At 43.9% G+C, this 41,930-nt stretch carries 36 protein-coding genes and 2 tRNA genes; 13 read left to right on the top strand and 25 right to left on the bottom strand.

The genetic code is table 11. The annotated features are described in order from the left end of the window. Positions 1–64 precede the first annotated feature (64 nt). A tRNA-Asp gene (locus GY843_RS17630) sits at positions 65–141 on the top strand. A 105-nt stretch (positions 142–246) separates the two neighbouring features. Here the strand turns inward: GY843_RS17630 and GY843_RS17625 are convergent. From GY843_RS17625 to GY843_RS17610, 4 genes are all read right to left on the bottom strand, one after another. After that, positions 247–4,038 carry a DUF4214 domain-containing protein gene (locus GY843_RS17625; RefSeq protein WP_297311554.1) on the bottom strand — a complete coding sequence of 1,264 codons (3,792 nt, stop codon included), beginning with the start codon at positions 4,036–4,038 and terminating at the stop codon, positions 247–249. Between the two features lie 147 nt (positions 4,039–4,185). Further along, on the bottom strand, positions 4,186–4,842 hold the full coding sequence (locus GY843_RS17620; protein WP_297311552.1) for a hypothetical protein: 657 nt from the start codon (positions 4,840–4,842) through the stop codon (positions 4,186–4,188). Continuing rightward, a complete protein-coding gene (locus GY843_RS17615) occupies positions 4,842–5,579 on the bottom strand; it encodes a M48 family metallopeptidase (RefSeq protein ID WP_297311550.1) in 738 nt (245 codons plus the stop codon). Before GY843_RS17615 ends, GY843_RS17620 begins: the two co-directional genes overlap by 1 nt. 53 nt (positions 5,580–5,632) lie before the next feature. Further along, complete coding sequence (locus GY843_RS17610) at positions 5,633–6,109, bottom strand: hypothetical protein (protein ID WP_297311549.1); 477 nt, start codon at positions 6,107–6,109, stop codon at positions 5,633–5,635. Positions 6,110–6,884: 775 nt separating this feature from the next. Here GY843_RS17610 and GY843_RS17605 point away from each other — a divergent pair. The 7 genes from GY843_RS17605 (at position 6,885) to GY843_RS17575 (ending at position 16,330) form a co-directional block, all read left to right on the top strand. After that, entirely contained in the window at positions 6,885–8,744 is a 1,860-nt protein-coding gene (locus GY843_RS17605) for a hypothetical protein (RefSeq protein WP_297311548.1), read from the top strand. A gap of 453 nt (positions 8,745–9,197) precedes the next feature. Next, on the top strand, positions 9,198–10,193 hold the full coding sequence (locus GY843_RS17600; RefSeq protein ID WP_297311547.1) for an HEXXH motif-containing putative peptide modification protein: 996 nt from the start codon (positions 9,198–9,200) through the stop codon (positions 10,191–10,193). A 407-nt stretch (positions 10,194–10,600) separates the two neighbouring features. Next, on the top strand, positions 10,601–10,789 hold the full coding sequence (locus GY843_RS17595; RefSeq protein ID WP_297311546.1) for a DUF6726 family protein: 189 nt from the start codon (positions 10,601–10,603) through the stop codon (positions 10,787–10,789). A 94-nt stretch (positions 10,790–10,883) separates the two neighbouring features. After that, on the top strand, positions 10,884–12,305 hold the full coding sequence (locus GY843_RS17590) for an inverse autotransporter beta domain-containing protein (RefSeq protein ID WP_297311545.1): 1,422 nt from the start codon (positions 10,884–10,886) through the stop codon (positions 12,303–12,305). Positions 12,306–12,543: 238 nt separating this feature from the next. Further along, entirely contained in the window at positions 12,544–13,551 is a 1,008-nt protein-coding gene (locus tag GY843_RS17585; RefSeq protein WP_297311543.1) for a hypothetical protein, read from the top strand. An 84-nt stretch (positions 13,552–13,635) separates the two neighbouring features. After that, a complete protein-coding gene (locus tag GY843_RS17580; protein WP_297311542.1) occupies positions 13,636–14,040 on the top strand; it encodes an SET domain-containing protein in 405 nt (134 codons plus the stop codon). 121 nt (positions 14,041–14,161) lie between these two features. Continuing rightward, positions 14,162–16,330, top strand: a complete 2,169-nt coding sequence (locus GY843_RS17575) for a hypothetical protein (protein WP_297311540.1) — start codon at positions 14,162–14,164, stop codon at positions 16,328–16,330. Positions 16,331–16,423: 93 nt separating this feature from the next. On the opposite strand, the gene GY843_RS17570 is transcribed toward GY843_RS17575, so the two are convergent. Then, positions 16,424–17,416 carry an ATP-grasp fold amidoligase family protein gene (locus tag GY843_RS17570; RefSeq protein WP_297311539.1) on the bottom strand — a complete coding sequence of 331 codons (993 nt, stop codon included), beginning with the start codon at positions 17,414–17,416 and terminating at the stop codon, positions 16,424–16,426. Between the two features lie 63 nt (positions 17,417–17,479). Further along, a complete protein-coding gene (serC, locus tag GY843_RS17565; RefSeq protein ID WP_297311537.1) occupies positions 17,480–18,556 on the bottom strand; it encodes a 3-phosphoserine/phosphohydroxythreonine transaminase in 1,077 nt (358 codons plus the stop codon). Between the two features lie 421 nt (positions 18,557–18,977). On the opposite strand from serC, the gene GY843_RS17560 reads away from it, so the two are divergent. Continuing rightward, positions 18,978–19,190, top strand: a complete 213-nt coding sequence (locus tag GY843_RS17560; RefSeq protein ID WP_297311536.1) for a hypothetical protein — start codon at positions 18,978–18,980, stop codon at positions 19,188–19,190. Between the two features lie 150 nt (positions 19,191–19,340). Then, positions 19,341–20,282 (top strand): potassium channel family protein, encoded by a 942-nt coding sequence (locus GY843_RS17555; protein ID WP_297311535.1) that lies wholly within the window; start codon positions 19,341–19,343, stop codon positions 20,280–20,282. Positions 20,283–20,900: 618 nt separating this feature from the next. Here the strand turns inward: GY843_RS17555 and GY843_RS17550 are convergent. Together GY843_RS17550 and GY843_RS17545 are read right to left on the bottom strand one after the other, a co-directional pair. Next, a complete protein-coding gene (locus GY843_RS17550; RefSeq protein WP_297311534.1) occupies positions 20,901–21,173 on the bottom strand; it encodes a Txe/YoeB family addiction module toxin in 273 nt (90 codons plus the stop codon). After that, entirely contained in the window at positions 21,160–21,423 is a 264-nt protein-coding gene (locus GY843_RS17545) for a type II toxin-antitoxin system Phd/YefM family antitoxin (RefSeq protein WP_297311533.1), read from the bottom strand. Before GY843_RS17545 ends, GY843_RS17550 begins: the two co-directional genes overlap by 14 nt. A 470-nt stretch (positions 21,424–21,893) precedes the next feature. Here GY843_RS17545 and GY843_RS17540 point away from each other — a divergent pair, with 470 nt between their 5' ends. Both GY843_RS17540 and GY843_RS17535 read left to right on the top strand, forming a co-directional pair. Then, the gene (locus GY843_RS17540) at positions 21,894–22,037 is read left to right on the top strand and encodes a hypothetical protein (RefSeq protein WP_297311532.1); all 144 of its coding nucleotides are present in this window, start codon (positions 21,894–21,896) and stop codon (positions 22,035–22,037) included. A gap of 113 nt (positions 22,038–22,150) precedes the next feature. Then, positions 22,151–23,068, top strand: coding sequence for a hypothetical protein (locus tag GY843_RS17535; protein ID WP_297311531.1), 918 nt, complete (start codon positions 22,151–22,153; stop codon positions 23,066–23,068). A gap of 554 nt (positions 23,069–23,622) precedes the next feature. Here the strand turns inward: GY843_RS17535 and GY843_RS17530 are convergent. The 17 genes from GY843_RS17530 to cysD form a co-directional block, all read right to left on the bottom strand. Further along, positions 23,623–23,699 (bottom strand) — tRNA-Val (locus GY843_RS17530). A gap of 119 nt (positions 23,700–23,818) precedes the next feature. Beyond that, positions 23,819–24,469 (bottom strand): Crp/Fnr family transcriptional regulator, encoded by a 651-nt coding sequence (locus tag GY843_RS17525; RefSeq protein ID WP_297311530.1) that lies wholly within the window; start codon positions 24,467–24,469, stop codon positions 23,819–23,821. An 8-nt stretch (positions 24,470–24,477) separates the two neighbouring features. Next, positions 24,478–25,608: a cytochrome c peroxidase gene (locus GY843_RS17520; protein ID WP_297311529.1), complete on the bottom strand. Its 1,131-nt coding sequence runs from the start codon at positions 25,606–25,608 to the stop codon at positions 24,478–24,480. An 88-nt stretch (positions 25,609–25,696) separates the two neighbouring features. Next, positions 25,697–25,999: a nickel-binding protein gene (locus GY843_RS17515; protein WP_297311527.1), complete on the bottom strand. Its 303-nt coding sequence runs from the start codon at positions 25,997–25,999 to the stop codon at positions 25,697–25,699. Between the two features lie 154 nt (positions 26,000–26,153). Continuing rightward, the gene (locus GY843_RS17510; RefSeq protein WP_297311526.1) at positions 26,154–26,807 is read right to left on the bottom strand and encodes a response regulator transcription factor; all 654 of its coding nucleotides are present in this window, start codon (positions 26,805–26,807) and stop codon (positions 26,154–26,156) included. Between the two features lie 22 nt (positions 26,808–26,829). Then, the gene (locus GY843_RS17505; protein ID WP_297311523.1) at positions 26,830–28,185 is read right to left on the bottom strand and encodes a cache domain-containing protein; all 1,356 of its coding nucleotides are present in this window, start codon (positions 28,183–28,185) and stop codon (positions 26,830–26,832) included. Positions 28,186–28,273: 88 nt separating this feature from the next. Further along, a complete protein-coding gene (gene nth, locus GY843_RS17500) occupies positions 28,274–28,909 on the bottom strand; it encodes an endonuclease III (protein ID WP_297311522.1) in 636 nt (211 codons plus the stop codon). Positions 28,910–28,944: 35 nt separating this feature from the next. Further along, a complete protein-coding gene (locus tag GY843_RS17495; RefSeq protein ID WP_297311521.1) occupies positions 28,945–29,913 on the bottom strand; it encodes a diguanylate cyclase in 969 nt (322 codons plus the stop codon). Continuing rightward, positions 29,913–30,890 carry a response regulator gene (locus GY843_RS17490; RefSeq protein ID WP_297311520.1) on the bottom strand — a complete coding sequence of 326 codons (978 nt, stop codon included), beginning with the start codon at positions 30,888–30,890 and terminating at the stop codon, positions 29,913–29,915. Before GY843_RS17490 ends, GY843_RS17495 begins: the two co-directional genes overlap by 1 nt. Before the next feature lie 128 nt (positions 30,891–31,018). Further along, positions 31,019–31,720, bottom strand: coding sequence for an electron transport complex subunit E (locus tag GY843_RS17485; RefSeq protein ID WP_297311517.1), 702 nt, complete (start codon positions 31,718–31,720; stop codon positions 31,019–31,021). Further along, positions 31,720–32,364 carry an electron transport complex subunit RsxG gene (gene rsxG, locus GY843_RS17480; RefSeq protein WP_297311516.1) on the bottom strand — a complete coding sequence of 215 codons (645 nt, stop codon included), beginning with the start codon at positions 32,362–32,364 and terminating at the stop codon, positions 31,720–31,722. Before rsxG ends, GY843_RS17485 begins: the two co-directional genes overlap by 1 nt. Further along, complete coding sequence (gene rsxD, locus GY843_RS17475) at positions 32,364–33,425, bottom strand: electron transport complex subunit RsxD (RefSeq protein WP_297311515.1); 1,062 nt, start codon at positions 33,423–33,425, stop codon at positions 32,364–32,366. Before rsxD ends, rsxG begins: the two co-directional genes overlap by 1 nt. A gap of 14 nt (positions 33,426–33,439) precedes the next feature. Further along, positions 33,440–36,625: an electron transport complex subunit RsxC gene (rsxC, locus tag GY843_RS17470; RefSeq protein WP_297311514.1), complete on the bottom strand. Its 3,186-nt coding sequence runs from the start codon at positions 36,623–36,625 to the stop codon at positions 33,440–33,442. Then, positions 36,625–37,221 (bottom strand): electron transport complex subunit RsxB, encoded by a 597-nt coding sequence (gene rsxB / locus GY843_RS17465; protein WP_297311512.1) that lies wholly within the window; start codon positions 37,219–37,221, stop codon positions 36,625–36,627. The genes rsxC and rsxB overlap by 1 nt, the downstream gene beginning before the upstream one ends. A 10-nt stretch (positions 37,222–37,231) precedes the next feature. Continuing rightward, positions 37,232–37,813 (bottom strand): electron transport complex subunit RsxA, encoded by a 582-nt coding sequence (rsxA, locus tag GY843_RS17460; RefSeq protein ID WP_297311510.1) that lies wholly within the window; start codon positions 37,811–37,813, stop codon positions 37,232–37,234. Positions 37,814–37,957: 144 nt separating this feature from the next. Beyond that, positions 37,958–39,628 carry a sulfate adenylyltransferase subunit CysN gene (cysN, locus tag GY843_RS17455; RefSeq protein ID WP_297311508.1) on the bottom strand — a complete coding sequence of 557 codons (1,671 nt, stop codon included), beginning with the start codon at positions 39,626–39,628 and terminating at the stop codon, positions 37,958–37,960. Between the two features lie 130 nt (positions 39,629–39,758). Continuing rightward, positions 39,759–40,676, bottom strand: coding sequence for a sulfate adenylyltransferase subunit CysD (gene cysD / locus GY843_RS17450; protein ID WP_297311506.1), 918 nt, complete (start codon positions 40,674–40,676; stop codon positions 39,759–39,761). Between the two features lie 308 nt (positions 40,677–40,984). Here cysD and GY843_RS17445 point away from each other — a divergent pair, with 308 nt between their 5' ends. Beyond that, positions 40,985–41,770, top strand: coding sequence for a sulfite exporter TauE/SafE family protein (locus tag GY843_RS17445; protein WP_297311503.1), 786 nt, complete (start codon positions 40,985–40,987; stop codon positions 41,768–41,770). Positions 41,771–41,930: the final 160 nt, after the last annotated feature.

Below are 41,930 nucleotides of genomic sequence, written 5' to 3'. Positions count from 1 at the left end.
CTGACTTGTAATCAGTAGGTCCCGAGTTCGACTCTTGGTGCCGGCACCATTATCTACCCGCTGCGGAGCGGTAGTTCAGTTGGTTAGAATACCTGCCTGTCACGCAGGGGGTCGCGGGTTCGAGTCCCGTCCGTTCCGCCATTTACACTCTAGCCTGCCAATACCTTTTGATGCTTAAATCAAAAAGAGCACCGAAGCGCCCTTTTCCTTTTTATCACGCAGAACGCGATTTATTCTACAGTATCACTACAACAGAACATCTATTAACTCATTTGAGTTAACAGCACTTACAAGTTCGATTCCAAGGTAATCTGATAACGGCTTATCCAGATCGCCAAGATACTCCATAAGCTCGATATGAGGATCGACTTCACTTGCAGTCATACCTGCAGCTAGTCCCATCGTACTGTCAGACAGATTCCCTTGAGAATAATAATTCACCGCAGACACCATATTTGAATATGAATAGCTGCCATTACTCAGAACAATTTGCTCAATTCTGTTAGCCGGATTTTTCCAGTCCGATACAATTACCGTCAAATCTTCGTTAAAAACAACTAAGTCTTGACCGGAGTTAAATGTTGCGGAAGCCAGTTCATTGAAATGGACTGGCAGATACACCCGATCATAACTGCCTGATGAGTCGTGAATATAAAAGAAGCCTGCATCATCTAGCACGTAATAATCATTACCATCTCCGCCCAATAAAGCAGCAGAAAAGCTCAGACCATATGAAGTTACCGCCAACCGATCATCTCCGCCTAGCGCCTGTATAACTTCGGTCTCGTGAATAGAAGAAAGACTTAAACTAATATTATCCTTTCCAGAAGTTCCCTCATGATCAAACACCAAACCCAAAGCACCACCTGGAAGATATAATTCCCCATACAGGTCTGGTTCTGGTTCTGGTTCTGGTTCTGGTTCTGGTTCTGGCTCTGGCTCTGGCTCTGGCTCTGGAGCGGGATTATCTGCCGCCCAATCGGCATAAGAGCTAATTAATGCGCCAAAATCACTATCTCGACTCTCATGAGATACATTCAATAGAATATTTTTAATGGCATTGGCCTGTGCTGAGCCGCGATATTGCGTAATACCCAAAGCCACATTTTCAGTAAAGTCTTCAGCGAAGCCAATCTTATTCATAATGGTTATGGCATCATTATTTCTAGCCCCCATTAGAATAGAAAGGGCGATATCCTGGAGATTCATGATTCCGTCATCTAAGAACGCACTCCAAGCATTAAGGCCCTCTTCTTCTGCTGGACGGTTGAAACATTGCAGGTAGATTTCGTTAACCAGATCACGGTTCGATAAATGGCCATAACGCTCATTAAACTCGTCAGAGCTACCAAATGCATCAATAACGGCAGCCAAGTCGCCGCCACTTTTACCTAACGCATCAGCCCAAACTGAAAGGCCACCTGGATCGGCAGGTCGACCATAGAAAGCAACATAAGCTGCTTGTATCACTGTTTCATTAGATCGCTCAGCGATTAGGTCAGAAATTGATGCTGTAACATATTCAGACGTGACCGTTTCCAGCATTCCATTTCCATCTGTATAACTTACTTGAACACTTATCTCCTGATGAGCCTGCTCCGCATTAGGAGTAAAAGCAGCATTGGTCTCCCCCTCAATTGCAACACCATTAAGTAACCACTGATAGGAAAACTCACCTAGACCATCAGCATCAGTTAAACTGTTATCAATTTCTAGCTGCTGACCAACTGAAACAAGCCCAGAGATTTTGATAATGCCTTCGGGTGAAGTATTACTAAGCTCCTGCTGTGCTTTAGTGATATCACTAAAATCATCTGCATTTCCAAGTGCAAGATTAGTTTCTACAGCCTGCATCAGTTCTGTTGCCCCCAGCACACCAGCAAAAGCATCTGCTAAGTAGGTTTCGTCTGATAGGTCGAGTGGTAAACCGCTAACAACAGAATTAGTGAGGGTTGAAACAACTTCCTCAAAGCTACTCCCTGCCTCAGTAGCAAGGATACCCAGAGTTGCAATCTGAGTCGCTTTAGAATGAACAGTAACGGAGGTATCAGTATCCTCAGAAAGGGGATCATAATGGGAGAGATCGACATCATGCTGAATACCCAAAGCAGTTTGAACCTGCTCTTCAGCATCACTGATTGAAACACCTTGATCGCTAGCAAAACTATCTATCAAGGTGGTTATCGGTGTGACTACCGACGATCCTTCTGGAGCAGTGAGTACTAAACTATTTGGGATCCCTGTATCTACGTTAGTCCCGCCTACAGCTATGATTGAGCCTTTCAGGGTAGTTTCTAACTCGAAATTACCATTCGCATCTGTATCAACACCTGTATCTTCTTCTGGATCAGCAATGCCATTATCATTAGCATCAATATAGATAGAAGCACCTGCCACATAACCGTCAATTACAGCTCCAGAAACGGCAGTAATAACAGGCGTTGTAGCTGATGAAGTTTCTGATTCAACAGTGCCTTGAGCGTCCATATAGGAAGCAACAACAGTGATAGTAGATCCTACTTGATCTACTGTTAGTAAGAATTCATCTCCTATGGCTCCATCTATCTCTATTCCATCAGCTTGCCATTGATAACTTATTTCCCCTAACCCATCTAAATCCTGAAGCGTATTAGAGGCTTTTAAAGTCTGCCCCTTATAGGGATCTCCAGTGATAGTGACAGAACCTGTTGGGATATCATTCACATTAGTAATGACGCTTGTCGGCACCGCAGAAACGATTTCATCTGTTCCGCTATTATCTGTATAAGCTGCTACAGCACCAATAACGCTCCCAACATACTCTTGAGTCAACAATAGTTGCTCATCCACAGCATCGTCTATTGCAACACCATTTACCAACCATTGATAACTCATATCCCCGAGGCCATCAGCATCAGAAATCGAATTAACGAGAGTTAATTCAGCGCCTTGAATGGCGGAGCCTAAAATAACTAACTCCCCCTGAGGTTGTGAATTTGGTTTGGGTAGCGGAGGACCTATATTCACAAAAGAGGCAAAACCCATCTCCTCAATATCAGAATATGTCAGGGATATACTATTTTCTGCATTGTCAAAGAGAACTAACTGACCCAATCTAATTTCGCTAGAATCCACACCACTTGGAAAGAAAAAAGTGTGGTTGTCACCATAAATTATTGACTCATATACATCACCGCTGTCGTCGTAGAGTGCTACACGGGCCCTACTAATACCGGATGATTCATCGGAATAATCCAGACGCACTTCAACTTCAAGCCTTCCAGTGGCTGAATTCATTAATGGGTTTATTTCTAAGCTTTCAAGAACGGGAGGGTGAACATCTGAGTTAGGGTTTACCAGCTCGAAGCTATAGTCGTAGCCAAGTTCTTCGAGATCAGCTGTCTTATAACTTACGGAGTTACTGGCATTATCATACAGCCTGATAGTGTTTACTGTATAAATACCTGAGGCCGAATAAAGTGATAATAATTCGGAGCTATCCGCGCTTCCGCTATCGTCGAAATATAGCCTCTGCTGGATTGGTGTTCCTGATGGATTGAAAAGCTCTACTATTGCTGAATGTTGTAATCCACTCAAACCAACATCTTCAGCTTGCAGGTGATAATCTATCTTGTATTGATTAGATTCTGCATCGAAATAAAAGCCATTAGATATAAATTGATTTAATACTGGAGGTTCTTCATCAGAATTGGGATTAGTAAAATCAAAGGAAGCTTGTAACTTGTTGGCTGATAATATTTGCGTCCAAAATTCAAGTTCAGAACCAGAATTATCAAGAGCTTTAATCGTCCTTATTTCATAAATCCCTGCTGAAGTATATGCAGATAGTGTACCTTTATACTCATACTTCAATGGCTCATCTGATGAGCGATATAAAGTCACCCATTTCTGGTCATTACCCACCAACCAGTATAATAACTCAATACTATTTGCTTCAGATAAGCTTGCAGTGGTTTCAATCTCGAAAGATATATCTGTGTGTCCGGCAGGGTTAACAGACATATCAAAAGTAATGTCAATAATTTCAAAATCGTCCATGACTGTCCTTATCTTTTATCCTTAAAAGTAATGCTAAGCAGCAACTGAAAGGTTACCAGATCATGCACATAAATTGGTAACTTTGTTATCACGATGAGAGCTGGCATTTTGTATCAGGTATAACCATCTTGCCGCTCTGACTTAAACCTATAATCTTTTTTTAGAGCATTTTGTAGAGAAGGATATAGCTTTATCTTGCGGTATTGGCGCACTCCCTAATCCATCCTTGAGACTTTTGATGTTACTCCCTGGGAGCTCTCTGACCCATTTTTCAGCTGTAAAAGACTGAATAACCAAAGGGTATTCACTGCCTAATGTCGTATTCAAAATTAAAATGGGCTGCCTGATAAGAGCTGTACCTCGGATATGTTGATGTTCGATTTGATAGAACATTTTATCTTCCATTAGCACAAGTTCTTTATCAGATGATCTTTCGTTAACCTTTACGTATTTCTTAAAACCTTGATCACAGCGATTTGCAACGATAAATAATGAGTTATCATCCCTGATGCTTTTCAAAACAAATGAGCTTTTAGGTTTTTCACACCAAACTAAATTATTGATAGCTGCACAATCCTTTCCCTGATCATCAGTAATACAACTTTCATTTCGTTCTGTTGAGAAACTATCCGTATTAACAAATCTTGCAAACTGAGGAGTCAAACCCGGAGCACTCCCCCATGCTTCTTCGTTATATTTAAGACTGTCTACTGGAGCGGCTTCACACTCGAGATTTAATCTTTTATCTCCAGCAAACAGGGGCTGGGATAACAATACCGTAAGTATGATAGATGTTTTTTTCATTAATCCTTTTCCATCTCTGCAAAATTGCTATCAAACCTCAATAATCTTTCAGGTCCACTTGGATGCGTTCCTAAAAAGACAGAGTAAACACCCCCTCCCCCGATTCTTGTCATTCGAATTAAACACTCCCTCGCTCTATCTATATCGTACCCAGCCTCTTTCAACACCAGCATTGAAATATAATCAGCTTCGATCTCCTGGGATTTAGAGAATGCCGCTCTTCCAATACCTGCCCCAAGATCAGGGCTTCCCACCGAAGCTCCTAAGACGGCCCCTATAGCAGTAGTAATCATGCTTTCAGTAATATGAGAAGCTAAATGGTGCCCAATTTCATGGGCTATAACAAAAGCCAACTCATCTTCGTAATAGATATTTTCGACAACGCCCAAAAATATTTTGATCTCTTTGTCACCAGTCGCATAGGCATTAAAGGCGCGGCTATTTGCCAATCCAATATCCCAACTACATGTCTCAGAACTACCCTTAATTTCCTTACATATGGTGATGGCAGCTGGCAGAATGCGCTTCACAGTCTTTTTATACAGTTGCTTATTTTCATCAAAATACCTCTTAGGAGGCTTTCTCACGTTGTACGAATTAATTTCCCGTGCAGCCTCAAGCACCTGCCGATTGCTAACCGCTTGTTCACCTTTTTTGGTTTTAACCGGTTTAATCGAGGGTGTTACACACCCCGATAAGATGGCACTCAAAACCAATAAAAAAATTAATTTATCCATGTTATTGCTAGTCAAAAAGGAAGGGGCTTATGCCCCTCACTTTTATGCTTCCATTACCTTAAGCTGGATAATAATGCTTTTTCAAACGAACCAAGGGACTGGCACTGCTTTGTCGTATATTTACACCCTTGATAACAAAATTCAGAAACTTGATTGAAGGAAATGTTGATACTTGCTGTTGAAAAACCCTCATCCTCCACAACAGTAACATTTCCACTTACTTTTCCTCCGACAGGAACCCACAAGAATGGTACAGCTGAACCTGAATCGCAGTATGAGCTCAAAAGATTTTGGGCGACATTTTGATTGTTTATGACTAACAAACCACTATCTTTTTCGATAGTCGAAATACCTAACTGATTGGTACTCATAAATCGAACCAATTTGCCCCAAACTTCATCCTTTGATGCTTGAAACGTTTCAGATGTATCAAAAGTAGCGACCTGCTTTGGCTTATTGGCCGTACAGCCAACAGTCAAAAGTGAAGATATTGCAACCACTACTAGAGGCCTAAACATACTTGTGTTCATAAAGATTCCTTCTTAACTCAGAAAATTCCGCTTTTCACTCAACACGACAGAAAATGGGTTAGATCGTTGCCGATGAAAACGCCAGAGAGATAAATTACTTTTGTATGGAATAACCACTGAAAACATTCCTTGTTTGGGTCTTGAAAAAGGCTTCCTGCCCCTGCCTGATAAGACATATGCGAATTGAATTACCTTGTAGATAAAAACCTACAAAAAGTAACCTTTTTCAGATTATCACAATAGAAAAGAATCAAAAATACTACTGAAGTTCCCCTCTTTTATAGACTCTCGCACCATATAAAATTCTTTCTGACTTTCTTGATGTACTTGAACCTAATTCTGACCAAGATGCTTAGGGAACCTACGAATAAGTCCCGTAGCACTCAAGGCCTGCCGCACCCAACTTTGTTGTTGCAACCTATGCTAAGGACTATGGCCATTAGCTGCAGATTGCGCCTGGAATTTGCGCACGGCAGGCTCTTGCATAAACCGCAGGGACTTATTCGCAGGTTCCTTAGCTTCATATAGAGCATTATCCGCCCTATTAATAGCATTGATTAGCTGTCTGGGTTCAAGCACCCTGCGCTTGGTAAATATATGTTCTCTTTCTTTATAGCCACTAAATCTCTTCATCGTCTGCGCTACCTGCTTCATGTTGTTTAATGACCGTAAAGATTTCATCCCCCCCTTGCCGAATCAGCCCCATTAGAACAATTAGTTACCCGAATAATCGATCAACGTATAAAGCTCCTCATAACTATCACAGCCGTTGTGGGTGAGAGGTAAAGCGTTTATAAAGGTGAGAAACAGCTATGCGGTTGACTTTAAGATGGCGAATATCTTTCTAAACAAAGGTTATGTTATCGGCTTGAAACAGCCCGTAATGGAAATCAACGTACGGTTTGTTTCTACAATAACAATAGACTTCGTTACGTTAGACCACATTTTGAAAAGCAAATTTGGCATAGCTGAAGAATTTGGTACTGATATTGACGAACAACCCTACCTTGCACTGATCAAGCGCCTCTTATATCTAGCCAGCTCAATGCAACAATACGCCGGACTACCAGTTTTTGAGCCAGGCAAAATCATCGAGCACAACGTTCAATCATCCGAAAATAGAACAAAGGTTATTATTGCTCACTGCCTAATTCCTCATTTGCCTTATGTGGACTCTGAAATTCGATCTAACTTCTACAAAGCGGCAGGACAGATAGTTCAGGAGATAATTTTTAACTCTGGGGAGAGGTTGGCTGCTTTGCTAGATAAAATAGAAAAGCAGCTCGTTCTTCATATCAAACAATCTTTTTGTATTCCTGATTCCACGGTCCCTTTGTTGCATAGCGCCCACAAAAACAATATTCCGTTTGAACACCTCACCGGGAGGAGCGTATTTCAGCTGGGCTGGGGTAAGCAGGCGCATTTAATTATGAGCTCATCTGTAGATACAGACTCGTCGATGGGCTGCAAACTAGCTTGCAATAAATTCCAGACATCAATAGTACTTCGTTCGGCAAAACTACCAACACCGAGGAACTGCCTGATCCTAAATGAAAAGGATTTGCTTAAAAAAGCGACTCAACTAGGCTTTCCGCTGGTGATAAAACCTGCAGACCGGGAGCGAAGCGAAGGCGTAACCACCAATATCAATGACCACGATACTTTGAAACGCGCTTATTCCGAAGCTCTCTCGCTTTCCAATCAGATTATGGTTGAAGAACATCTGGAGGGTTATGTTCATCGAATTGCATTGATCAATGATGAACTTCTTTACGTAAGTAAACGGATGCCAAAGTCGATTCAAGGTGATGGCAAGCATACAGTCAAAGAGCTCATCAAAGTAGCCAATGAGAATGAAGCGGAAAAAGCCCCTTGGATGAGGCTAAAACCATTCCCAATGGATTCTCAGGCTGTGCAGTGTATACAGAACGCTGGACACGACTTAAACAGCATTCCTAAAGCAGCTGAATATGTACCTTTACGCTGTTTTTCCAGTCTCGCTGAAGGCGGTGTGGTTGACATTTGTACTAGTACAATTCATCCCGAGAATATCCTACTCGCCCAAAGGGTTCGAAGGTTATTTAGGTTAAGCTCAGTTGGTATTGATTTATTAATTAAGGACATCTCCAAGCCTTGGTACGAAGTTAACGGAAAAATAAACGAAATAAACTATTCACCGCATCTCGGGAACGCAGCACGCCCTCAAGCAGATGAGTATCACGAAAGGTATTTGCGATCATTGGGTTTGCTAAGTAGCAAATTACCAATTTATCTCTATATTGGAGATGATAAAGCTTGGCTTGAAGCGAAACATTTCCATAAAAAAGTAATACCAAAAACCAAAGCTTTCTTGACTAATCATCAACAGACAATTGATTTCAAAGGTGAAAAATACCACTGTACCGGGGAAAACCTCTTTGAGTTTTGCCAAGCTCTACTTAGCAATACGGAGATGGAAATACTGATTGTTGTTGTGCAAACGGATGACTTCCTAGACACCGGATTTGCTTTTAAAGATGTAAAACAACTCAATTTGGTCAACGACAGTATTGAGTTGAGACATAGCAGACCTAGCGATAGAACAAAGGTAGTTAGGTTATTGACAGACAATTTTTGTAGTGATAGAAAAAATTAACTTCGGGTATTTCATCTGAAGTAATGGCAATGGCTACCCCACGGTGAGGTATATATGAGCAAGGACATTAAGCTAGACCCATCTAAGCTGTATGGTTTCAATTTGACTAAGGAAAAAGAAGCGATCAGAGTTTCTTCAGCTGCTTCTGCAAAGATTGGAGTGCCTAAAAAGGTCTCTAAACCAGCAACAAAGTAACCCGTTTACTAGTCTAGGTAGTATTTGTTAAAGCAATCTTTTGGTTGCTTTTTTATTGTCTGAAAACATCCAATCGCAATACATGCAGCGTAGATCATCAGCTTCGGTAATGATGATGCACATAGCGAAAAGTCAGTCGTAATTTCAGAGTGATGTAGATGAGGTTGGCGCAGGTTGATTAAGCACTCCAAGAATACCCATACCAGTTTTTTTAAGGTTGCATTACATATCAAGAAAGCAGGTCATGATTGAACTCTGATGAACTATAATTTTTTACCCTCTCCTACTCGCGCTAATACTCTCGACCTCACAATGAGAGCGGGTCTGGCTGATAGTCTCAAGTATATACAAGCAAAGCTAAATACTGAGGTTCCAGAGGGTATAAGCTCTTTGGATTGTTTGATCGATCAACTAGCACAAGGCCAGAAATATTCAGCCTTAACCTTTGCTCTATATACACACCTGGTGTTTGCTTTGTCAGGTAATTCCGATGAAAACTACACTGATATCATTGAGTTATTGAGTCAGCAAAAACCTATAAATGCGCAAACCCCAGAAGTTGTAACCCTTGATAACGATACCTTTAATAAACAAGGCTTTCGTTTAGCAGGAATTATGAACTTAGAAGAGGAAACTGAATTTTTAATTCAATCTCCTTCTGAGCAAGTCATTACAGAGTTTGAAAAAAATCTAAAGATCGCCTTTGACGTTATGGATAAAACCATACCGGATCTATCCTCTGAAATTCGCAATCTAATTTCTCAAATAATACTAGTTGAACCTATTTCCGGATCTAAGTTTGAGTTCGCAGGCGGTTCCTCATATATGATGTGGGGGGGGCTTTTTTTACATGCGAACTATGCGAAAACAGTTAGCGAATTAATAGAGGTGCTTGCCCATGAATCTGCACATATGCTGCTGTTTGGGTATGCATCCAAAGGCAGGTTAACCCTCAATGATGAACACTCACGGTATAGCTCAGCCCTTAGAACTGACCCAAGACCAATGGAAGGAATTTTTCACGCGACTTTTGTGACCGCTAGAATGTTTTGGTCTATGCAAATGATAGCTGAATGCGAATACCTGGATGCAGAAAATAGAAACTATGCGAAAGAAGCGTTAGAAAGAAACATTAACGACTTTGTTAGCGGTTACCAAATGATTGAAAAAGAAGGAGAATTATCCGAAATAGGAACCGTTGTAATGAAAAATTGTTTTGAGTTTATGGAACCTCATATCCACATAAAATACTGACTTTCCTACCCCGTTTTTCCTCTCACAACATACAACAGAGCAAAGGCCGCTAGACTTTGAATCTATTGGTCGCAGGTTCGAGTCTCATCCGCCATTCAAGATTAACGCGACAAACATCGATCTTACATGCAGGTAAAAGTCATATAGTGGCAGCACTTCCTAAGCTCGATGTTCAGCACTCATTACACCTAGGTGCTCTGGTAAAGAAATTTACCGAACTTGCTGCCGAGCAAGGTGAGTTCGGATATAATTCCGGGCGCTAAAAACTGAGGGTTCTGAGTTCAGCTATTGGTGTCGGCACCGTTATCCGCAGCAAAGCGGTAGTGCAATTGGCCAGATACATTCATCGGTAATGTGGAACTTTCATAATCATTTGTACCGTCACTTAATCATGAGTATGTAGCCACATGGCTTTAAAACGACTTATCTTGTTACTTACCCTGACATCCCTTTTATCCGGTTGCTTCCTGACAAAGGTTGTTACTGTACCTATGCGAGTAGGTGGTGCTGTTATCTCAGCCGTGCCTGTTGTGGGAAGCCCAATAGATGAAGGGATTGACGCCATTGCTGATGGTATAGATGAGATACCGCTCTAACCTACCACTCTAACCTACCGTTCGAACCTACTAGACAGTAACGATTCAGCTTGTTTCGAGGCATAGCTGGATTAGGAAGTAATTGAAGTAATTAATGCCAACCAGATCAGCAATCAAAGACCACTTAAAACAGCCGGTTAGTTTTAGTGTATTTCTTTCCTTTGTGGTGCTTCTGATTTCAACCACTGTTTCAGCTAACCCCACCTACCAATTACCAGGGCAACCAGTAAACAAAGCTCAAAGGGAGGTGGGTTCTTATTGGGTACAGCTTTACGCAATCAGCCAAGCTCCGAACAAGAAACCTACCGGGGTTTTATCTTCATTTGAGCAAGACAAAATCATTGTTCACAAAGGTGATAAAGGCTTCTATCGGATTTTGCTTGGCCCCTATACAACCTATATACAGGGACAGGTAGCTCAGTCTAAAGCTCAGCAGCGTGGGATAACTGGCGCATTTATAAGATTCACCAAGGGACAGCACACAGCCTCGAAGAAACCAACCTCATTCTGGCTGCAGGTTTACACTTTACGTAATGAACCAAACCTATCGAAGCTAAAACGCCAATTCTTTTTAAAGCAAGTCAAGGTGGTCAAACTCAAGTCGGAATTACATCAAGTTTTTGTAGGTCCATTCGAATCTCGACAACAAGCAATGCTGTTTAAACATTCACATATTGGGATTGCAGACGCTTTTTTAAGGAAGAAGGAAATTACAACAGCTCCGACGGTTAACACCACTTCTCGTCATTCATTTGTGTATGGCAGTAACGCTAATGACGACTTTGATAATCAGTTCTTAGCAAGTTACACAGCAGTGCCTCCATTAGTTGTGAATCACTCTGTAACCCATCCGTTGGCTATAAACGAACAGCTCCCCCAAACTCTGGACCAAGTACACTTTAACAATCAACATATTGAGTTGTCTGAACGAGGTTTCAAGCAAGGCATCCGCAAGGTAACGGAATATGGTCCTCATAAAGAATACAAGCTGGATTGGGATGGTTTAAAGGGCGGGGCTTTGAAACGGCGTTCTACCCTATCTACCACTTACCACCTTAATCTCACGGATGCTCAGCTTTACTGGAACGATAGTTGGTCTTTGGGTGGAAACATCATCTATGATCACCGTCGCTATGCCAATAAAAGACAATTTGGCGTGGGGCTTTTAGCTCAAAGTAAGGATGTTGACCTGTATGCATACAGCTATAAAGGCCTGAGCGATTGGCAACCTTCTTCCTGGAAGGAAGAGCATAACACCAAAGTGAATGGCGTAGATTTAGGCATTAAGGGGCGGCTTCCTGAGATCCCTGATTTGGAATTAGGTATAAAAACTTACAAGCTGTTTGGGCTCAGCACACAAGATGATGTTGGATACGCTTTCAGCGCACAGTATAACCCCTCCCCGGCTGTCTTTTTCAGGTTAGAGCATGACAGCTTGGAATCTGATGAAGTTGTCTCTCAAGCCGAAATAGAGTTTTTATACCGCTTCGGAGTACCGTTTAAAGAGCAATTTTAAGCAGCTCCCACATTGGTCGAGATAATTGGCCCCTTCCTTATTCTGGCCATAAGCTATCTAAGCTCTAAAAGTTGGGTTAACCCCCTACTGAAGAACCTTCTAAGCCAGGGGTATTTGCTGTTGATGGACATACCTAAGCAGCGTGTAGACCCCAAAAATGGATTGCCCCTTTCCTTCACCTATTTCATAGGTCTGGTTTCTAGTACTATCAACCTTCTATTAATTACGACTTTAACCTATGGATTCCTTTTACTCAGAAAGCACTTATGCTTTTGATGAAGAAACCAGACTGTTTAGCATCAAACCCGACATCACATCTCAAAGAAGCTCTGATGTTCATCTAGTATGCTTCCATGGTTTAGGCGTACCATCAATCAGTAATGCTGATTCAATGCGTCCTGCCTTAAGGATCTTCAACTACCGTGGGGAGTTAAAAAAAGCATCCTCAACAGCAGGTATCATAGGCAGATCTTTTCCAAGCTTTAGAATATCTGCTGAAGCACCTTCTTTTCCCGGTTATCACAACAAGGCAATGCTCGACATAGCCCAAAAACAAAACCTAGACCCAATTAGTTTTCATGATTTGCCGGATATAGAATCTATCGTCGACCTCTACTGGACCTATTTCCATAAAATTAATTTGGAAGTAAAAAAACCAATTATTTTATTAGGGCGCAGTTACTTAGGGGCGCTAGGTATTTTTCTTGCTGATGCAATAAATGAAAAAGCAAAAAAACTAAACCAGAAGCCGCTCATATCTGGTGTGGTATCTATGAGTTCGTCATACCCAGGTGTGAAAGATCTTGTCGAGAAAAACACCAAAGCAATGTACAGCGCTTATCCACAACTGGACTATGAAGCAACAGAGTGGGCCTCAGATCTATATAAATCTTTTTCTTTGCCAGAAAGAAGTCATTTACCTACGATCATAATGTGTTCGCGCGATGATCAGGTTGTTCTCCCTGAAGACCAAAATTTATATGATCAGTTTGCGCGAAGAAACCATACAAATACGAGATTTCTTACAGTGGAAGGTGATACTCATGACCTTTTCTCTAATGTATCGAGTCACGGTTTTCAAAAAAGAGCCCGCCATCTTGCCTATCTAGCAATCTATAGGTTTGCAAAAGGTATTGTGGAAGGTGACGCTATGAGATACATGGAGAAACCTCCGGTGCAATCATTCTCTTATCAGGATGAGCTCAGTAATACCGACACCTGGTACGCCCCAATGTCCATGAAATAAGCCCTGACACACTAGAGCTGCATTTCTACACAACTCTTTGTACTATCTACATCTCTAGTCAAAGAGGAAGACAAATTAAACAACATGAAAGAACTCATAAAAGTTGAATCCCATGGAGTTTCCGGGGTTGGGCGCGCTGTTTATGCTGCCAAAGATATTTCAAAAAATGAAACCGTTATTCGCAGCCGTCAACTAAAGATACTGCCCCACAGAGATAAATTCTCGTTAGAGCTGAAGGGTAAGCATATCCTCATTGATCAGCCCGGCGTCCTTGTAAATCATTCCTGCCAGCCCAACTGCTATCTAGTAGCAAACCAATATAATGCTTACGATTTTATAGCGCTTAAAGAAATCAGTGCCGGGGAAGAGATAACTTTCGATTATGAAACTATCGAATCCCAAGTTGTTGGCTTCAATCAGTGCCACTGCGGCTCAGACCTATGCAGAGGCGCAATGAACTCGCAAATACCAAACCTCATCGAGGCATAATTGAATAACTGTAACAGGGAAAGATGTGTGAAATTGGATAGCCAATGACACACTATACCGCCGCAGAATACCCCAAGTACTGTTAATACAAGACAAGCGAATCTCATATAGGAAAAGGTTAATGAGTTTTTCATCAGTTCGAACACTCATGGGGGCATCAATCTTCTGCCCGACCCCTTCTATTTTGGCAATATTTGACCTATCCACACCAGCAATCAGATCGTTCAGCCATCTTGACCACTTAATTGAAGAGGCAGCCAAGCTCCAACTCAAGAAGATTGGTATTACTTTGAGTGATTTTTCTGGGGTTGACGAGAAAGCGGTACTCCCTTCATCGATAGAACTATGTTGTCAGATTGCTGTGGCAGTTTTCAAAAAATTAGATCTCTACACCGAACATCCCGTAATTACCTGGGATGAAAAAAGAGAACTAGTTTTCATTGCTTTCCCCGAAATTAACCGCATTTTAAGCAAAAGCATCATAGTAAATGCGATTAACTACGTTGTAGATTTATATACTCAGCAGAAGCATAAGAATTCAATTACTCCCTCGGAATATGCTGAAGCTCTCAACAACTTCATTTCCCAACCCTCTCAGTATTGCAAGACACGTGTTACAAATGACATCCAACGGAGTTTGCGACAAGGAAGCAAACCTTGGATAGCTCTGGATTTTACAGCCCAAACCCGTAATGCTTACCAAATCGGTTTTGGCAAACAGAACAAATACCTATTTAGCACCTTTCTATTTGATTCTTCTGGCTTAGGTGTTTCTGTTGCTTCAAGTAAAGCTAAAACCCAACAATATTTATCGCAACTTGGCTTTAACACACCTGAACAAAGCTTAATTGCAAATAAAACCCACGCGCTAAAACTAGCGAATCACTTAGGCTTTCCTGTTGTAATTAAAGCGGACCTAGGTGCCGGTGGCACACTTGTATATTCCGACCTGCAAAGTGAGGAAGAGCTATCTGACGCACTATCGGCATTGGAAACGAAGCATAACGGACAAAATATTATTGAAAAATTTGTCCCGGGAAACGTCTATAGAATTGAAGTTGTTAACGGCGATTTTTTTGATTGCTATGAAATGATTCCCGCTGCAGTGATTGGAGATGGGGTACATCCCATTACAAAACTGGTTGATATTGAAAATGACAAACCCGCCAGGAAATCAAAATCTGATATTTCTGGAATGTTAATCCCCCTGAAGTTGGGCCCTTCTGAACAGAAGATGCTTACTAAACAGGACCTCACTGTTAACTCAATCCCCGAAAAAGGCCAACTCGTCAAATTATCAGCTAACTCCAATTGGTCTACGGGAGGCTCTTTTAAAAACGTAACGAGCGACATCCACACAGAGAATAAGAGGCTTGTAGAAAGAATTTCGACAACCCTTAAGGTGGAGATTTTAGGCATTGATGTCATCACCAACGATATCTCAAAGCCGTTTCATGAGGAGGAACTTGTGGTTATCGAAGTGAACCATGCTCCTGAAATTCATAGTTATTTCGATACCGAGAAGAATGAATTCATCGATATAAGTAAACGTATCGTCGAAAAAATAGCACCTAATGTAAGATTCGGTGATGTGCCCATTATCACTTTGAAAACGAGTGATATATCACAACAAGCAGCAAAGTTATTAGTGAGCATTCTGAATAAAGAAGGTAATTGTTGCGGCCATATCAACTCCCAAGGCATGTTTATTAATGGGCAGATGTGGGCCAATTCAAAGCAGATCGACCACCAAAACCCTAACTTACAATTATTAAGAAATAATACTGTAGGGAGCGCCGTAGTTGAGCAGTCACCGGAACAACTCGCTGACTACGGTGTAGGTTCTGGAGCTTGTGATATCGCAATAATTAGCGATTGCAACAACACCTTAATCACTACACCTGTTTGGAAAAACGGAGTTTCAACCAGCACCATTGACCAGTGTTTGATAGATGCAGCCCGCTCAGCAACAATCATTCTAGTGAACAATAATTCAGCTTTAGAACTGTGCTTAAAAAATGAACCAGATAAAGTTTTCGCGATTATTGATGAAACTGAGTTTGGCGATAAATTGATAAAACAGAAAGAACTGAACTACATCAAGGTTCTCAGCTCCCCGCAACATAACTCGGTAAAGCTACGAGTACAGTTTGAACAGACTCAAACCGAATTAACTTTAAGTTTAACTCACACGACTCAATATATTCCGAGCCTGATCACTCTAGCCACGTTATTGAGTAAAGGGATCGGCCTTGAAAAAGCGGTGAATCTAGTTGCAGAAAATGGGTAAATTAGGCTACCAAACTCAGAACTTATTCGAAGATTCCCTAATTTATAACCCATAGCCTTGTAAACTATACCTTGTAACCCACAGCAACTAGGCTCAACTGAATAGAGAGTTCCTGATAGTATCTTCGAGTTCTGTAGGTGTAAAAACAAACCGGGCATTACCTGAGCAAAGCGTAAGTTCACCTAAAAACGGTTTATCATTCTGGGCCGTTATTAAATCAACACGCAGCAAGTCAAAATCTTTACCGATTTCTGCTGCAAGAGCTAGATAATGCTCAATATTTTCAGGTACAGCAGGAGGCGCCATTTTCGACTTAGCGCCATTTATACCATAGGAACAATATCCAGGAATCAGGTTATGGTTGGCATCAAAATAATTAACCAACCACTTGGAATTTCCTACCTTCTTCTTGAGATATTGCACGGTATAGTACAAGACAGGTTTACCTTGTCTTACGTAGATTTTAACTTCGCTGCTAGTGCTCAGGTAATCAGTAAGATCCTCTTCGATAAATATTCGCTGAGGACCTAAGCCGTACCACCATTCACCCCAATTAACGCCATAGCGAGACTCCATCCAACCCTGAGCAGTTGTATTTAATGCAGATCGCTCATCCTTACTTGGTGGCCACTCTATCTTCCGCAGTGACGCATTCCCTAAGTCTAGTTTCAACCAGTAGGTTCCTGGCGGTATCTCCTCATCTTCGGGTAAACAAGGCTGTGTAGACTGCCAGAATCTCTTGGGAACTTTTATATCGTCCTTGATTGACTGTGGAATATAATATTGGGCATCTAATTTGCTCGCGGGGTTTGGTGCAATGGGGATTTCACCAAAAAACTTCATTTTAAAAAAATAGTCGGCAGTAGTCGGTAGGTTGATCAGATCAGGCAACCTTTTATGGGCGGTAAAAAAAGTACCAAGAGCATTAGATAAAGCGGGCATGAACATAGATGTCGGATAAAAATCGATACCACGACATTTACCCTGCCCTTGCGGTTTATATAAAAGGTCTGGCTTAGCCTCCAACAGCGTTGTTAAAAAATCTATCGTTGCACTCGGGCTAACTTTAAAATCCTTGCCTGCCACTTTCTTATTCCTTTTTGCCTAAAAATTTACATTCAACTCAAAATTCATCCAACGCAACACATATTAACTAGCATTCTCAAAATCAGTTAAGAACTGGATCAACGCCTCAACATCCTCTACGGTTACTGGATTGTATAGGCTAACCCGAAGCCCACCTTTTGAACGATGGCCTTTTATACCAATCATTCCGTTTGCATCCGCACGATTTAGGAGTTTATCTGTTAAGCCTTCATCGGAGAGATTAAATACAACATTCATCATTGACCTATCCTCTTTGACAACAGGGCAGTCAAATAAGCTTGATTGATCAATAAAAGCATAAAGCTTTTCAGCCTTTTCCTGATTTATTTTCTCCATATTTTCAACACCTCCAATTTCATCTCTCAACCAGTCGAGCATGCACTCAACAACATAAATAGAGAATACTGGTGGTGTATGGTAATTAGACGCAGCCTCTATATGGCTAGCGTAACTTAGAAAACTTGGTGTAACTGGCAGCAGCTGCTCTCTTGCTTTCTCGGGAATGATTACTGCTGTGACACCAGAGGTACCAATAGTTTTTTGGGCATGAGCATAAATTAATCCAAAATCATTCGCCTGAATAGAACGACTCAGAATATCTGAACTCATATCAGCAACAAGAGGAACATCTGTCTCAGGAAACTGGAACCACTGCGTACCCATTACAGTATTATTGGAACACAAATGAAGATACTTAGCGTTCTCTCTAATACTCAGGTGTTTTGGTATTCCTGTTTCAGAAACGCCTGCTATATGTACATCCCGCTCTAACTCTAACGCAGCTCCTATAGCTTTTTTTGACCAATACCCCGTATCAACATAATCAACGCTATCGCCTTTTTCTGAGAGGTTCATTGCCAGCATAATAAACTGCATACTGCCTCCTCCCTGCAAAAACAGAACTTCATCTCCTGCAGCCAGGCCTAATAGCTCTTTGAATTTCTGCTGTGTTCTTTCAATCAGATCAACAATAGGTTTTGCCCGATGGCTGATCTCAACCACAGACATACCGGTACTTCTGTAGTTATGTAGCTCTTTGCCAATACGCGCTAAAACAGAGGTTGGTAACTTACCTGGTCCAGCATAAAAATTATGTACGGGGTATTCGGAGGTTTGCATGAATATTTTATATCCAGTTGTCTAGAGCTTCGATATTGGCTTAAGGCTGTCATTCTACGTCAAGCAGCTTATATGAAGACAGTCATCATTTAAGGTAACCTCAATGTCTCATCCACAAACCCATTTCCCCAGTTCGTTCCTAAAGAACTCACTCACAAAAAAATAGTTACACCCGGCCTTACCACTAACATGATCTGCAAAGCAGGCCTGGATAACACTGAATTATTAGTAAAGATTTGGTGGGGCTAGGTAGTCATTGAACGTTACCAATCGAACCAAACAGTTTTTCAATCGCATACAACTAAAACTAATAGTTAGCTATCGAAACTTATGGTTTTCGAGTTCATAATGGCTTCAATCCCTTGTTATATATTAAGTTAATCTCGTTTAGCATTAGGCCTTAGAAAAAGAAACCCAACAAATGCATATGCAACCTGACAAAGTAGAACTGAGCAAAGTCCGAATAGACTCTTCCCCATTGTTTGGTGGTACAGATTTTGTTGGCAGATTTGAAGCAGAAAACGAGACTGAAAATCTTTCACATCTCCTCCCCCAACAATCAACGCTGACTGATCCAGCAGATCCTCTGCTGCTACGTGCCGTCATCGAACACGTAGAAAACATGCTAGCTTAGGAGCATATAGCCCTGGAGAGTAAAGATAAGGCCAAACTGATAACCGGCCTTTACCGCCACGCTGCTAAAACCGGCCAGATCGATCCGGACACCGCCGCGGTACTGATGGAAACAATTGCCCTATAAGTTTTATAGCTAAGGAGAGCTGAAATGAGATTTAAAAGATTCCAGCAGTTTATAAGCCAGCCACCCAAATTCTATGCATCGTTTTATTTTTCACTGGTGCTGATGTATACCGGCATTTATCTGTTGGTTCCCGGCCTCATAGAAATTGATAAAGGGAATACCTTCGAGTACATCGTAAAAAGCTTCTACTTCAGCGTTATTACCATCACCACGCTGGGTTATGGGGATGTAAGCCCTGAGAATTGGGTTGGGCAGTTAGCTACAGCGTCTGAGGCTCTGTTGGGAATCGTGATGATTGGTTTGTTTTTGAATGCACTATCACACCAACACTCCTCAACGATTAATGATATTGAAAAATCTAGAGAAGCCTCTGTACTTTTGCAAAAAGATTTGGACTATGTCTCACATTTACAGCTGATATTTGGATTAAAGGTTTTTTATTTTCAACGCACCATATACAGCCTAGTGCCTAGCGCATCTATACCACTAAGCGACTTCCACATTGATACCCCTGAGGGAGGGGTACCTATTACAGTGGAACACTTAGAGGGATTGGAAGATAAAGAAGGAAGTTTCCATCTAGATCAATATTTAACTAGGCGGGCCGACTGTTCCAATTTCATTCAAAGCATAATCATCAGCAAACACCTTGAAAGGTGGCCTGAATTCAAAGAGAAATGCGTCAACTTCATAGAAGCAGTTGAAGTGCACTATTTTACCCCGGAACAAATACAACTCATCCCTAAGGCATATAGAGGTTTTATCGCAGGTAATAACAACGCTTACGAAGCAATCTTACTTGAGGAATTATTATCTGATTTAAAGCTGGAATTTCAAATTTTAAGCGAACTAGATCAAGAGCTGAAAGACATTTCTTCTTCGGATTTTTTAGGGAACATCAAGAGAAAGTCTGCATCGCCTTCTCCCACCTCAACTCCTCAACCCTCAACTGAAACGCCCGCTTAGCTCTCTCTGCTGCGGGTAGATCAGCCTTATACAGCACTACCCGCTTTTTCAGCAACTCAACTGCCTGTTCCTGATGTGAGATTTTCTTAAAACTTACGTCTGTAAAATCGTTCATACACTTACCTATGCGGCTACAGTTTCCAGTAGGGGCAGTAGGTTACATCATAACTTCAAACAGAAAAGGTCATCCATTCTGACCTTTTCACACTTAAAAGATATACGTTCTGACAAAGGCAGACCCGCCCCACACAAAAGCCTACCATAACGGCGTGAGACACCTCATTATCAAAGCCGCACGGAAAGCCGAAAAACTAAGCATCATGGAATGGCCGCTGTACATGCATAAATCTGAGTCCACAGTGAAAAGCTGGGAAAGAGAAGATGGCTCAGAACCTAACACATGCATGACCATGCCCGTGTCTGTAAGCGCCTAAACATACCACCAGACGTATAAATGTTTTGCGGTGAAAAACACCAGACAATAAAACCACATCACCTGCAGGTCATCAGCCTGCTTGATCAGCTCAGTTCAAAGCAACGTAAGATTTTGCTAGAACTTATGGAAGAGATAGTTGGCTAAGTTTAGGCAGAATAGAAAAAGGGCTCTAAGGCCCTTTTTTAATAGTGGTACCGGCACATTGCAATAATCAGCTCCGTATTGGTTACGGTATACACCAGCCGGTGTTCCCGATCGATCCTGCGCGACCAAAAACCCGAAAGGTCTCCGCGCAATGCTTCCGGTTTTCCCAAGCCTTCAAAAGGGGTGCGCTGAGCACTCTCTATCAGCTTGTTGATGCGTTTTAGCATCTGCTTGTCAGTTTTCTGCCAGTAGAGGTAATCCTCCCAGGCAGATTGATCAAATTTGATCGAAAGTTTCTTAGCCTTCGTCATCCTGTATCAGGTCTCTTTCTTGAGCCTGACCAGCCTTAATTCTTGCAACCGAATCGGTTAAGCGCTTCGCATTTGCAGGATTATTTAGCAGATAGAGAGTTTCAATCATGCTGTCATAATCCGCTTTTGAGAGAACCACAACATCCTCTCCTTTCTGCCGTGTTACCACCGCAGCCTCATGCGAATCACATACCGAATCCATCACCGCTTTTAGGCTGGCTCTGGCATCGCTATATGAAATGACATTCATGCCGTATTAATCCGTTTTCGAGTTCTTAGTTTCGAGTTCTTAGTTTCACATCACTTGCCAAGATTATATTGTACAAAAACCTGTACAGTCAATAATTTCATCAAATCTCTCTAAACACGGTGGCCCAAACCAATCCACCGCCGTTACGTACAACACCCTCAGCGGGAAATTACTCACACCTTTGTTAGTAGGTTCCAATTATTAAACGGTTTGCATAGCGAAAATAGGGAAAAGTTGACAGGGAAAAGCCGCAAAATGTATGGTGTTTTACCGCGCAAAAACTAAACACGGATGCAGTAAACGGAATTAACTATGTTCAGGATAGAAACACTATTCACCACCGCGCTTTTTCTAATTGCCTGCGGCAATGAAGTCACCCCCACTTACAGCAAATACTTATCAGCAGAAGAAAAAACATACGCTGAGAAAGGCTGGTCTGCTTGTCGTTATTTGTGCCCGGCGTAAACAACATGGAAATCGTTGAAATCACCATGTACGGGACAAAACCTAGGTGGTGTAAAACTGACTATAAATGCACTAAGTACGGTTGGCTTAAAGATATACAGATTGTAGCCAAGCAAGGTGATGAGAATCATCACTACATCATCGGCTAGGGCAATCGGCCTAGCGTGATTGCAAAAAAAAGCAATCAGTGCAGAGTTATGCGGCTGGGTTCCAACATTAAATGCGGACATATTTTTAGCTTATGAGTGGCAGGAAATATCCAATGAAGATAAAGATAAAAACCCCGAAAACTAAATTACAAACGAAAGAGTTCTGGTGCGATATATATAACAAAGCAAAGAACTCTGCAGTATTTTTTAAATCAAAAATAGTGTTGCTATTCTCACCCAAAAATGATGAAAAGAGGCTTGAAAGCTTTATTGGCTTCACTATGTTTGGAGCTTTTATTTTTGCAATTCTGGCTATTTCATTTTTCTTTTCTTACCCCTTTAAAAATGTAGATGAAGCTGATGAAAAAATATTGGCCCAAATGGGTACGATCGGAGATTTTTTCGGCGGAATGTTAAATCCAAGTTTTGCTCTCTTGGGGCTAATGGCACTTCTCACTACGCTTAGGCTTAATCAGAAAGAGTTGTCACAAGCAACCAAGCAGATGACGAAGTCAGCAGAGGCCGCAGAGAAACAAGTACAGCTGGTAGAAATACAAAGTTTACTGATTACGGCATCCCAGAATATTGAAAAAAGATTAGAAACTGAGATTGTTATAAACCAGACTCATGGAAGAAAGATTTATAAATCTCTTGAAGAAATAATACGGGGAGCTGGATCTGTAAATTCTCTCAACACATTAAGAGACCAAAATAATAATTCAGCTTTAGACCACTACTGTGATTTAGCAAATCACTTTAAAGGTCTAATACTTTTATGCAAGGATCTTGAGGCTTCAATTGGAACTGACACCACAAAAAAATACTATTCTTTTAGGTACAACAATACTCTTATCGACATTATGAATAATCCTATCGGTTATGATGAATTATTAAACCGACAAGCGTCTCTAATGGTTCTACTTTTAGATTTCCTTAATTTGTCCATAGATTTTAGAGATCGAGAAAGATTTAATTTTGATGAAAAACTAATTAAAGCTATAGAATTTTCCACCGCGCAAAATCCAGGCTAAAACGGACAACATTAGAAGGCCACCTTAACCCACGTTTTACACCTACATAACGCTTCCCCTGTGTGAACCTTTACACAGCGGGAGCGGATCACTTCACCATCAAAAGTCACATGCCCACATTTTGACACTTAATTTTTTTGGGTTTATCTTCAGTTTTTAGTGACAATTTCAGCGAGGTGTTCATAGTTTAGCTCCTCACTTTCCGAATTGTGCAAGCCTTCCGAGCTTGGTCACTTTATTTGCAGCAAAGGCGGATTCATTGTCAGCTTTCAATTCCCCCCTCGAGCTAAATTATCAATGTCACTGCCTCGCTCACTATACTCAGCTGAAACCTACGGCCCGCATCCACTTATTCCAGACATAAAAAAACCGCCTGAAGGCAGTTTCTTTTATATCTGATAGGACTAGGCGGATTATGCGCTGCATTGTCCCCCTTCGGGTCATCGCATTAGCATGCGCTGCTGTCTCGCTTCGCTCGGCTCGACTGCCTTCGGCAGTTCAGACAACTTATTCAAGACACAAAAAAACCGCCAAGAGGCGGTTTCTTTTATGTCTGGTAGGACTAGGCAGATTCGAACTGCCGACCTCTACCATGTCAAGGTAGCGCTCTAACCAACTGAGCTATAGTCCTATAGGTCTTCACTTGAGGAAGTGCGGTGTATTATACGGTTCGGTCTTATCTCTTCAATAGCTGAGAGTAAAAATCTCAGTTTCAGGTCCCTTAAATAGTCTTAGGCTAAAAAGACAGCTTCATTCAGCAATGCTTTTGACCATATGCTGAGTATTAAGAACAGATACCTTTCCTCGACCGGTTTTAATCCAGCCTGCTGCTGACATTTCCCCGAGAATTCTCGCAACAACTTCCCGGGTGGTACCTAATCGCCCAGCTATTTCCTGCTGCGTCATCTTTACCTGATTTTCATCATTGGCTTGAGTTAGCAGTAAGTTGATAAGCCTCTGACTCAGGGTCCAACCCTGCAGCTGTTCAACTTCAATCATCAACTTAAATACTGCAGAAGACAGCGCAGCGATTGTCATATCCTGAACAACAGGTTCTTTAGTGAATAACTGTTTAAAGGTCTGGCCTTTTATTACGTAAACTTCAGTATCTTCTTCCGCAACCACCCATGCAGGATAGAGTAATTTATTAAATAGGCAGTTGATCGAAAATACACAGGTTTCGCCAGAGTTAAGCAGGTAAAAGGTAGATTCATTGCCGTTCGGTGTATAGGTAAAGACACGCAGGCAACCCTTAGTCACCATATAAGCGCCAGAAACTTTATCGCCTTTATGAATTGGCACCTCATGCCGAGGTACCTGAATGACCTGAGTTGACCCTTTTAGCAGTTTTGAACCTTCTTCAGAGAGAGCTAAGTAATCATCTATTGACTGGTTAATCATTTAAAACCTTACTCTATAGCCGCCTGAACTAACCTTCTGCTGCTTAGAGCATGCAAGAAGGCTACGATATCTTCAACCTGTTGTTCGGTCAGATCTGGATTTTCAATCACTCCTAACCTATGTTCTACCCACTGAAACTCGCGGGTTTTGGATTTTCCCAGTTGAGCTTTGGCCATAATCCTTACCACTTCCTTGAGGTCATCCACTTGACCATTGTGCAACCACGGGCCTGTTAACGCCACATTGCGTAATGATGGCACGCGCCAAACTGTGTTTTTTTCTCCATCATTGCCAAAATTATATTCAGCCCCTAACTGATCAGGGTTAGCGGGGAATGCGCGTAACTCAAGACCATCACTAAACACACTCGCTGCACTAAAGTTTGGGCCGAAATGGCAATGCACACAGCCAACTTTTTCAAACAAAGCCATACCACTTAGCTGTTGAGATGTCAGAGCAGATACATCCCCCCTTACAAACTCATCATACGGAGAATCATTGGTAATCAATGTACGCTCATAACTGGCAATTGCTTTAACAATTTTATCAATGCTGATCTCTGTATCACCCTCAAAAGCTCTACTAAAGAGATCAGGATAGTGAGGCTGCTCCTGCACACGTTTTTCTATCTCAATTTCCGATTTCATTCCCATTTCAATTGGATTCAGTAAGGGCTGTATTGCTTGTTGCTCCAGGCTTCTCGCTCGGCCATCCCAAAACAGCCGCTTTTGAAAAGCGCTATTCCACACCGTGGGAGCGTTGCGATCCCCTTTCTTTCCCCAAATACCTGTCGATACCTCAGCACCATCACCACCAGCGTATTTTTCTAATTCATGACATGACGCACAGGAAAGTGATCTATCAGCGGAAAGGTTTTTATCAAAAAACAAAGCCTTACCAAGCTGTATTTTTTCTCGTGTAATTGGATTACCCACAGGACTGGGGGCTACTGCTGGTAGAGCTTCCCATAGATAATCATCAGAAGCATTAATCTGGGGACTAAGAACCTGATCGGGAGTTTCTCTGTCACGACTACCTATGTGTTCAGCTCTAAAGAAACCTTCAGGAGCACTCTGCAATAACACATAAACACTGAGTTTTATGACTACAAAAAGAACCACTAGGATGAGAAACGCCATCACCAGCCATTTTAGTTAATTCTTTTTTTGTAACACCGCATCTGCGTTCTTATGTTCCTGAAGGCTTTCCATTTCTCAAGCTCCCTTATCAGGCTGTAGCTGAGAAAAACAGGTCACCGGGCGTCACACTTTTAACTTCAGTGATGCTATCAAAAGGCAGACTTACGCGGTTATGCGCCCTTTCCACTGCATCTGAGCTCTCAGCCAGAGTTAGGCAAAATGCACGCCCTGCCTCTACACCAGTAAATATATTCAGAGGGACTACCCCCTCTTCATTACAAGCGTCTTTGTATTGCTCATAAAAACCTGAAAACTCATCCAGAGAAATGTCTTCTGGGAAGGTATTGTTTTCAACATTATGTGTATCTAAATAAAGCTTCATTTTTTGCATCTGTTCGACCTCACATTCATTTGAGATGTCAGATTACATTCACGTTTAGGAGCTATCTGTAACAAAAGATACAAAACCGATGCATTCAGCCTGATATGACAGGCTTCAGATCGATATAAAGGAGATGAATAGCAGTATTAATGGTAGATATTGATTAATCTACGATCTGATTTTCTATCGCGTAGCGTGCGAGACCTGCTGCAGTATGGATATCTAACTTACTTTTAATATTCTGACGATGAGTTTCTACCGTTCGCACGGAGATATTGAGTACGCGTGCAACTTCCTTATTGCTATTGCCTTCCGCCAACAATTTCAGCACGTCTTTTTCACGTCCGGTCAATGCTTCACGCAGTGGTTCCTCTTTAACCGCTTGTTGCTGGTCAAATTCACTGAACAGGGATTGGGATGCACCTGAGCTGAAATAAGTACCGCCTCGATTCACAGTTTCGATAGCCGAGATCAGTTCACTAGAAGAAACATCTTTAAGTACATAACCCGCAGCACCGCATTTGATCAGTTTAACGATATATTCCCGATCATCATGCATACTGAGAATCAGAACCTTCACTTCTGGCTGCTCTTCGCGAAAACGCTCTGCAGCTTCAAAGCCGTTCATCACTGGCATGGAAATGTCCATCAACACCACGTCAGGTTTTAACTCCTGAGCCTTTTCCAGTGCCTGCTTTCCATCATTAGCCATGCCTACGACTTCAAGAGATTCTTCACCCTCCAGACGAGCACTGATCCCGTCCAGTACAAGTGGATGATCATCGACTAATAAAACTCTGATTTTGTTATCACTCATAGTGCTGTTTCTACTTATCTTTTTACACTATTGCAAACCCAGCACGGATGCGGGTTCCTGCCCCAGGTTTACTACGCATACTGAATCGACCACTGATCAGTTCAGTACGCTCTCGCATGTTCAGGAGACCGATGCCAGATTCCTGTTTATCCGGTACAAAGCCTTTGCCATCATCGGATATTTCTACCCAGATAAAACGCTCCCGTGACCATATACGCAGCCCTACATTATCCGCTTCGGCGTGTTTTTCTATATTAGTCAGCGCTTCCTGAGTAATACGATACAGGGTGATCTCGATATCATCCGGCAAGCGTTGTTCCGGTAATTCGATACGAACATTGGCATCAATTCCAGTCCGTTCCGAGAAATCACTGGTCATGCTGTATAGGGCTGATTCCAAGCCAAGATCATCCAACTGAATCGGCCTTAAATCGTGAGAAACCCTACGTACTTCCTGAATCGCCATATTCAAGACATCACAACCCTTTTCCAGGTCATTCACAGCGGAATCATCCTGCTTACGTAGTTTATCTCTAGCCAGCTCCAAACGGAACTTAACTGAGACCATCAACTGATTGATCCCATCGTGTAACTCACGGGCAAAGTTACGTCGCTGTCCAACTTGGAACTGAACGTGGCGGTGAGCCAGCTCACGCAAACGTTCATCTGCCAATTGGGAAGCATGCATATTAATTGCAACACCGACCAGGGCAATGATGATGACGGTACCCGCCAGAATAACCACAACGGTAAAGAAAGTGTTACGAATATTACGGGTAACTTTGAGCCGGATTGCTGCAACCTCTTTCGCTATATCATCGATATAGAGACCTGTACCCATCATCCAATTGAACTTAGGAATCTGTACAACAAAGCTGAGTTTATCTTCCAGATCACCTTTAGAAGGTTTGCGCCAGACATAACGGTAAAAGCCTCCCCCTTTTTCTGCGATATCGATCAAATCCCGAATCACATACTTGCCGTTAGCATCCTGCAATCCAATCAGATCCTCACCGACCAGTTCAGGCTGTATAGGGTGGACAAGGTTGACCCCATCCGGATCATAAACAAAGAAGTAACCATCATCACCATAGGTGAGATCGTTAAGGATTCGTTTTACTTCCCGCTCAGCAGCTTCATCGCCCGGTTCTGAACGCCTTACAATATGTTCGATAGCATTCATCGCCATCTCTACATAATGCTCTAGTTCCTGGCGTTTGGAACGAAGCAGGTTTTCTTCGAAAGTATTGATCTCCTGCTCAGACAGAATTCTTGCCTGAGTCAGACTGATCATAGTGATAGCCACTGTCACCAGTATAAGAGGGACAATAGATAGCAGAAGAACTTTAGTTTTTAAGGAAGCGGTAACGCGTTTCATATCCTGCTGGCCGGATCTGAGTTGTTATTATTGAACCAGTATAAAGCAGTCTGAATAAGATAACTTCTGAAGAGAAAAACTAAGCCACCTAAAACTCAGTTTTCTCTTTAAACTCACAGAGATCTTCGATCATACAGGAGCCACATTTAGGCTTACGCGCAACGCAGGTATAGCGCCCATGCAGGATCAACCAATGGTGGGCATCCAGTAAGAACTCTTTAGGAATAAAGCGCAGCAGCTTTTGCTCCACCTCATTAACGTTTTTCCCCGGCGCAATTTTCGTTCGGTTGGAGACACGGAAGATATGGGTATCCACTGCCATTGTTGGCTGTCCAAATGCTGTGTTCAGAACCACATTAGCAGTCTTACGCCCGACACCCGGCAGTGCTTCCAAAGCTTCACGGGTATCAGGTACTACTGAGCCATGCTGTTCTACTAAGGCCTTGCAGGTTTTGATTACATTTTCCGCTTTGGCGTTATAGAGGCCGATGGTTTTAATATATTCCTTAAGACCATCAACACCCAGCTCATAGATAGCTTCAGGGGTATTAGCAACCGGATAAAGTTTTCGAGTCGCTTTATTTACCCCAACATCCGTCGCCTGAGCAGAAAGAATCACCGCAATCAGCAATTCAAATGGATTACTGTATTCCAGTTCAGTAGTGGGGTTTGGGTTATCTTCACGCCAGCGGGAGAAGATTTCATGGCGTTTTAGTTTATTCATTAGTGTTTGTAACAGTAGAAAGGTAAAGCTTTATGTTAATCATGATCACCAAACAGAGTGACCCAGTTACGGCCGCTCTGTTTCGATTTATATAAAGCCTGGTCTGCTTCTTCTAACCAGTTTAACGCATTTTCCTGCTCAATATTTATCTCAGAAATACCTAAACTAATGGTGAAACGTATCTTATGTTCACCGTATTCAACGAGTAAGCCCTCGATCGCAGCACGAAGTCGCTCAGCAAAAATCAAAGCATTTTCGCCGCTGGTTCCCACAAGAAGAGCACCATACTCTTCACCACCATAACGACCGACAACATCTGTTTTACGGGCATGCTCCTGCAGAGTTTGAGCTACGGCACGAATCACCATATCACCCGCCTGATGACCGTAAGTATCATTCACTTTCTTAAAGAAATCGATGTCGAACATCACTAGCGAACTAACCTGTTGGCTCCGGGCAAAACGCTCAAACTCGCGCTCCAGACACTCTTGCCAATACGCACGATTATACAAGCCAGTGAGGCCATCAACCCGACTCAATGACTGTAATTGCGAGTTAGCAGCTTGCAGTTCCTGCTGACTGACCGCCGTATCAGTTACGTCGTAGATCAAAATCCCCACATGATCCACCTGACCGGTGGGTGAAGGCAGTGGAATCAAAGTTACGTTCTGGTACATCAATGGAGCGCCGCCGGTAATCGGACGGTGACTTTTAAATGGGAACAAGTAGGAACGCTGCTCCCAGGATATATATGCAGGATTATTCAGCAGAAAAACTGACTGCAGTTTCTTACTCAACCAACGTTCAGGTAATTCAGGAAACAGTTCAAAGAGGTTTTGATTACTGGCTTTACTCGCCATTGTTCCCGAATGGTTCTCCATAAAACCATTCCACAGACAGATGTAACTATCACGATCAACCACCACCAAACCTACATCCAGATTCTGTAGCAGGCCGAGGTTCCAGTGAAGCTCGTTGATCTCGTCGAATGTCTGTCCGTTCATTAAAAATAGCTCGTCAGTTTTTTCAGTTTAGGCAGCGAGTCTTCAGTGAAAACCATCATCAGATCACAGTGGATATTTTGCTCTTTTAACTGATAACCAATAGTGATCATCAGCGTTTTGTCCCAATTTTTATTCAGTTCCGGCAGACCTTTAAAATTACGAATGATTTGCGGAGTAGCACAGCTGAATTCCATATCAGTCTGCTTGGAGAAACCCTGAATAAATGCACCAATCATCGCATTCGACAGAGACATCAATAGCTCCGCTTCCTGATGTTCAGTTTCTTCATGATGCCCCATCAACTGTGCAATCTGATCCAGATTACTATGTCGGAAAACGAGTAAGGCTTCGCCAGCTACACCTGGTCCGACAAAACCCTGACTGATCATATCAAAGTCACGATCGCTCGCAGCCAGAAGAATTCTTTCTAACTCAGATGGCGCTACAACATTAACTGAAGGTATAGATAGATGGACAAATGTATTGAGCAGCCGGGCTAACATATCACCCGCCTGCCCCATCGCTACATTGGAGATTTCCTGATAATAATCAGGCAGTTCCAGCACCTCATTTTCACTAGGTGCCTGAGACTCAGGATGTTCCAGCTCGCTTAACAAACCAAAGCGATTCAAAGATTCAGCAATCACTTCCGGTGATGTGGGTTTCTGGATAAAATCCAGCGCTCCCAGCTCTAGGACTCTAGTTCGCGCTTCAGGCTGAATGTCACCGGAAACAACAATCACCATGGTCGGTAGATCATCCCGTCGGATACGCTCAAGCGCCTGATAACCATCCATAATCGGCATAGTCAGATCAAGAAACAGGATATCGCCTTTACCGGCTCTAACAGCTTCCAGTCCTTCAAGACCATGCTCAGCAAAAGTTACTTCCACATTCCAGCCACGCAACGCTGCAGCCATCTGCTTACGCGCCATGCGGGAATCGTCACAAATTACTACGGGTACTGGCTGGCTCAAGGACTATTTCCTTACAGAAAGAATTTATCGCTTAAAAATCAAACGACTGAGCCTAATAGATACGCTGGTAGAAAACAATTCTACCAGCGGTGAAGAAGGGAAAAATTGTGAGTTAGATCAGTTGATCTTCAGCCGGTCACACGAACACGCTGTGGGCGATCATCTGGATCAGGAGCAACTTCCACTTTACGGGCTTCTATGCGGGAATCGATTACATTCTTCAATGCAATCAGCAGCCCCATGCCGACAAATGCACCTGGAGGCAGAACCGCAAACAGGAAACCTGTGTAGTCTTCGACCAGAGTGATCTTCCAACCTTCTGCTATTGGGCCAAATAACAGATGCATATCACTGAACAGCGTTCCCAGGCCCAGTGCTTCACGCATTGCGCCCAGTACAACCAGAACCGCAGTAAAGCCTAAGCCCATCATTAAGCCATCAAGTAGTGATTCTTTAACCGGGTTCTTACAGGCGAAAGCATCAGCACGGCCCATAATTGCACAGTTGGTTACGATCAGAGGGATAAAAATACCCAGGATCAGATACAACTCGTAGGTAAATGCCTTCATTAACAGTTCAATCGCCGTTACAAACGAAGCGATGATCATTACGAAGATCGGCAGACGAACCGAGTCTGGTACAAACTTACGAAATGCAGATACTGTCAAATTGGAACCCAACAGAACCAATGTACTTGCTATACCCAGACCGATAGCATTAACAACCGTGCCAGTAACCGCCAGTAGTGGACAGAGACCTAGCAGCTGAACCAAAGCAGGGTTATTACCCCACAGGCCATCCATCGTGATCTTTTTGTAATCAGCAGACATTAGTTGGTTACCTCCTGATTTGGATTCTCGACCGGTTTAACCTCCAGCAGAGCAATACGGTTCGCAGTGAAATAATCCAGCGCACGCCCTACTGCATTGACTACAGCTCTTGGAGTAATTGTTGCGCCGGTGAACTGATCAAACCGACCACCATCTTTCTGCACGCCCCAGTACTGGCCATCAACCTTAGACTTCCCATTGAAGCTTAGAATCCAGTCAGATTTTTTCGTCTCAACTTTATCACCCAGGCCCGGTGTTTCCTTATGTGCAAGTACACGAACACCTGCGACAGAAGCATCAGCATTGATACCGACAATCATATGGATGTTACCGCTGTAACCATCGGGTGCAGTGACAGGAATAATAACTGTTTTTACCACACCATCTTTACGCGCGCGGTAAGCAGTCACAGGAGCTTGATGACCTAACTCGAACAGCTGAATCTCGAATGTATCTTCCAACAGCTGATTGTCAATCTGTTCGCGCGGCACAATTTCATACAGTGCTTTTGCACGGAACTCTCTTTCGTTATCGGCAATTTTCTCTTCTGTGGATACCTGAGTGATCGCAATCACTGCAGCACACACCACTGCAAACAGGCTGATAGCCTGGGTACTGGTGCGCATTTCACTAAATAGCTTCATTAAGCACCTCCCTTCATGCCACGCTTAGCTTTCGCATGACCGTAACTACGAGGTTGCGTGTACTGATCAATAAACGGTGCGGACAGATTCATAAGCAGGATGGCAAAAGCAACTGCGTCTGGATAACCACCCCAGCCACGAATCGCATAGATCAGTACGCCGATACCGATGCCAAATACAATTTTGCCTTTATTACTGGTCGCTGATGTTACCGGATCAGTCGCGATGAAGAACGCACCAAGCATGGTTGCGCCTGCTGTCAGATGGAAGAACGGATCAGCATAAGCATATGGGTCGATAATGTAGAATAGGCTGGAGATTACAGCCAAGGAGCCCAGAATCGCAGCTGGAGTGTGGATAGTGAACACCTTACGGTAGATCAGGAAAATCCCACCCATCAGATAAGCCGCACTCACTGCATGCCAGGCACCGATACCGTCGGCCAACACTGGTACGCTGTTCCAGACCTCTTCAGTAGTCAAACCGCCTCGGTGACGCATAGCATCCAGCGGGGTTGCACTAGTGTAGTTATCTACCCAGATTGGATCTGCAGAACCGAAAATAATCGCCAAGGTGTCAGCAAAACCCAGAATATTCCAGCTTTCACCACCATCGATCAGAACAAAAGGCGCGGTCCAACTGGTCATCTGTACCGGGAAAGAAACCAGCAGTAAAGCGTAGGCAACCATCGCTGGGTTAAAGGGGTTCTGACCTAATCCACCGTAGAGGTGTTTGGCAATAACAATCGCCACGAACACGCCGACCAGCGTTATCCACCACGGAGCAAACGGAGGCAGCGCCAATCCCAGCAGCAACGCAGTAACCACCGCACTGTAATCTTTCAGATAGAAACCTAGTGGGCGTTTACGCAGTTTAATAATTGCCGCTTCAAATCCTACAGCCAACAAACACGCCCAGATCACATTGATCAATGTTCCCCAACCGAAAAAGAAGGTCATCGCCGCCAGACCCGGCATTGTGGCCAGAATCACCAGACGCATGACGTCAGCGGTACTGCTGGCTTTATGCAGATGAGGTGAGCTGGTACGTATCAGTGCCATCGGTTTAAACGTCCTTAATCGGTAAAACGACTTAAAGTCTGGTTTAGTTGATCAGATTCCTGCTGAGCAACGACTAGCTGCTGCTCAATGGAAGGCAGATCATCCTGGTTTTCATCACGAGCTTTAGAAAGTGCACGCTCGGCTTTAGTCACTGCGGCACGTGCCATCGCGGCATCAATTTTCAGCTGTTTCAGATCGATGCCTTCTGCTGCTGCTTTTTCAATCTGCTCGCTTTCATAAGCGTCAAAGGCGGCTTTAGCTTCATCATGCAACTTGCTCAGGCGCTCTACTTCCGCTGCCAATTCAGCATCCTCACCACCTGCATCATCCAGCGCATTCTGCGCTTTCTTCAGTTTGGTGCGCATGATTGAGACGTTCTGTTTCAGGGCTTTCGGGTCTATTGCCTCAGGTACAGGCTCCGGCTTAGCTGCTTCTTCAACCTGGCCACCCGCCTGAAGATATTCCTGCTTCAACTCTTCATACTTGCCCTGAAGCTTTTCAACACCGGCTTTCATCTTCTCGGCTGCAGGACTACCTGATGCGATTGCAGCATCCAAAGCTTTCTGCGCTTTTTCTACCTTGCCCTGCATCGCTTCCATATCAGCTTTCAGCTCTTCAAGCTGAGCGGTATTTACTGGAGCAGCAGTGGCAAAACCAGAAGCCTTTTCGTATTCTGCTTTGAGCTCATCATATTTGCCCTGCAGTTTTTCAACACCCGCTTTCATCTTCTCGGCTGCAGGACTACCTGATGCGATGGCAGCATCCAAAGCTTTCTGCGCTTTTTCTACCTTGCCCTGCATCGCTTCCATATCAGCTTTCAGTTCTTCAAGCTGAGCGGTATTTATTGGAGCAGCAGTGGCAGAACCCGAAGCCTTTTCGTATTCTGCTTTGAGCTCGTCATATTTGCCCTGCAGTTTTTCAACACCCGCCTTCATCTTCTCAACGGCTGGGCTATCTGAAGCAATAGCGGCATCCAAAGCTTTCTGTGCTTTTTCTACCTTGCCCTGCATCGCTTCCATATCAGCTTTCAGCTCTTCAAGCTGAGCGGCATTAACCGCTGGTGCTGATGATGGAGTTGACTGCGCGGCTTTTTCATACTCAGCTTTAGCTTCTTCGTATTTCCCCTGAAGCTTCTCAACGCCAGCCTTCATCTTCTCAACAGCAGGGCTGCCTGAAGCTTCAGCGGCTTCAAGCGCTTTCTGGGCTTTCTCTACTTTGCCCAGCGCAGCATCCATAGTTTCTTTCAGTTCGTCCAGATTAACCGCAGGAGCTGTGGCGGTCGCAGCTCCACCGCCAGATTCAGCTTGATCATAAGCAGTTTGAGCGGCTTCTGTTTTGGCTTTCTGCTCTGCAACCTTGGCTTTCAGCGCTTCGATATCACCTTCGCCAGACTCTTCCGCTTTCACCAGAGCCTTCTCAGCCTGCTTCAGTTTGGTACGTGCTACTGCGGCATTGGTTTTCAGCTGTTTAATATCAACGACAGGTGCTGGAGTAGCTGCAGGATTCTGTGCCTGCTCATAAGCTTCTTGAGCCGCTTGCGCTTTGGCTTCCAGCTCAGTCACCGTCTGGCGTAGCTGGTCAACACCGTCCTGCCCTTTAGATTCCGCATTTTCTAGGGCTTTCTGTGCTTTCTTAAGTTTGGTACGGGAAACCGCAGCAGCAGTTTTCAACGCTTTAAGGTCTGGCTCACCCGTTGGTTTCGCTGTTTCAGCTGAAGCAGCACCTGCGGCTACTTTATCTTTCTTAACCGCCTGAGCTTTCGCTGCTTCTTCTGCTCGCTGCTTACGGCGCAGTTCTTTCTCGATCTTCTCTTGTTCTAAACGAGCCTGACGCGCTTCAAAACGCTGACGAGCATGATCTGCTTTACGCTGCTCAGCTTCCTCGGCACGAATCTCAGCCTTAGCAAAACGGTAGTACTGCACCAGAGGAATATTACTTGGGCAGACATAAGAACAAGCTCCACACTCGATACAATCAAACAAATTGTGGTGCTTCGCTTTTTCGAACTCTTTACCTTTGGCAAACCAGTGCAACTGCTGAGGCAACAGCTCTGCAGGGCAAACCTGCTCACACATACCGCAACGGATACATGGATTCGCAGCCGGAGCCGGAGGCATCTCATCGTAGGTAGCGGCGATCACGCAGTTTGTAGTTTTGATCATCGGGATAGACTGACTATCCACGGTATAGCCCATCATAGGTCCGCCAATCACCAGACGATAAAGGTCCGGTTGGCGAACTTCTGCTGCTTCCAGCAATGTTTCCAGTGGAGTACCGATCAGCGCACGCATATTGTGTGGATGACCCAATGCATCACCGGTCAATGTCACAATACGGGAGATCAGAGGTACACCGTTATACACTGCATCACCGATAGCCGAAGCGGTACCTACATTCTGACAAACAATACCTACATCCGCCGGGATCTTACCGCTTGGAACTTCAATTCCAGTCAGCAATTTGATCAACTGTTTCTCACCACCAGATGGGTACACAGTTGGTACAACAACTATATCGATATCCAGTTTGGACTCGGCTACAGCCTGTTCCAGAGCTCGGATAGCCTGAGGTTTGTTGTCCTCAGTACCGATCATGATGTGGTGCGGTTTAAGCAGGTGAGCAATAACCTCAATACCTCTTACCACCTGATCCGCATGTTCACGCAGCAGCATGTCATCAGCAGTGATATAAGGCTCACACTCCATCGCATTCAGGATCAGTGTGTTGACGATATGGTCATCACCCAGGTGCAATTTCACATCGGTTGGAAAACCTGCTCCGCCCATACCACTGATACCGTGGTGGCGGATAAAGTCGATCAGTTCCTGTATACCAATCGCCTTGTAGTCTTCCAGACCTTTGTGGTCACACCATTCATCAAGGCCATCGGTTTTAATAACAACACAGGTGGCAGTCATACCAGACATGTGTGGTACTGGACGGGCTTCGATCGCCTCCACCACACCGGAACTTGGCGCATGGACATTCACGCTGACGCGACCTACCGCTTCAGCGATCACCTGCCCTTTGAGCACTCGGTCACCTACAGAAACAACCACTTCTGATGGCGCACCGATATGCTGTGACAAAGGTACGATCAACCGCTCAGGAACCGGGGCAATCTGAATTGGGCCACCGGTAGACTGACGTTTATTCTCTGGTGGATGTACTCCACCGTGGAAGGCATGCTTAGTACTCATCAGGCAGCACCTCCTTCCGCAACTTCACCACGCTGATCTGTAGCAATCAGCTGTACGCCCGGCTTTGGCATATCCCATTTCCAGGTATTCAGCGTGGTCTCAATAGGTAACATATCTATACAATCAACAGGGCAAGGCTCTACGCACAAGTCACAACCGGTACATTCAGATTCGATAACCGTGTGCATCTGCTTGGCAGCACCCAGAATTGCATCAACGGGGCACGCCTGAATACACTTGGTGCAACCGATACACTCATCTTCGCGAATGTAAGCAACTGTTTTGACCGGTTCCTCTTCAGCACCTGCTTCCAGTGGAACGGCTTCAACATCCAACAGATCAGCTAACGCTTCTACTGTGCTCTGACCGCCTGGAGGACATTTATTGATTGCATCGCCTTCTGCAATTGCCTCTGCGTATGGGCGACAGCCTGGATAACCACACTGGCCACACTGAGTCTGCGGCAGCATTCCATCAATCTGGTCTACCAGTGGATTGCCTTCAACACGGAAGCGCACAGAAGCAAAGCCCAGCAGAAGACCAAAGGCCAGCGCTAAACCTAACAGTGCAAGAATGGCGATTAAAACGATTTCCACTATTGGCTCCCTAGATCTGTACCAGACCAGTGAAGCCCATAAAGGCTAGTGACATCAGACCCGCAGTAACCATACCAATGGCAGCGCCCTGAAATGGAACCGGAACATCCGCTACAGCAATACGCTCGCGCATCGCAGAAAAGAGGATCAACGCCAGAGAGAAGCCCACCGCTGCGCCGAAGCCATAAACAATGGAATCTACAAAGTCGTTAAGCTTTTTAATATTCAGAAGGGCTACACCCAATACCGCACAGTTTGTGGTAATCAGTGGCAGGAAAATACCCAGCACTTTATACAGAAGCGGACTGGTTTTACGTACCACCATCTCAGTGAATTGCACCACCACTGCGATTACCAGAATAAAGGTGATCGTCTGCAGATAAGCCAAATCCAGAGGCTGCAGCAGGTAGGTGTAAGCCAGATAGCTGCACACGGATGACAACGTGAGTACGAACGTAGTCGCCAAAGACATGCCCATAGCCGTTTCCAACTTATTGGAAACACCCATAAACGGACACAGTCCCAGGAACTGAACCAGTACAAAGTTGTTTACCAGCACGGTGCTGATAACGATCAGAAGATATTCTGTCATAAGATCCGTACGACTATCTAAATCAACTAGATTAGAATTATCTAAAGTTTACCGCTTCTGATAACGTTTCGGTATAGCGATATTCTGATTTAAAACAATAAACCGGGAGAACCAGCTCCCGGTTTTTCCTTACAAAACGGCTGGTTACTTCAGCAGTTCCAGTGCAGCAGACAGTTTTTCTACGTCTGACTCGCCCTGAAGCTGATCAAGATTCAGCTCAACTGCATCAGTCACTGCATCGTCAGTTTCCAACAGTGCAATCAGGCCTGCTTTGCTCAGTAGATCAGACGCATTCTGTGCACCCGCCTGCAGCTGTTCAGCATTCAGCGCAACAACGGCACGGCCCTGCTCAAACAACACAGCTTCAAGACTAAACAGCAGTGTCTGGCGCTGTTCTACACTTCCACCAGTGATAGTCGCTGTAGCAGCCTGCTGGCCAAAGCGGATTGTACGATCAGATGTAGAAACAGCAGATTCACTAACAATCTTAGATTCTAAATCGCCCTGCTCAGCACCACCTTCGATAATCATGCCCGCAGCAACAGTTGCGTTAGTCAGACGATCTACGATGATGAAAGAACCTGTACCGTGGTGTGCACGATAATCATCAGCTACAACTGGACGCTCGAGAGTGATTTCACAACGCGCGATCTCATTCAGTTCCAATGATGTAGCTGCAGATTCTTCCAGCGTGTTTACATCAACACGATGACGAATGTTACTGATACCACCCGCGATACGGGTAGTGTTCAACTTAACTTCGTATTGACGGCCTTTCTGCAACGGCTCTTCAGACATCCATACAACCATGGAATCAAAACGGTTGCTGGTTTCTGGAACGGCATCACTGTGAACAAGAATGTCACCACGGGAGATATCGATCTCATCTTCCAGTGTCAGCGTCACTGCCATTGGTGGGAACGCTTCTTCGATCTCACCTTCGTAAGTAACGATAGACTTAACCTTGCTGGACTTACCAGAAGGCAGAACAGTTACTTCATCGCCCGGACGAACAATACCGGAAGTCAGCGTACCGCAGTAACCACGGAAATCCAGGTTTGGACGGTTTACGTACTGAACTGGGAAACGCAGTTCATCAAAGTTCTGGTCGTTAGCGACCTGAACAGTTTCCAGAGTCTCCATCAGAGGCTCACCCTGATACCAGTTCATGGACTCAGACAGAGATACTACGTTGTCACCTTTCAGTGCAGAGATAGGTACGAACTGAATGTCAGGCAGATCAAGCTGTTTAGAGAATTCGATGTAATCAGCTTTGATCTCTTCAAAACGTTCTTCGCTGAAGTCCACCAGATCCATCTTATTGATCGCAACGATAGTGTGCTTGATACCCAGCAGAGAAACGATAAAGCTGTGACGCTTAGTCTGAACCTGAACACCGTGACGCGCATCGATCAGAATGATCGCTAGGTCACAGGTGGAAGCACCCGTAGCCATGTTACGTGTGTACTGCTCATGGCCCGGAGTATCAGCGATGATGAACTTACGCTTAGATGTAGAGAAGTAGCGGTAAGCAACATCGATAGTGATACCCTGCTCACGCTCTGCAGCCAGACCATCAACCAGCAGCGCCAAATCCAACTCTTCACCAGCATTACCTACACGCTCGTTATCTTTCTGGATCGCGGCCAACTGATCTTCGTAGATCATTTTAGAGTCGTGCAGCAGACGACCGATCAGCGTGGATTTACCATCATCTACGCTACCGCAAGTCAGGAAGCGCAGAAGTTCTTTATTCTCATGCTGATGCAGATATTCTTCGATATCAGATGCGATCAGATCACTTTGGTGGCTCATGCTTTTTCTCCTTCGGAGAGCGGTAAGCTGTAAGCTCCAGGCTTCAAGCAGCTCATCGCTATAAATATGTTTCGTATTTCTCTTGTCGCTTGCGGCTTGTAGCTTGCCGCTGTTACTTCTAAATCAAGATTTAGAAGTAACCTTCCATCTTCTTCTTCTCCATAGAACCGGCGCTATCGTGGTCGATGGCACGGCCTTGGCGTTCAGATGTAGTGGTCAACAACATCTCCTGAATAATCTCAGGTAGTGTTGCTGCTTCAGACTCAACTGCACCAGTCAGTGGGTAACAGCCCAAAGTACGGAAACGGACACTCTTCATCTCAGGCTCTTCGCCTTCATTCAGTGGCAGACGCTCATCATCAACCATGATCATCATGCCATCACGCTCAACTACAGGGCGTTCTGCTGCATAGTAAAGCGGTACAATGGAGATATTTTCCAAGTAGATGTACTGCCAGATATCAAGCTCAGTCCAGTTAGATAGAGGGAATACACGAATGCTCTCGCCTTTATCCACACGGGTATTGAACACGTTCCACAGTTCTGGACGCTGACTCTTAGGGTCCCAACGGTGGTTCTGGTCACGGAAAGAGAACACACGTTCTTTAGCACGGGATTTCTCTTCATCACGACGCGCGCCACCAAAAGCAGCATCAAACTGGTACTTATCCAACGCCTGCTTCAGAGCCTGCGTTTTCATGATGTCTGTATGCTTAGAGGAACCATGGGTAAATGGACCAACACCCATATCAACACCTTCCTGGTTGATATGAACGATCAGATCCATACCTGCCTCTTCCGCCATTTTGTCGCGGAATTCGATCATCTCTTTGAATTTCCACGTTGTATCAACGTGCATCAGCGGGAATGGAGGCTTACCCGGCGCAAATGCTTTACGTGCAAGATGCAGCATTACCGCAGAATCCTTACCAATGGAGTAAAGCATCACTGGATTATCAAATTCAGCAGCTACTTCACGGATGATATGAATACTCTCAGCTTCAAGTTGCTTGAGATGCGTTAAGCGATGTTCAGGTAAAGCACTCATCAGAAAAACACTCTTTTAATTTAAAGTTCTCTGGATCTGACTTTCACTTGCACAGACACAAATGAAAGATAGTTCTATCCAATTTTGCGGCGCATTATCGCAGCAAAGCCAATAAAACACAAAAGAATATATATTTAGCTTTTAATAACAAAAAGAAATATGAAGTCCTGCTTATATATAGACCCTATATAAAGCTATTTAAAACAATACTTATTCAAAAACCGAATAAACAGATTCCCAATTATTATTTTGAGTTATATGAAACCTCATCTATTATGCCGCCAGTTTATTTGTGGGCAGGTTTATTCATGGAATTGGCGTATAGCTTTGCGGGATTAGTAGTTGGCTTCATCGTTGGCCTCACCGGTATCGGTGGCGGCGCGCTGATGACCCCTATCCTGATTGTTGTGTTCGGCATACCGCCAATTACAGCGGTAAGTACCGACCTGCTGTACGCTGCTGTAACGAAGTTTGGCGGCACAATATCCTACGCTCGCAAGAAGCTGGTTGAATGGAAAGTCGTTATTTTACTGCTATCGGGTAGTATTCCGGGCAGTTTACTGACTATTGGATACCTGAAAGGCCTAGACGGCCTAGAACAGATAGAACACTTAATGAATCTGACATTAGGTATCTCCCTGGTCCTGACTTCCATCGCAGTTTTCCTACGTAACAAGATTCGTGATCAAGCGATGAAATGGCAGCACACAAGAGCAGCTACTCATGCTCGCAGATGGCGTCCGGTTGTTACTGTAACAATGGGCTTTGCTCTGGGCGGCCTTGTTACCCTGTCTTCTGTAGGTGCTGGCGCACTGGGTACAGCGCTACTGATTTTGCTATATCCACGTATGACAATGCAGACCATTGTAGGGACCGACCTGGTTCACGCTGTTGTACTTACAGCAGTAGCAGGTGCAGGCCACTACCAGATGGGAAGTGTGGATATGGCCCTGCTTATTTACCTTTTGATTGGCTCACTACCGGGCGTGTTTATGGGTAGCCATATTGGTACTCGCCTATCCCCAAAAGTGATGCAGCCGATCATGGGATCAATTTTATTAGCCATCGGCCTGCGTTTCGTAATCGCAGGTTAAAACACAAAATTTGTAAAACCCGAACAGTGAGGTGTTGGGTTATCACTAACCCAACAAGGGAATATTAGTTATGTATCAGTATAACGAAGTCGATCAGAAACTGGTTGACGAACGCGTTGAGCAATATCGAGATCAGACTCGCCGATTCCTGGCGGGAGAG

This window comes from Neptuniibacter sp., assembly GCF_024231755.1.
GTDB lineage: Bacteria > Pseudomonadota > Gammaproteobacteria > Pseudomonadales > Balneatricaceae > Neptuniibacter.
The sequence above is the reverse complement of the archived record's forward strand: the minus strand, read 5'-3'. Positions and strand labels throughout refer to the sequence as shown.

Excerpts from the sequence above, each read along its gene's own strand:
- GY843_RS17625 (WP_297311554.1), bottom strand. The coding sequence starts at position 4,038 with ATGGACGATTTTGAAATTATTGACATTACTTTTGATATGTCTGTTAAC.
- GY843_RS17620 (WP_297311552.1), bottom strand. The coding sequence starts at position 4,842 with ATGAAAAAAACATCTATCATACTTACGGTATTGTTATCCCAGCCCCTG.
- GY843_RS17615 (WP_297311550.1), bottom strand. The coding sequence starts at position 5,579 with ATGGATAAATTAATTTTTTTATTGGTTTTGAGTGCCATCTTATCGGGG.
- GY843_RS17610 (WP_297311549.1), bottom strand. The coding sequence starts at position 6,109 with ATGAACACAAGTATGTTTAGGCCTCTAGTAGTGGTTGCAATATCTTCA.
- GY843_RS17600 (WP_297311547.1), top strand. The coding sequence starts at position 9,198 with ATGAACTATAATTTTTTACCCTCTCCTACTCGCGCTAATACTCTCGAC.
- GY843_RS17595 (WP_297311546.1), top strand. The coding sequence starts at position 10,601 with ATGGCTTTAAAACGACTTATCTTGTTACTTACCCTGACATCCCTTTTA.
- GY843_RS17590 (WP_297311545.1), top strand. The coding sequence starts at position 10,884 with ATGCCAACCAGATCAGCAATCAAAGACCACTTAAAACAGCCGGTTAGT.
- GY843_RS17585 (WP_297311543.1), top strand. The coding sequence starts at position 12,544 with ATGGATTCCTTTTACTCAGAAAGCACTTATGCTTTTGATGAAGAAACC.
- GY843_RS17580 (WP_297311542.1), top strand. The coding sequence starts at position 13,636 with ATGAAAGAACTCATAAAAGTTGAATCCCATGGAGTTTCCGGGGTTGGG.
- GY843_RS17575 (WP_297311540.1), top strand. The coding sequence starts at position 14,162 with ATGAGTTTTTCATCAGTTCGAACACTCATGGGGGCATCAATCTTCTGC.
- serC (WP_297311537.1), bottom strand. The coding sequence starts at position 18,556 with ATGCAAACCTCCGAATACCCCGTACATAATTTTTATGCTGGACCAGGT.
- GY843_RS17560 (WP_297311536.1), top strand. The coding sequence starts at position 18,978 with ATGCATATGCAACCTGACAAAGTAGAACTGAGCAAAGTCCGAATAGAC.
- GY843_RS17555 (WP_297311535.1), top strand. The coding sequence starts at position 19,341 with ATGAGATTTAAAAGATTCCAGCAGTTTATAAGCCAGCCACCCAAATTC.
- GY843_RS17550 (WP_297311534.1), bottom strand. The coding sequence starts at position 21,173 with ATGACGAAGGCTAAGAAACTTTCGATCAAATTTGATCAATCTGCCTGG.
- GY843_RS17545 (WP_297311533.1), bottom strand. The coding sequence starts at position 21,423 with ATGAATGTCATTTCATATAGCGATGCCAGAGCCAGCCTAAAAGCGGTG.
- GY843_RS17540 (WP_297311532.1), top strand. The coding sequence starts at position 21,894 with ATGGAAATCGTTGAAATCACCATGTACGGGACAAAACCTAGGTGGTGT.
- GY843_RS17535 (WP_297311531.1), top strand. The coding sequence starts at position 22,151 with ATGAAGATAAAGATAAAAACCCCGAAAACTAAATTACAAACGAAAGAG.
- GY843_RS17525 (WP_297311530.1), bottom strand. The coding sequence starts at position 24,469 with ATGATTAACCAGTCAATAGATGATTACTTAGCTCTCTCTGAAGAAGGT.
- GY843_RS17520 (WP_297311529.1), bottom strand. The coding sequence starts at position 25,608 with ATGGCGTTTCTCATCCTAGTGGTTCTTTTTGTAGTCATAAAACTCAGT.
- GY843_RS17515 (WP_297311527.1), bottom strand. The coding sequence starts at position 25,999 with ATGCAAAAAATGAAGCTTTATTTAGATACACATAATGTTGAAAACAAT.
- GY843_RS17510 (WP_297311526.1), bottom strand. The coding sequence starts at position 26,807 with ATGAGTGATAACAAAATCAGAGTTTTATTAGTCGATGATCATCCACTT.
- GY843_RS17505 (WP_297311523.1), bottom strand. The coding sequence starts at position 28,185 with ATGAAACGCGTTACCGCTTCCTTAAAAACTAAAGTTCTTCTGCTATCT.
- nth (WP_297311522.1), bottom strand. The coding sequence starts at position 28,909 with ATGAATAAACTAAAACGCCATGAAATCTTCTCCCGCTGGCGTGAAGAT.
- GY843_RS17495 (WP_297311521.1), bottom strand. The coding sequence starts at position 29,913 with ATGAACGGACAGACATTCGACGAGATCAACGAGCTTCACTGGAACCTC.
- GY843_RS17485 (WP_297311517.1), bottom strand. The coding sequence starts at position 31,720 with ATGTCTGCTGATTACAAAAAGATCACGATGGATGGCCTGTGGGGTAAT.
- rsxG (WP_297311516.1), bottom strand. The coding sequence starts at position 32,364 with ATGAAGCTATTTAGTGAAATGCGCACCAGTACCCAGGCTATCAGCCTG.
- rsxD (WP_297311515.1), bottom strand. The coding sequence starts at position 33,425 with ATGGCACTGATACGTACCAGCTCACCTCATCTGCATAAAGCCAGCAGT.
- rsxC (WP_297311514.1), bottom strand. The coding sequence starts at position 36,625 with ATGAGTACTAAGCATGCCTTCCACGGTGGAGTACATCCACCAGAGAAT.
- rsxA (WP_297311510.1), bottom strand. The coding sequence starts at position 37,813 with ATGACAGAATATCTTCTGATCGTTATCAGCACCGTGCTGGTAAACAAC.
- cysN (WP_297311508.1), bottom strand. The coding sequence starts at position 39,628 with ATGAGCCACCAAAGTGATCTGATCGCATCTGATATCGAAGAATATCTG.
- cysD (WP_297311506.1), bottom strand. The coding sequence starts at position 40,676 with ATGAGTGCTTTACCTGAACATCGCTTAACGCATCTCAAGCAACTTGAA.
- GY843_RS17445 (WP_297311503.1), top strand. The coding sequence starts at position 40,985 with ATGGAATTGGCGTATAGCTTTGCGGGATTAGTAGTTGGCTTCATCGTT.